Source organism: Selenomonas sp. oral taxon 137 str. F0430, from assembly GCF_000183625.1.
Lineage (GTDB): Bacteria > Bacillota > Negativicutes > Selenomonadales > Selenomonadaceae > Centipeda > Centipeda artemidis.
Genome location: NZ_AENV01000008.1, coordinates 288358 through 346028, shown reverse-complemented (window position 1 = coordinate 346028; position 57671 = coordinate 288358). Strand labels below are relative to the sequence as shown.

Genomic DNA, 57671 nt, shown 5'->3' with positions numbered 1-57671 from the left:
CCGGGACGGGATGCATCAAATTAAGGACAACGGCGGCTACTGCATTGCGCAGGATGAAGAGACCTGTGTCGTTTACGGAATGCCAAAATCCGTGATCGAGGCCGGGCTTGCCGATGAGATATGCCCATTGCCGCGCATCGCCGAGGCGATCGAGGCGGCTGTGAGAAGATAGGAAATAGGGGGAATATCAATGGATAACCAGTATATGGACATGTTCCTGGACGAGTCGCACGAGCATCTGCAGTCCCTCAACGAAGGCTTGCTGCGCCTTGAAGAGAACATGGAGGAGATCGGCGCCGTCAACGACATCTTCCGCAACGCGCATACGCTCAAGGGTATGTCGGCGACGATGGGATTTGCCAAGATTGCCGAGCTCACGCATGAGATGGAGGACGTTCTTGACCTTGTCCGCAAAGAACAGCTCAAGCTGAACGAGGATATTATGGACACACTGTTCAAATGTCTGGATTCACTCGAGCAGATGGTGGACAGCGTCGGCAACGGCGAGGCGGAGGATGTCGTCGACGTAACGGATCTCGTCGCTAAACTCAGCTCCATCTCCAAAGGGACGCCGCCGCCCGCTGCGGCAGCTCCCGCCGCCGCAGCACCTGCGCCTGCCGAAGCAGCTGCGGCAGGCAGCGAGCTCGATATCGATGAGATTGATCTCGACGTCATGAAAAAGGCGAAAGAAGCCGGGCTGCATATCTACCACGTCAAGGTGACGCTGATGGAGACCTGTGTCCTCAAGGCTGCACGATCCGTCATGGTCATGCATGCCCTCGACGAGGTCGGCGATGTCATTAAGAGCATCCCTGCGGCGGAAGACCTCGAGCAGGAAAAGTTTGAGCGCAGTTTTGACGTTGTCGTCACCACGGCGAACGACGCGGAGGCAGTGCAGAACGCCGTCGATACGGTTTCGGAGATCGAGGACATTGCCGTCGAGGAGCTGGATCCCGACCAGTTCGGCAAGGCGGCGGAAGCGGCGCCCGCGGCCACACCCGCAGCAGCTGCCGCACCCGCAGCTGCGGAGCCGGCAAAGAAGGCCGCGCCGGCAGCCGCCAAACCCGCGGCAGCACCTGCGAAAAAACAGCACCAGAGCCAGAGCGTCCGCGTCGATATCGAAAAGCTCGATACGCTGATGAACCTCATGGGCGAGCTGGTGATCAATAAGGTGCGTCTCGAGCAGATTGGCCAGACGCACCGCATGAGCGATCTCATGGAGACGCTCGAGCAGATGGATCGCGTGACGGGCGACCTGCAGAACATCGTTATGAAGGTGCGCATGGTTCCTGTCAGCGCCGTGTTCAACCGCTTCCCGCGCATGGTGCGCGACGTATCGAAGGAACTCGGCAAAGAGATCAACCTCACTATTGAGGGTGAGGAGACGGAACTTGACCGTACCGTTATCGACGAGATCGGCGATCCGATTATGCATCTTCTCCGCAACTCACTCGACCACGGTGTCGAGAGTCCCGATAAGCGCGAGGCAAAAGGGAAGCCGCGCGTCGGTGAGGTGGGGCTTATTGCGCGTCATGAGGGCAACAACGTCGTCATCATGATCACGGACGACGGCGCAGGCATCAACGCCGACGTCATCCGCCGCAAGGCGGTGGAAAAGGGCATGATCTCGCAGGACGAGGCGGATCGTCTCGACGATGCGGATGCCGTTCGTCTCATCTTCCTGCCCGGCTTTTCCACGGCGGAGCAAATCACCGATATTTCGGGGCGCGGCGTCGGTATGGACGTCGTGCGCAGCAAGATCGAAGCGCTCTCGGGTCATGTCGATGTTGAGACGCATATCGACGAGGGTTCGGTCTTTAAGATCAAACTGCCGCTGACACTCGCCATCATTCAGGCGATGCTCGTGCAGGTGCAGGACGAGATGTACGCCATCCCGCTCGGCTCCATTGACAGTACCATCAACATTGAACCGTCGGATATTCAGACCGTCCAGAACAAGGAGGTCATTGTCCTGCGCGGCGAGATTATCCCGATCATCCGCATGGAGGAGGCTTTGCAGGTACCGCATACAAAGGACTCCGACGAACTCTTCGTCGTCGTCGTACACGCGGGCGAAGCAAAGGCGGGCATCGTTGTGGACAATCTCATCGGACAGCAGGAAATCGTTATCAAGACGCTCGGGAACCTCTTTGCAGGCCTCAAGCTTTTCGGCGGCGCTACGGTGCTCGGCGACGGCAAGGTCGCGCTGATTCTCGATGTCGCAACGATGATACAGCAGTAAGCAGGGGAGGGCAAAGAAATGGCAGAAGAAATGAATCAGACGGAGACGGGGATGCCGCAGAACAACCAGTATGTGGCGTTCAACCTCCGCGATGAAGAATACGGCGTCAGCATTCTGAACGTGCAGGAGATCCGCAACCTCACGGATATCACGCGCGTACCGTTTGCGGCAGATTTTATCAAGGGGGTCATCAATCTGCGCGGCTCGGTGCTCCCGGTCATTGACCTCAAGCAGCGCTTGGGGCTCGCGGAGACGCCGTACACAGACCGCACCCGTATTGTCACCGTCTCCGTTGACGATGTGCATGTCGGTATGCTCGTCGATGCTGTGACGGAAGTGCTCAGCCTTGAGAACGAGCCCGTCGATACGAAGAAGGCGACGAATGCACGTGAGAGCAGCCGGTTCCTCAGCGGCATCGGCAACATCAACGGGAGACTCATCGTGCTCCTCAATCTTGAGGAGATCGTCGGGCTTCCGAAAGAAGTGAAATAACGCGTCTTTTCTCTACGGGAAGAGGTAGGGCTAATAATGTCAGTAGACGATGATCTGACCCAACTGTCGGAACTCCAGTTGGATGTGCTGCAGGAGATCGGAAACGTCGGCGCGGGCAACTCCGCGACGGCACTTTCCCGTCTCATACAGCACCGCATTGAAATGAATGTGCCCCATGTGGCTCTCGTTAAAATCGAAGACGTACCGGAATTTGTCGGCGGCCCGGAACTGGTTGTCGTCGGTATTTTTCTGCGCGTTTACGGAAAGGCGCCGAGCAACATTCTCTTCCTCATTCCGCGGGAAAGCGCATTTGCACTTGCGGATACGCTGCTCGGCCGGGAGCGCGGCGAGACACCTGAACTCGACGCGATGGATGAATCCGCGCTTATGGAGATCGGCAACATCCTTGCCGGTTCCTATTTGAACGCGTTCTATACGTTCACGGGCATGAGTATGCTGCCGTCCGTTCCGGCGCTGGCCGTCGATATGGCGGGAGCAATTCTCAATGTGGTGCTTGTTCAGCTCGGCGAGATGGGGGATCATGCCCTCCTCATCGAGACAAATTTTCAGGCTGAGGACCGCACCATCAGCGGACATTTCTTCCTTGTGCCGGATCCCGGATCTCTCGGCAGCATAATGAATGCGGTAGGAGTTGGATGATATGCCGGATTTGATAAAAGTCGGTATGGCCGACTACAAAGTCGGCGCGGCTCCATCCACCCTCATCAGCTATGGATTGGGCTCGTGCATCGGACTTTCCCTGTATGATCCGAAGGCAAAAGTCGGCGGACTGCTCCACTACATGCTGCCGGACAGCAAGCAGGCGCGTGTGTCCGACACGCCGGCAAAATTTATCGACACGGGATTTCCCCTGATGCTGGCCGATGTTTTGAAACTTGGCGCAGTTAAATCACGCCTTGTGGCAAAGATTGCGGGCGGCGCGCAGATGTTTGCGTTCTCGAATACGACAAGCGTTATGCGCGTCGGAGAGCGCAATGCACAGGCGGCAAAGGAGCTCTTGGCACAGCATGGGATCCGCCTCATTGCGGAGGATACCGGACTCAATTACGGACGCACGGTCTCGATTGACTTAAACGACGGCACCTATACGGTAAAGACCGTCAGCAAGGGAGATAAAACGATATAGGGGCAGGTGAAGATCTATGTTCAAACTCGGTATGGCGCTTGTCTTTGCCGTGATTGCGGCGCTCGTGATATTCCTGACCGGACTGATCGGCGGCGTACGGCTCTCGACCGCGTGTCTGCGGAGTCTTGTGGGCTTTATCTGTGCCGGCGCATTTACTTATCTTACAGTATTTATCCTTGAGGCAAAGGGCTGGGCTGCGTTTGATAAGACCGCAGAGCAGCGCATGTCGGACATGCAGAGCGTACTCTACAATGCGGACGACATCGATTTTGACTCCGTGGGCGCGGCGGACGGGGCTCCGCAGGACTTTGCAGAGCCTATGGCGTTTAAGCCGCTCGTGGAAGAAGAGCTCGTTCACATGAAGACACCGGAAGAAGCCGCAGCGGAGGAAGGGGCACCGATGCCGGCACCGGCATAAATGGGAACCGGAAGCATGGCGTGAGGGGGCGATCAGATGGCGCAGACGGAGGACATCGAGGCACTGTGGCAGGCGTACGGCACGGAAAAGACCGTGGAGGTGCGCAACCGCATTGCAGAATATTATTTGCCGCTCGTTCGTCTTGTTGCCGGGCGGATTGCCATCAGTCTGCCGCAGCATGTGGATCGAGAGGATCTTCTCAGCAGCGGTTTTTTTGGACTTCTTGACGCCATTGAGCGCTATGAACTGACACGCGGCAATAAATTCGAAACCTATGCGGGTGTGCGTGTGCGGGGCGCGATGCTCGATCACCTGCGATCGAAAGACTGGATTCCCGTCAGCGTACGCCAAAACATCAAGAAATATGAAAAGGCTGTGGCAAGTCTCGAAGGGAAACTAGGCCGCACTGCAACGGACGAGGAGCTTGCAGCAGAACTCGGGCTTACGCGCGAGGGGCTGCGGCATTTGGAGAGTCAAGTCAGCGCCGCAACCGTGATCCCGCTGGAGGAATATCTTCGTACGGACAGCCCGGTCTCTCTTGAGGACGGACCGGTTGAACATGCGGAGTGGACGGAGGTCAAGGAAACCCTTGCCGCCGCTATTGAAAATCTCCCGGAAAAAGAACGTACCGTCGTTGCACTTTACTATTACGACGAGATGACACTGAAGGAAATCGCCGCGATACTGCACCTTTCCGAGGCGCGCATATCGCAGCTCCATACAAAAGCAATCTTCCGAATGCGGGGCTCGCTTGCACGGATGAATGACGAAGAATAGGGATGTTGTAGGGAATATTGCGTTGAATCGTTGAAACAGCAGCGCAATTTTGAAGGATGGAGCGTGGTCCTGTGGACAAAACCGTTGGGAGCAAGCGCGAGGGCTTTTTGCTTGCGCTGAAAGCGGATGGAAACTATCTGACCGTCTATCCGGAGGGGGAGGACAGTGCAATCATCGAGCTGGCGGATATCCGCCAACACCTTGATTCCGCAGGCGTAACGGATTACGATGTCCTTCAGCTTGCGCGCCTTGTGCGTGCGGCGGACGGAACGGAGACGAAGCTCGACCCTGCGCCGGAGGAGGAAGAGGGGGAGGAGAATAAGATCATTCCCTTCACCATTGAAATCGCGCGCGACGCGATGTCCGCCGCCGTCCGGTTCGACGATAAACAGGGGAACATTCCGCCGAGCACGGCCGACATCCTTGAAGCGCTGGCGGAGAAGAAAATCGTTTACGGGATCGACCGCGAGGCAATCAGCCGCGGCGTATCGCGCATGACACCCTTTATGGCGGCGCGCGGTACAGCACCCGAGGCAGGGACGGATGCACGCATCGAAAAGAAATTCGACATGGGGGAGAAGGGGCGTCCTGCCGCGCGTGCCTATGACCGCGTCGACTACAAGGATATGAATATCTTTATCCGGGCGCAGATCGGCGATGTTGTTGCCGTTCGCATCCCGGAAACGCCGGGTATTCCGGGGAAGAACGTATTCGGGGAGGATATCGCGCCGAAACCGGGTAAGCCCGCGCAGCTGCCGCAGGGCAAGAACACAAAGATCGTCAACGACCATGAACTCGTCGCTATGATCGACGGTCAGATCGTGGACGACGGCAAGATCAGCATCGACCCGCATCTTGTGATCGATTCGAGCGTTGACGTCGGCACGGGAAATATTGATTTTGCCGGAAGCGTTGAGATTCGCGGCGACGTGGAGAGCGGATTCGTTGTCAAGGCGGCGGGCGATATCGAGATCAAGGGAATGGTCGGCGGTGCGGAGGTCACAGGGCGCAACGTCATCGTCCACGGCGGCATCCGCGGCATGAACATCGGAAAGATCCTGGCGGAAGAAGATGTCAGCATCTCCTTTGTCGAGAATGCGAACATCTCCGCCGGGCGCGACATCTTTGTCAATGACGTGGTTCTCCATTCGGAGATGCGCGCGGGACATCACGTCACTGTCGAGGGCAAGCGCGGCATCATCACGGGCGGCTCGGTGGGTGCCGGGGAATCCGTACACGCGAGCGTATTCGGCAATAACTTCTATGTGCAGACCAATATTTTTGTCGGCATTGACCCCAATCTTCAGCATCGCTATGACGCACTTGAAAAAGAGTGCAAAGAGGATGAGAAGCGGCTGACCGAGATCAAGCTGTCCCTTGAAACCCTTAAGAAGCAGGATATGTCGAAGCTCTCGGATAAGCGCAAAGAGCAGATGCTGCAATTGACGAAAGTGCAGTTCCCGCTTGCAGGGAAGATCAAGCAGATGCAGGAGGAACTTGCCGCTATGCGCGTGGAGCTGGACGAGATGAAGCAGGGCAGCGTCTCCGCGACGGACACGATTTTCCCCGGGGTCAACATCTCGCTCAACGGTGTCAAGCGTAAGGTTGAGGAGGAACTTCGGCATACGAAGATGCGCATGGTGGATGGAGAAATCGTTACAGCGATCCTTTAAGAGAGGCAGGTGCCGCTATGAATGTCACTCCTATCAGTATGCAGATGATGTTCCCGCAGTCCAACGAGGCAGGGAATGTCCAGAGCAACATGCAGAATCAGGTCAACATCCAGCAGAGCTTTGAGTCCATCCGGCAAAAGGAGGACGCGGAGCTTGCCCGAAAGCAGGTACGCGCCAAGGAAGAGGCGAGCGCAGACGCGCGTGTCAAGGACGACCCTGAGCGCGAGCGGCGTCAGGGGCGCGGCGGTGACGGGCGGCGCCGCAGAGACGGCGGTGAAGATCAAGGAGTCGAGCTTTTGCAGAGGCTTGCCGCTGATCCGAGCCGCGGCGTGCATCTTGACATCAGTTTCTAACACATCGGATAAGGGAGGCGTCCGGTCATCATTTCCATTACTGAAATCCTCGGCGCGCTCATCATACTCGGCGCCGTCCTCCTGCTCATCGTCCGCTTCGTCATCCATCGCCGTCAGCGCAGCGAAGAGGACGAGGAGGATCTTGCCGTTTCGATCGAGAAGCTGAAAAAAGAACTCCAACAGTCTGCGGATACCATCATCAAGCGGCTGGGAAGTCATGTGACAAAGCTCGAAGGGCTTCTGCGCGAGGCTGACGATCGGCGTGTGCGCCTTGAGACGCGCGTTGCGGACGCGCAGCGGCTCGAGTGGGCACTGCGTCAGCGTATCGAAGAGCTTGAGCGGCGTCTGCGTGATTTGGGACAAAACGCGCAGCCTGTGCCGCAGACGTCGGCGCAAATACCCGTACAGCAGACGGCAGTACAGATGACAGTGCCGCAGCAGGCGATGCAGACCATGCCCTTGCCGCCCGTCGGAGAAGCCTCCGCGCAGCGTGTGGACGGAGATGACTTCGCTGCAGTGCTTCATCAGTCGATCCTGCGCGAGCAGGCGCGCGGTACGGCGGAGACGATGCCTCCCGTCACGGTACAGACAGCCGCATCGTCCGTAGTGCAGCAGAATACGCCGGCAATTCAGCCGCCGCCCATGCAGCCGGTGCCGCTCTCTCCGCGCAGCCGTGCGGATGCGTATCTGCGTCAGATGCCCGAGAGCAGCGGACGCCCGCATGACGATGCCGTCCTTACCGCACGGGTGCAGGCAATGCAGACCGCAGAGCCGAGCGCAGCAGCTCCGGCAGAGGAACCGCTGCCGCCCGAGGACGAGGCGATCGGCAAGGCACGAGCTCTCCTGCGCGCGGGACGTACGATCGAGCAGGTGGCACGCGAGACGGGCGTTGAGATCGGTGCGCTGCGCCTGATGAAGCAAATGACTGCAAGGGATTGACAAAAAGGCGAAATACGGCTATAATATCATTCGTTCGGGACGTAGCTCAGTTTGGTAGAGCGCTTCCTTGGGGTGGAAGAGGTCGTGAGTTCAAATCTCGTCGTTCCGACCATTTTTCTGCATAGGGACTCCGCGCGGGGCTGCGCGGAGCTTTTTTGTTATAGAAAGCACATGGGCAGAAAAAGGAGGCGATCCCATGGATTTTATTGTCGATATCGGTGCAGTACAGGTGCTGCTCGTCGCCGTCATGTTCCTCTCCGTCATGGTGGAGGTCAAGACGGGAGGACTGGGCGTCGGCGTACTTCTGGGGCTGGTTGCGGCAGGCGTGTTTTGGGGCAGCCATTATACCCGCGGACTTGTGGAGTTCTATCATATCGCGGTGTTCCTTGCGGGCGTCCTGATGATCATTGTCGAGATCCTGCTGCCTACGGTGGGGCTGCTCGCCGGGCTCGGCGTTGCGGCGATGCTTTACAGCATCGTGCTCGCACTCGGCGGCGACATCGGCGCACTCGCGGCGCTTGGGATCGCGCTCCTCATCTCCATCGCCGCTTTCATGCTCATCGTCTCGCGCCTGCCCTCGAGCAGACTTTGGAACAAGGTCGTGCTGCACGACAGCTCGCGGTCTGAGCGCGGCTTTGTCAGTGCAGAGGAGCATACCGAACTCGTTGGCAAGATCGGCGAGGTCATCACGGAGCTGCGTCCTTCCGGAACCGTGCGCATCGATGGGCGTCCCATTGACGTTGTTTCCGAGGGCGTGTTTATCAAGAAGGGAACGCAGGTTGTCGTTCTGTCCGTCAGCGGCAGCCGCGTTGTCGTGCGCCCTGTATAGCGCACGCATTGTATGACGGTATTGCTCAGGAGGTTTTTATGGGATCACTGTTCGGAGGAGCATTCCTCATTATCATCGTCGTTCTTGCGGTGTCGATCTTCCTTCACTTTGTACCGCTTGGACTTTGGGTATCTGCCATTTCGGCAAACGTATCCGTCGGCATCATGTCGCTCATTGGAATGCGTCTGCGCCGCGTGCCGCCGAGTCGCATCGTGCTGCCGCTCATCAAGGCAAACAAAGCGGGGCTTGATGTCAGCGTCAATCAGCTTGAGGCGCATTACCTTGCGGGCGGCAACGTGGACAAGGTTGTCGACGCGCTCATCGCATCGCACCGCGCACAGATCGCTCTCCCCTTTGAACGGGCGGCGGCGATCGATCTCGCGGGGCGCGACGTGCTTGACGCCGTGCAGATGAGCGTCAATCCGAAGGTCATTGAGACGCCGATTGTCTCTGCAGTCGCGGCGAACGGCATCGAGCTGAAGATCAAGGCGCGCGTTACCGTGCGTGCGAACATCGACCGTCTCGTCGGCGGTGCGGGCGAGCCGACTATCATCGCGCGCGTCGGTGAGGGCATCGTTACGACGGTCGGCTCCTCGGAGAGCCACAACGACGTGCTCGCGAACCCCGACGACATCTCCAAGACCGTGCTGGACAAAGGGCTTGATGCGGGCACGGCATTTGAAATCCTTTCCATTGATATTGCGGACGTCGACGTCGGGCGGAACATCGGTGCGGAGCTCCAGACCGATCAGGCGGAGGCGGATAAGCGCATCGCGCAGGCAAAGGCGGAGGAGCGCCGCGCGATGGCGGTCGCACGCGAGCAGGAGATGAAGGCCTATACGCAGGAGATGGAGGCCAAGGTCGTCGAGGCGCAGGCAGAAGTGCCGCACGCGATGGCACAGGCGCTGCGCGAAGGCAAGCTCGGCGTCATGGACTACTATCAGCTCAACAACATCCAGTCGGATACGGATATGCGTCACGCCATCAGCACGGCGGGCAAGACCGATGAGAAACATCCCACGCCGCCTGTGAAGTGAGGAGAGCGAGATGGAGTATCTTCTGCTCATTGTGATCGCGGTTATCGCATCACTGCTTGATGATAAGATTCGTGGAAAGAAAAAAGTGCCCCCGCCGACACTCCCGCATGACATTCCAAAGCCAACGACGAAGGTGGAGCGCCGGGAAGAGGGGGCGCGATTTGAAATCCCGCCGATGCGCAATGTGCCGCAGGAAGTACAGCCCGCAATAGATACCGGTGTCCTGCGCGCGCAGGAAGAGATGCGTGCGGCATGGGAGGAAGCACGGTGCGAAGAGGAGCGGCAGAGACGCCGCCGCAGAGAAGAAGAACAGCGCCGTGCCGCCGCAGAGAAGGCAGCAGCAGTGTCTGCACGGCGGCGCGTCCCGCACCGCATCCTGCCGCAGATAACGCCTGCCGCGATGCAGCAGGCGGTGGTGATGGCGGAGGTGCTGGGCAAACCGCTGTCACTTCGACGGCGGTGACACCCTATCTCGCCTCGCTGTGTATTATATGGGGCTAGCGTTTTAGCACGGCTTGGGGTATATTTCTTGCCGCTGCGCACCATGGACTGCAAGCGGCGGTCTTACATAGTCCGACCTTGAAGGCCTCCGTGCCGTACCGCCCCGTTGGGGGGGATGCTCCGCGGCTGCGATAATACGCCCCTCGCCGTACGTCATACGTCGCGATACACATGTTGTGCGCGTACGCTGTTGTATGTCCACGCATCGTGGGAGCTTTCTTGGCGCGGCGAGGAAATGACAACGCTCGGCGCGAAAATCCTGCGCCGGACGATCAAAAAAAGAGACGACTGCACGCTGCAATCGTCTCTTTTTTGATGCCGTTTTCCGGATTTACTTAATTTGATTCAAAAGTGCGGCGATCTCTGCTGCACTGCGGTCATTACCGGTCGCCGTCATGATGGGCTGTGCGCCGAGCATGACGGTATTGCCGCTGGCATATGCTTCGGAGCGAGCATGTCCGTTCTTATACGCGGCGGCAAGATTGCCCATAACGAAGTAGGCACGCTCGGCAGAGGTCATGTCCCCGGCAGCGGCAGGAGCGATGAACTCCTTTTTGTTGATCTGAACGGTACCATTATCCACAGCAACATGACCGCCGCTCATCGCCGTCAGTTTTTTCGCATAGTTGTCGCGGCGCGCTACATTTGACGGATGATCGGCGGCACCGGACATGATCTTGAACACGTTCGCGGGATTATTGCCCTGCAGATCGATCATGCGCTGCCAAACAGCTGCGGTCGCACCCGGATTGTAGTTTGAGTGCGACAGATACTCAAAAGCAAGATTGTCCGCTTCCCATTCCATCGGTTTTGTGAGTCCTTGTCCGCTCCAAATGTTCGCAGCGATGGCTCCGAGTACTGTGCCCGTTGCGCTGGCAAGGATGGCGGGACCGAGGGAGCTCTTCATCCCTTTCGCGGGATGATCCTTCTGTCCGTGACCCATCTCGTGTGCGAGGACGACGGCAATCTCGTCCTCGTTCGTCAGATAGTCGTAGAGACCAACGTTGACGCTCATATTGTGCCCGAGCGTGCAGAATGCGTTGAAGCTCTCGTCATTGTTGATGAAGTAATTGTACGGGCGGTCGTAAATCGTAGGATCCGTTGCGCCGATCGCTGCGGTGAGATTTGAAAAAATACGGTGCAGCTGCTCGTTGCGCGCCGTACCGTAATAGACGCCGTATTTCTCCTGAAGCTCTCCAAAGAGTGCCTGGCGCCCCTCTTCCGTCGTATTGTAGTACTTGATTTGTTTGTTCATTTCGGACGCTGCGATCGTACCGCCTATGACGGCGCCGATGATATTGCCGATGCCTGCCTCGGCCACCGCAGGCGTGCCGAGCGTCACGCCCGCCGCCATAGAGAGCGAGACGGCGAGCGTCACACCGCCGCGCAGAAACTTATTTTTCCGCATCATATTCCCTCCTTTTCCTGTGAACACATGAATAAAGTATAAACAAATTCCCATGCAATTGTCTATAGTAGAAACGTCATTTTTTTCACGAGAAAGATTAAAATATCGTGGGCGGCCGGAGCGATAAGAGCATGGATTGCATTCTTGACACTATTGTCAAAAACTATTAAAATGAATGGGAGTATTTTCTAGCAATAAATTGGAACTTTGAAAACGAGGAGGTGGCCGTTATCGTTACTGAACTATTAGCGGTAATTATTGCTGTTATCGTCGGTGCAGGCGCAGGATACTATGCGCGTATGCGTACGGCGGAAGCTAAAATAGGATCAGCCGAGAACGAAGCAAAACGCATTGTTGAGGACGCGGAAAAGCGCGCCGAGACAAAGCAGAAGGAAGCCCTGTTAGAGGCGAAGGAGGAGATTCAGCGCCGCCAGCAGGACATTGAACGCGACGCCAAGGAACGCCGGAGCGAGCTCCAGCGTCTCGAGCGCCGTGCGATACAAAAGGAAGAGAATCTCGACCGCAAGCTCGAATCGATCGAGAAGAAAGAGGAAGGGCTTTCCCGCAAGGAGGCACGCATTGAAAAGGCGCAGGCGGAAGTTGACGCACTTTATGAAAATCAGCGTGCGGAACTCGAGCGCATCTCGGGGCTGACATCCGAGGATGCACGTACCGTGCTCATGGCGGAGGCGGAAGAAGAGCTAAAGCATGAGAAGGCGCGCAAGATCAAGGAGTACATCCGCGAGACGAAGGAGGAGGCCGATAAGGCAGCGCGCGAGATTCTAAGCGTTGCCATTCAGCGCTGTGCGGCGGATCATGTCGCAGAGACGACAGTATCCGTCGTTGCGCTCCCGAACGATGAGATGAAGGGGCGCATCATCGGACGTGAGGGACGAAATATTCGCACGATTGAGACGCTTACAGGCATTGATCTCATCATCGATGATACGCCTGAAGCGGTGATCCTCTCCGGATTCGACCCCGTGCGCCGCGAGATTGCGCGCATCGCGCTCGAAAAACTCATTCAGGACGGGCGGATCCATCCCGCCCGCATCGAAGAGATGATTGAGAAGGCGCGGCGCGAAGTCGATCAGCGCATCAAGGATGCGGGCGAACAGGCGACGTTCGAAACGGGCGTCCATGGCATTCATCCGGAGCTCGTGCGTCTGCTCGGACGTATGCGCTACCGTACAAGCTACGGACAGAACGTCCTTGCCCACTCCATTGAGGTTGCCCATCTGGCGGGACTCATGGCGGCGGAACTCGAATGCGACGTTATGCTCGCGAAACGCGGCGGCCTGCTGCACGACATCGGCAAGGCGGTCAGCCATGAGGTAGAGGGACCCCATGTAACGGTCGGCGCCGATCTCGCACGCAAGTACCGTGAGTCGAAGGAAGTCATCAACATCATCGCATCGCATCACGGCGATGTCGAGGCGACGACCGTCGAGGCTGTTCTTGTTGCAGCGGCGGATGCCGTCTCTGCGGCACGGCCGGGCGCGCGTCGCGAGAGTCTTGAGTCCTATATCAAACGGCTCAAGGCACTCGAGGAGATCGCCGAGTCGTTTGATGGCGTGGAGCGCTGCTTTGCCATTCAGGCGGGGCGTGAGATTCGCGTCATGGTTCAGCCGGACAAGGTGGACGATGCGGGCGCCGCGGTGCTTGTTCATAATATCGTAAAGAAGATCGAGGGGGATCTCGAATATCCGGGACAGATCAAGGCCACGGTGATCCGTGAGACCCGTGTCGTTGACTACGCAAAATAACGGGACTAGCGTTATGGCGCCCGAGGGGGGCGTGTGGGGGAGGCATGCACCTCTTGTTTGAAAAAGGGACATTATGCAGCAACTATCATATATTGCCGCAAGGGCGGAGGATGTCCGCCGGACGGCGGAGAAGGCAAAGGAAAAACTTGACCGGCTCCCTCATATAGAAACACTCCTCATCACGGCGGTGCTGCCGTGTTCAGTGCCGATTGAGGATGCCCGCGCCCTGAGGGACAGCATGAGGGAACTCTTTCCTGCGGCGCGGATTCTCGTTCATACGTCCGCACTTAAAATGGCGGAGATGCACCTTGATAACGACGGAATTATGCTCGTGTTCCTCACGTTCGAGTCCTCACAGGCGGATTTCCTCATGATCCGCTCAGAGACTGCGGACGAAGAGACGAAGAGGCACTTTGTAGATTTTGTGGCAGAGCGTCCCCATACGAAACTGGCAGGTTTTTTTGTCGTCGGTATGATAGATCGGATTGACGATATTCTTGCGTCGTTTTCGGATATTGACGAGCGTATCGAGGTGTTCGGGGCGTTTGTCGATGCCGCGCCGATGCAGGCACGCGGCTATATCCTTGCGGATGATGAGGAAATGACTCAGGGAACGCTCGCCGTCGTCTTTGGAGGGGAGACTCTTGCGGCGTGTGTGACGCGCAATTTTGGCTGGAACATGCTCGGGCGTGAGATCGTGGCGACCCACGTGGACGGCTGCACGATTAAAGAGCTCGACGGCGATATGCCGCTCAAAATTTACGAACGATATTTCGGTATTAAGGGTGACGATAATTTCGGTGCGGATGCGGCGCTCTTTCCCCTCTGCTTTGAGGAGGAGGATGGGTCGATTTCCGCGCGTGTCCCGATTAAAATCGAGGAGGGCAGCGGAGAGCTGACCTTTGGCGTTCCCATTGCAAAGGGGACGAAGCTGCGCCTTGCATATGGCGATCCCTATGCAATTCTCTCGACGGCGGCGAAGAACGCGCATCACATGGCGGATTTTTCGCCGCAGGTAGTTATGGGGGCGGCGTGTGTCGGGCATTATCTTCTGCTCGGTGATGACGTGACGAGCGAGCTTGGCGCATGTGCGGCGTTTCCCGCCGCAGCATCCTTCATGTTTGGCGAGGTGCGCCGCGCGGGGAGAAAAATTGTCGCCGCGCAGCTGAATGTCATGTTGGTCGGCATGAAGGAGAACGCCGAGGGCGTCTGCGATGTAGAGCTGCATCCCAAACGCGTGGCGCAGCTCTCCTACAACCGCAAGATGATTGCCTTCATGTCGCATTTTGTCCGCGTTACGGAGGAGGAACTGAACAGTGCCAACCGTCGGCTGAGCCAGCTGGCAAGCCGCGATGCGCTGACGAACCTGCTCAACCGCCGTGAGATGGAGCGGCTGCTCCAAGAGGCGGTGCGCGACGCACAGGAGAATCGGACGCTGCTGACCGTCATGCTGATGGATATTGATCACTTTAAGGGCGTCAACGATACCTATGGGCATGATGTTGGGGACAAAGTGCTGCTGACGGTTGCAGACGCCATTTCGGGCACCATCCGCGGCTCGGATGCGGGCTGCCGTTGGGGCGGAGATGAGTTCTTTGTCATCCTGCAGGGCGCCACGCTCGAGCTTGCGGGGCGCGTGGGCGAACGAATCCGCCGGCGCGTCGAGGCGGCAAAGATGGCGTTTGACGGCAATGTGACGGTCAGTATCGGCGTCGCCCATTTTGATCCGGAGCGTGACAACGAGCTGCAGCTCTTTAAGAATGCGGACGAAGCGCTCTACAGGGCAAAGAAAGAGGGGCGCAACGCGGTCTACTGTCTTGGCCTGGGGAAAGTACGGCAGGGTGAATAGAAAAGAAATTAGTGTGATGGGGAGAGCATACCATGTTTGATTTTTTGCGCAGGCATTTCGCTCCGCGAAAAAACGGCAGACAGACGCGCGAACAGGCACGCCCCGGCGTGCAGTTGCTTGCCTCCATGCTCGTTTGTTTCCCGGAGATCGCTTCCGTTTCATATGATCCCGCCGGCGGCGGGCTGACCCTTGATTTTACCATTCGCGCGGCAGTGTCCGACGCGGAAATGGATACGTTTTCGGTATTTTTGATCGAGAGCATCGAGACTTATCACGCACTGGAGGACGGGATTCTGTGCGAGTCGCAGACGGCATATGAGCGCTACGATGCACTCACGATGCTGCATCTCCTGCGCCCCATGACGGAACTGACTGAACGTGAGCTAAGTCTCATTGTGCGCCTTATGACGGACAAGTTTGGGGATCAGCTCCTCGTCGATCCGCACAATATGGATGTGCTTGACACTGAGTTCAGCAGCCTCCAGCACGAGACCCTCGAGCGGATGCTCGTTGCCGTGCGGGATATTCCGCTGCATGACCGTCTGGTCGGTATTCGCGAGCATGATCAGGTCGTTGTTTACAATCGTTCGTGAGCAGATTATTTATCGTGCTGCTGTAAAGGAGAAATCGCGTGCGCATCATGTTGGTCGGAGATGTCGTCGGACGTGCGGGGCGCCGCGCCTTCCGCACGCATACGCCGCGGCTCCGCACGGAGCGAAAAATAGACGTCGTGATTGTCAACGGAGAGAACTGCGCCGGGGGCAAGGGCTTCACGCGCAAGGCGTTGGATGAGCTCTATGCGGGCGGTGCGGATATTGTGACCTCCGGCAACCATGTGTGGGATAAAAAGAAGTCTTCGACTTCATCGACGACGAGCCGTTTCTCGTGCGTCCCGCCAACTATCCGGAGGGGACACCGGGGCAGGGGTACTGCATTTTTCCGTTCAAGGCGCGGAACATTGCGGTCATGAATCTATCGGGACGCTCCTTTATGCCGCCGATGGACTGCCCGTTTCAAAAGGCGGAGGAGCTGATCGCAGAGATCGGCGACCGCGCAGATATTTTCGTCCTTGACTTTCATGCGGAAACGACCTCCGAAAAGCTCGCGATGGGCTATTATCTTGACGGGCGTGCGGATGTTGTCGTCGGCACGCATACACACGTACAGACGGCGGACGAGCGGATTTTGCCGCACGGTACGGCGTACATCACGGATCTCGGTATGGTCGGGGTGCAGGATTCCATTCTCGGCGTGCGCACTGATCTCGTTTTGAGGAAGTTTCTGTCGGGGATGCCTGTACGCTTCGAGATGGCGGAGGGGGCGGCGGAGTATGCTGCCGTCATCGTGGATATCGACGACGTGCAAAGGCGCCGCACGACCATTGAACGTGTATTAATTCGGGACGAACAGCCTCAAACTTAGGGAGATTTTACATGGCAAGCGATTTGCATATCCATACGACCTTTTCCGATGGGAGGGATACCCCGGAGGAGATCGTAGAAGCGGCAAAGGCTGCGGGACTTCGCTATATATCGATTACCGACCACGACAGTGTGGAAGGCGTGACCGAGCTCTATGAGAGCGGCCGCTGCCCCGCAGGAAGTCAGCTGCGCATCATTCCGGGCGTCGGATTCAGTGCCGATTATCCGGATCGGACGGTGCACATTCTCGGCTATGGGATCGATATCTATAACGCAGGACTCCAAGAAAAACTCGAAGAACTCAGCGAAGCACGGTGGACACGGTTTACTGAAATTGTGGATAAACTCAAAGGGCTTGGTTACGAGATCGGTGAGACAGAGGTGCTGACCGACGAGGGAATGTGCAAGGCTATCGGCCGCTCTCATGTGGCGCGCGTACTCGTCAAAAAAGGCTATTTCGACGCCATACGTCCCTGTTTCGAGCAGCTCCTTATGCGAGGCAGACCTGCCTATGTGCCGCATTTTCGCCTCGCGCCCGACGAACTCATCGACATCATCAAGGGGGCGGGCGGTGTGCCTGTGCTCGCCAATCCGAAATCCATCGGTGACGAAGCGGTGGTCACGGATCTCATTGAGCGCGGCATCGGCGGCATCGAGGTCTTTTATCCAAGCTACGACATGCAGGACACGCAGCACTATCTTGAAATCGCGCAGCGGCACGGGCTTTTCGTTTCGGGCGGTTCGGACTACCGCGGCTTTACAGGGCGCGAGCCGGGCGAACTCGGTCAGTTTACCATCGAGGATGTCTACGCGGAAAATTTCTACCGGCCGCCGCACGGCGCATAACGGCTTGGAATCATAAAGAGGAGGGACACGCATGGACGTGATCGCCCTTGTCGGCCCCAGCGGCACGGGAAAAAGCCACCGCGCGCTGTGGGTCGCCCAAAAGAACGGCGCGGACGCCATCATCGACGACGGAATTCTCATCAAAGACGGTAAGGTTATCGGCGGCATTTCCGCGAAGAAGGAGAAGAACCGCATCATGGCGGTTCGGCGTGCGATTTTCGTTTTGGCGGGACACGCTTCAATGGTGCGCGATGCCATCGCCGCCGCCGCGCCGCGCCGCATTCTCGTGCTCGGCACCTCCGAGAACATGGTGCAGAAGATTGCCAAGACGCTGCGCATCGGTACGATCAGCAAGATCATCCGCATTGAGGATATCGCCTCGAAAAAAGATATGGAAATCGCGCAGTACCATCGCCTCAAGAAAGGCGAGCACATTATTCCCGTGCCGAGCATTGAACTAAAACCTCATTTTTCCGGCTATCTCATTGATCCAATTAAATCTTTTTTCAAGACCTCCTCATCGAAGCGGCGCCGCCTCGGGGAGCGTTCGATCGTACGACCCGTATTCAGTTATTACGGAAAACTCGTCATCGACGACTCCGTGATCAAAAATATTGTGCACATCGTCGCAGAAAAAATTGACGAAGTATATGGCGTCGGGAGTACCCATGTACAGCATGTGGTCAATGGGGACGACGATCTTGGGATTACGGTTTCAACCGAGCTCGTATTCTCCTACGGGCATGAGATTACAAACACTATGGAAACGCTTCGAAGCGAGCTGTGCTATGAGATCGAACGCATGACTGGGATGGTCGTGCATGAGGTCAATATTCTGGTTAAAAGTCTGCATGTTGCTCCGGCGGCGGCACCCGCATAAAAGCCTTCTTCACTTTTTGGGGGAAAAGTGCTAGAATGAAAAGGATTTTTTTCGGGGATGTAGAAATAATAAATATGTTTTCCTATGCAGTTTTTTTGATGCAAGGAAATGGGGAAAGGAATGTGACGTTTCATGCTGGAACAGCTCGTTAGTTCCTCAACGCTCGACATCGGCAGCCGCGCACTGGCCGCGGCATCCCTGCGGCATGAGGTGCTCAGCAACAATATTGCCAACGTGAATACACCGAACTTTAGGCGAAGCCATGTCCGGTTTGAAGATCTTCTGCAAAAAGAGCTGGGGCTTGCCGAAGATCCGCTGATGAAGGTTGTGCGCACGCATGACCGGCATTTTCCGCTGGCCTTCCGCGGGAAGGCGCACGGCGTGATCGAGCAGGACAGTACGACGAACATGCGTCTTGACGGGAACAATGTGGACATTGACATCGAGATGGCGGAGGTCGCGAAAAACCAGCTCTATTACAGCGCCTTAGCAAACCGTATGGGCGGTTATGTGAGTAAGATAAAGAGTATTATCAACAGCAATCAGGGCAGCTGAATATAGGGAGGGAACGGTATGGGCATGTTTTTGGGAATTGATGCAGCGGCATCCGGACTTACGGCAGAACGTCTGCGCATGGACGTTATCTCGAATAATATTGCGAATGCGAATACGACACGCGCACAAGGCGGCGGCGCTTATCATCGCCGCTATGTGGTCTTTCAGCCGCGTGAAAAGGGCAATGGAATCGGTTTTGAGTCGTTCCTTGCACGTGCATCCGAGCGGATGCGCCCGGGGGACGGCGTTCGTGCGCTCTCAATCGAGACAGATCGGTCGCCGGGCGTGCTCGTCTACGAACCGGGACATCCGGATGCGAACGCGGAGGGCTATGTTGAACGCCCGAACGTCAATATCGTCTCCGAGATGGTAGATATGATCTCGGCATCGCGCGGCTACGAGGCAAACGCAACGACCATCAATGCCGCGAAATCCATGGTAAATGCAGCACTGCGCATCGGCAGCGGCAGCTAATTTCAGCGCTCATTGATAAGGGAGATCGATTTACATGGAAATACAAGCACTGCAAATGACCCCCGTAACGATGCGCGCGACCAGTCATCTTGGGGAGACAGTTGACAGGGCGGAGACAAAAAGCTTCGGGACCTATCTGAAAGATGCGCTCTCCGAGGTGAACCGGCTCCAGCTCGACTCCGAACATCAGGATGCACTGCTGGCGGCGGGAGAAGTCCAGGATGTCTCTCAGGTCATCGTGGCAGGGCAGAAAGCCGAGATCGCGCTTCAGCTGACGCTGCAGCTGCGCAACCGCGCTGTTTCTGCCTATCAGGAAATCATGCGAATGCAGGTTTGATCGCTTCCTAGTTTGCACTATGCGGCGGCGCCCGCATGGGGGAACGGGAAGTACATCCATGATGACTTGAAGGGAAAGAGATTATGGGAGAGTGGAAAGAGCGCGGCCTTGCCATGTGGGAACGCTTTGACAAGCGCCAACGCTATATCATGCTTGGCTCCGCACTCGCGATTCTTGCACTCATCTTTGGACTCAGTTTTTGGTATGGCAGCAAACCGGATATGGTGCCGCTCTTTACCGATATGGAGACCAAGGATGCGGGCGAGGTCGCCAATCAGCTGCGTGAGGCGAAGATCAGCTATGAGGTGCAGGACGGCAAGAATGGGACGACTATTCTTGTGCCGACGACGAATGTCCATGAGGCGCGCCTCAATCTCGCCACACAGGGACTGCCGCGCGGAAACAAGGGATTTGAGATCTTTGACGACAGCAAACTCGGTGTGACCGAGTTTCAGAATCGCGTCAATTATCTCCAGGCGCTGCAGGGCGAATTGACGCGAACCATCGAGCAGATCGATGCCGTTGAAAAGGCACGCGTACATATCGTGCTGCCGGAGGACAGCCTCTACAAAAAAGAGGAAAAGCCCGCGACGGCATCTATTATGCTGCGCCTGAAGCCAAGCACGGAACTGACCAAAAAGGAAATTAAGGGCATCGTCAACCTTGCCGCGCACAGCGTCAAGGGGCTGACGCCTGAAAATATCACGATCGTTGACGATACAGGGAAAATCCTCAATGATCCGGACGACCAGGACGAAAAGTCGGTCGGGGTCAAGACGCTTACACAGCTCGATATGACCCGTAAGGTACAGGACAATATTGAGAAAAAGGTGCAGTCCCTCCTCGATCAAACGCTCGGAGAAGGACGTGCCGTTGCGCGCGTCAGCGTCGAACTCGACTTTGACGACCGCCTGACGGATAAGCAGACATTTACCCCCGTTGTGGACGACGCAGGCATCATCCGCAGTCAGCAGGATATCTCCGAGAACTACACCGGGAGCTCGACGAACCCGGGAGGACCGGCGGGCGTACAGAGCAACGTGCCCGGTTATGTGGAGCAGGAGAGCAACGCCAACGCGCAGTACGAGAAAAAAGAATCCACAAAGAACTATGAGATCAACGAAGAGCGCCAGCACGTCATCGCGTCGCCCGGATCGATCCGTCGGCTGACGGTTGCCGTTCTCGTCAATGACGACGTGACGCAGCCGCAGCAGGAGAGCATCCTGCGCACGGTCAGCAGTGCGGCGGGCATCAATCAGGCGCGCGGCGACACGATCTCCGTCGAACCCCTGCCGTTCAGCAAAGAGGCGGCGGAGCGCCGCGCGGCGGAAGAACAGGCGGAAAAGGATCGTCAGGATCGCATTTTCTACGCGCAGGTCGGCATCGTCCTGCTCATCATCGCCCTCATCGTTGGAGGAATCCTCATGTATCGCCGCAAGAAACGTCTCGAGCGCGAAGCGGCGGAAGAGGCGCAGCGTATCGAAGAAGAGCGCATCGCAGAGGAGCGCGCCGCAGCAATCGCGGCGGGTCAGGTCGAAGAGGAAGACCTCTCCGAAGAAGAGCAGCAGCAGATGAATCAGAAACAAGCGCTGCTCGCGCTCATCGATGCGAAGCCGGAAGAGGTTGCGCTCCTCGTTAAGACGTGGCTTTCGGAGGGGGAGTGACCATGCCGGACATGTATGGCAGCGGAGACATGACGAATCAGCAAAAAGCGGCGATTCTCTTTATCGCGCTTGGACCTGAATACTCCGCAAAGCTCTTTCAGCATATGGATGACGACGAGATTGAGCAGTTAACGCTCGAGATCGCGAACCAAAAACAGGTATCCTCTTCGCTCAAGGCGGAGATCATCGCCGAATTCTACTCCATGTGCATGGCACAGGATTACATCTCCTCGGGCGGTCTCCAATATGCGCAGAACGTCCTCGAGAAGGCGCTCGGTCCCGACAAGGCGCTCGAGATCATCAACCGTCTTACGACGAGCCTGCAGGTGCGTCCCTTCGACTTCCTGCGCAAGACCGATCCCGCGCAGCTCCTCAACTTCATACAGAACGAGCATCCGCAGACCATCGCGCTCGTCATGGCGTATCTCGATCCGGATCAGGCGGCGATCGTCCTTGGATCGCTCCCTCCCGAATCGCAGGTCGAGGTCACAAAGCGTGTTGCGACGATGGATCGTACGTCGCCGGATTTCATCCGAGAGGTAGAGCGCGTGCTCGAACGGAAACTCTCTTCTATGGTTACACAGGACTTCACCACGGCAGGCGGGATCAAGGCGATCGTCGAGGTGCTCAACCGCGTCGACCGTACGACGGAGAAGGCGATCGTCGAGACCCTCGAAGTCGACAATCCCGAACTCGCCGAAGAGATCAAAAAGCTCATGTTCGTGTTCGAGGACATCGTGCAGATCGACGACCGTTCGCTCCAGCTCGTCCTGCGTCAGGTCGAGACGAAGGATCTCTCCCTCGCGCTCAAGGCGACGCCGCAGGAAGTTGCGGAAAAGGTGTTCAAGAATATGTCCACGCGTGCGGCAGATATGCTGCGCGAGGAGATCGAGTTCATGGGACCTGTCAAGATTCGCGACGTCGAAGAGGCACAGCAGAAGGTTGTCGGTGTCATCCGCGTGCTCGAGGACAAGGGCGAAATCGTGATTTCGCGCGGCAAGGGAGACGAGATGATTGTCTAGGGTTATCAAGGCAGCCGTCTGGGAAGAGAATCCGCACCTCATAGACGTACCGCCCCCACCGCCCCCGCCCCGCGAAGAGGGGGAGGCGGAAGCCTTAAGCGAAGAGGCGGTGCAGAACCTCCTCGCCCGCATCGCCGAGCGCGAACAGGCGATGGACGAACGCGTCAAAGAGGCGGAAATACAGGTCGCCGTACTCCACGGGGAAGCCGAGGAAGAGCGCGACCGACTTCTCAGTGAGGCGCAGAAACAGATCGAAAACGACCGTGCAGAGGCGCGTGCCGCAGGGCATGCAGAGGGCTTTGCCGCAGGCCATGCCGAAGGCGAAGCCGCCGTGCGCGAAGAGATGGCGGAGCTCATCCGCACGACCAACGCGCAGGCGGAAAAGACACTGCGCGACGCACACGACGCCATGCGCGATTATCTCATGCAGGCAGAGGAGGATATTGTTTCCATTGCCATGACGGCAGTGGAGCGCATTCTCCCGCAGCATTTCATTGATGTGCCGCAGATGGTTCTGCCCATCGTCCGCGACGCGATCCTCCGGGTCAAAGACCAAAAGGAAGTCGTCGTCCATGTGCCGCCGGACAGCTATGATTTTGTCCTCATGGCACGCGACGAACTGCGAGGACTCCTCACGGCGGGGGATACGAATCTCACGATTACCTCCGACGAGGCAATGAAGCCGGGCGACTGCCTTGTGGAGACGCCGAACGGCAGCGTGGACGCACGCCTTCAGACGCAGATCGAACAGCTCAAAAAGGCTGTGCGGGAAGTAATGCTATGAATATGAGTGAAACGGGGGGGAATCCCCCATTTTCCATAGATATCCGGAAATTTAAGGATGCCCTGCACGCAGCGTCACCGATGAAGCTCACGGGGAAGGTCACGCAGATCATCGGTCTCGTCATCGAGTCGCAGGGACCCACGGTGACGGTCGGCGAGCTGTGCTATGTCAGATCCCATTTCACCGGGATGCCGGCAGTGCCCGCAGAGGTCGTCGGATTCCGGGAGGGGAGCGTCCTGCTCATGCCGGTCGGCGAGATGCAGGGCATTGGTCCGGGCTGCGAGGTCACGGCAACGGGACGACGCCTGCGTGTGAAGGTCGGGGAGGAACTCCTCGGGCGCGTGCTGGACGGGCTCGGCAACCCCATTGACGGCAAGGGACCTATCCTTACAAAGGAAGAGTATCCCCTGCAGGCACCGCCGCCGTCGCCGCTCTCTCGTCCGCGCATCAGTGAAAACCTCTATGTCGGTGTGCGTGCTATCGACGGGCTCATCACGCTCGGTGACGGACAGCGCATCGGCATCATGGCGGGCTCGGGTGTCGGCAAGTCCACGCTGCTCTCCATGATTGCGCGCAATACGGAGGCGGATATCAGCGTCATCACCCTCGTCGGCGAGCGCGGACGCGAGGTACGCGACTTTATCGAGCGGGATCTTGGTGAGGAGGGGCTCAAACGCTCCGTCGTCGTCGTTGCGACCTCGGATCAGCCGGCGCTCGTCCGCATCAAGGGCGCGATGACGGGAACGGCGATTGCCGAGTATTTCCGAGACCGCGGGCACAAGGTCGTCCTCATGATGGACTCCGTGACGCGCTTTGCTATGGCACAGCGCGAAGTTGGACTCACCATCGGCGAGCCTCCCGCAACGCGCGGCTATACACCGTCCGTCTTTGCCATGCTGCCGCGGCTCCTCGAGCGCGCAGGCACGAGCGAGCATGGGTCGATTACAGGCATCTACACCGTCCTCGTTGACGGCGATGACATGAACGAGCCGATCGCCGATGCCGTGCGTTCGATTCTCGACGGACATATCGTGCTCTCGCGCCGGATTGCGGCGCAGAATCACTTTCCGGCGATCGACGTTCTGGGCAGTGTCAGCCGCGTTATGTACGAGGTCGTTCCCAAAGAACATCTTGAGGCGGCGCAGGAAATGCGCCAGCTCATGGCGGTCTACAGCGAAGCGGAGGATCTTATCCATATCGGCGCCTATGTCAAAGGCTCAAGTCCAAAGATCGACGCTGCGATCCAAAAAATCGAGGGCATCAACGATTTTCTTTGTCAGGATATCTTCGAAGTGACCTCTTACGAGGATACGGAGCGGCGGCTCGTGGAGCTGACGGGGAAGCAGCCTGCATCCGCTGAAGAACTCACATGAAAAAATTTCGATTTCAGCTTGAAACCCTCCTTAAGGTGACGCGCATGAAAAAGGAAAAGGCGGAAGTCGCCTTTGCCGAAGCCGTGCGAAAACTGGAGGAGGCGCGTGCATACCAGCGTCGGCTGCTCGAAGAGATGCAGCAGGGGCAGCATGATTACGAAGAACTCTCTAAAACGGGCACGCGCATCAAGATTGGGCGGCTCATGAGCTTTAACCGCTTCTTTGCATGGAAGCGGCAGCAGATCGAGGAGCAGCAGCAGGTTGTCCTGCGTGCGAATGCAGAGCGGCAAAAGCGTCTAAAAGTCCTGATGGAGCAGATGAGCGCGCTTAAGAGCATTGAAAAACTGAGGGAAAAACGTCTTGCGGAATACAAGGCGGAGGCACTGCAGGAAGAGCAGAAAATGCTCGACGAGATCGGCCTGCAGCTCACGATGAGAAACAGGGAAATGGAGGAAGCAGTATGATGGATCTTTCCGCCATACGGCAGATACAGGCACGCATCGCCGAGATTGAGGGACAGTTTAACCTGCCGCAGGCACAGCTTCCGGGTGCAGATTTTGCGGCACGCCTGCGTGCAGAGATTGACCGCAGCGCCGCAGGAGCGGCAGAGAAGGCACACACAGTGCAAGCCGCAGCTCCATCGGCTGCCGTTCAGGAAACGGCACGGGCAGAGCGGACTGCACCGACAGACGCTGCTCAGCCCGATCTCGCGCGTACGATTCATGCCGCTGCGCAGAAATACGCGGTCGACCCGAAACTCGTCTCCGCCGTTGCGGAGGTCGAGTCGGGGGGCGGCAGGACGCCGTCTCGGACGCGGGGGCAATCGGCGTCATGCAGCTCATGCCGGGAACGGCTGCGGAACTTGGCGTCAATCCTTACGATATGAAGAGCAACGTCGAGGGCGGTACGAAATATCTGAGCGAGCTCCTCGGCACGTTTGGCGGGGATGTCCGCAAGGCGGTTGCCGCCTACAATGCGGGAGCGAGTGCCGTTAAGGCATACGGCGGCGTTCCTCCGTACGCGGAGACGCAGGACTACGTGAACCGTGTACTCGATATTTATCGGTGAGGGAAGAGAAAGAGGGATGGGGATTCCATGCGGAAGAAACTAAAGATCCTATTCGGTCTGATCTTACTCCTCGTGATTGTTGCGGGCGGTTTTGCCCTTGGCGTCTACCTGCGTCTCTTTGACACGCAGGCACTGAACGAGGAATATCATCTGCACGAGCTTCCGATTGTCGGCGAATACTTCGTCCCGCCTGCGGGCAGTGCCGAAGAGACACAGACGACGGGGACGCAGAGCGCGCAGACGTCATCTGCAAAACCTGCCGCCGCAGGCACGCCGAAAAAGGTATCTGAGAGCGTAAAGATCACGAAAGAGGAGATCGCCAAGCAGCAGGCAGAGCGCGAGGCGGCGGAAAAAAAGCGCGTCACGAAACTTGCACGTCTCTACAATGATATGAAGGCGGCGGATGCTGCTAAGGTGATGGAGGCTCTCGATATCGACCTCTGCATTGCGATCCTCCAGCGTATGGACGAGGGCAACGCGGCGAAGATCATGGCAGCGTTCGAACCGGAACGTGCCGCTGAGATCACGCAGATCATCTACGAGGGCGTCCCGCGCAAAGGAGCGGCAGCACGCAGTGCAGCCGCCCATGCTCCCGTACCGGGGACAGCGGACGAAGCGCCCGCAGAATCCTCACAGCAGTAGCGAATGTGCATATTTACACGAAAAAGAAGAGCCTGCGAAATAGATGCAAAGCCTATTTCGCAGGTTTTTTGGGAGGTGTTGCCCTTGCGGCGTATTGTTTTACTGATGAGCCTTCTGCTCATCGGATTTTTTGGAATCATCGGCGCCGCAGGACATGCGGAGGCAGCGTTCAGCGATCGTGCGCATGACATGGCGAAGATCACGGGGATTCGCATCGGGAAAGCGGACGGCAATGTCCGCATCGTCGTGGATGCCGACCGTCCCGTAACCTATCGGCAGAATGTCCTTGCAAATCCCACACGCGTTGTGGTTGACGTGCAGAACGCATGGATTTCCGCAGACGTAAAGCGTTCAGTCGGCATCGACTCCTCAATTGCCTCTGCCGTACGTGTCGCGCAGTTCGACCAAACAACTGTCCGCATCGTGGTGGAGACCTCCGTGGGCAAGGACGGGTACAAGGTCTTTGCCTTGGGCGGCGGCAAGCCGCGTATCGTCATGGACTTTGGACGTGCGCCGGGCGGCGTGCCCAAGAAGCCCGCACCGCAGGTACAGCCGCCTGTGCAGCTTCCGCAGCAGGGTGAGCAGGAGGAGGACGAGAACGAACAGCCGCGCGGCAGCAGTGACGTTAATCGGGACATTTCCAAGATCATCGGGCTGAAGGGGCGCAAGATCGCCATCGATCCCGGACACGGCGGCAGCGATTCGGGGGCGATCGGCCCCACAGGCGTCATGGAAAAATCTGTGACGATCCGCGTGAGCAAGGAGGTCAAGCGCCTGCTCGAAGCGGAGGGAGCGACCGTGATCCTCACGCGTACGGGGGATACCGAGGTCTCGCCAAAGGGCGCACAAGCAACCGCTGTCGAGGAACTTGAGGCGCGCTGTGAGATTGCAAACAAAGCGAACGCAGATATCTTCATTTCCATCCATGCGGACGCCTTTACGAATCGTGAGGTCAAGGGGACGACTGCCTACTACTACACAAAGGGCTCGCCGCAGTCGAGGCGCCTTGCCGACAGTGTGCGCACTGCCCTCATCGACTCTATCGGCACGCTTGACCGCGGTACGCAGACCAGTAATTTTTACGTGGTAAAACATACGGATATGCCGTCCATTCTCGTTGAGATCTCTTTCATTTCAAATGCAGACGAGGAGCGTATGATGAACAGTGAGGCGGGCATCAAGAAGATTGCCCGCGGCATTGCGGACGGCATTGCGGATTATTTCGGATAAAAGAATGAGAAGAGGAGGGATGACTTGCAGGAAGTTCATGGTTACCGGGCGCGTGCCCGCCAGTTCTTCATTGTGCTCCTTCCGATTCTCATCACACAGCTCTCGCTCATGGCACCGGGATTCTTCAACACTGTCATGGCGGGACATATCAGTAAGGAAGATCTCGCCGGCGTCGCTGTCGGCGCGAGCATCTTCTTCCCCGTATTCGGCGCGTTTGTTGGGCTGATCTCGGGGCTGACTCCGGTGATTGCACATCATTACGGTGCGCAGGAGCGGAGGGAGATCAGGAGCGTCGTCCGGCAGGGATTCTACTGGGCGACGCTTTTTGGCGCGCTTCTCTTGGTGCTGGGTGCACTCACTGTTCCGATGCTTGTGCGGGCGCTCGATCTCGAGCCTGTCGTCGAAAATATCACGATGGAGTATCTGTCCTACATCGCATTTGGCATGATACCGATCGCGCCTGCGAGCGTTCTGCGCAACCTCATGGATGCACATGGGAAAACGCGGCTCACGATGTTTATCACCGTGACCGTTGTGCCGATCAACATTGTCCTCAATTACATATTCATGTACGGTGCGTTTGGAATTGCGCCGTTCGGCGGTGCAGGCGCAGGGCTCGGCGCTGCGCTGAGCTATACCGTGTTCCTGCTGCTCACCATCATTGTTGTTCTGCGCATGGAACAGTTCAAACGCTATCATGTCTTTTCGGGATTCCCGCGCCCCGTGATCTCCGACTGGCGGGCACAGCTGAAGATCTGTATTCCCATCGGCATGACAGTTTTCTGCGAGCAAAGCATCTTCGGTGCGGTCGGTCTGCTTATGGCGGCGTACGGTACAACCGTGCTTGCTGCGCATCAGGCGGCGATGAACTTTACGACCATCGTCTATATGCTGCCGCTTTCCGTCTCTATGGCGATCACCATCCTCGTTGGATACGAGGTAGGCGCGGGGCGCGAAAACGGTGCACGCGCATACATCCGCCTGAGCCGCGTGCTGACGCTTGCCTTCGTCGGCATCATTGCTCTTGCGCTTGCCGCCATGCGCGACCATGTCGCCGCGCTCTATTCGACGAATCCGGAAGTGCAGGAACTTCTGCGTGTCTTCCTTCTCTATGCACTCGTTATGCAGTTCTGCGACTGCATCAACGCGCCGCTCCAAGGGGCACTGCGCGGCTATAAGGATGTCACGGTTACATTCTGGCTCGCCGTCCTTTCCTTCTGGGGGATCGGACTGCCTGCAGGATACCTGCTCGCACAGATGACGGAGCTGGGACCATACGGCTACTGGGCGGGGCTCAACGGCGGCATCATCTTTGGCGCCGTCTGCCTCATGATCCGCCTGCGCGTCATCGAGAACCGGATGCGGCGGGAAAACGAGAGAAATGCGGCGGTATCCGAAGTATAGACATATTGCCGCTGCTTATGAAAAAAATCAATATTGAAATTCTCCTGAAACGTGGTATGATAAACGCTGTGAGATAAACTTTCTCATATGGGATGGATTTATAGGATCATTTGATTCAACTATGTGATTTTTTTCACTATTATGTCAATGAGAGGGGAATATCATGGCGGAGCAGAAGCACGTTGTTATTGTCGGCGCCGGTTTTGGAGGGATTTGTCTCGCCAAGGAACTCGCAAAAGAAAATGTCCGCATCACGCTTGTCGATCGGCACAACTATCATCTTTTTCAGCCGCTCCTCTATCAGGTAGCGACCGCTGTGCTCGCCGTGCCGGAAATTGCATATCCGACGCGCGCATTCTTCAAGCACAACAAGAATGTGGAGTTCCAACTCGCCTCGGCGGAGGGGGTCGATCAGGAACGCAAGGTACTCCTGACCAATCACGGTGAGATCGCGTACGATTACCTCGTACTCGCGGCGGGCGCAACGACAAATTTCTTCGGCAACGAGAGCGTCGCACAGAACTCCTATCCGATGAAGAGCCTCCAAGAGGCGATCGCGCTGCGCAGCCATCTCGTTCATGAATTTGAACGAGCGGCAAGAGTGAATGAGACCGACGATGACGAGCGTCAGCGTCATCTCAACTTCGTCATCGTCGGCGGCGGCGCGACGGGCATTGAGCTGGCGGGCGCCATCATCGAACTGATCGATGTGTTTAAGAAGGAATACCATAGTCTTGATTTCAGCAGAGTTCACGTGATCCTGCTCGAGGCGATGGGCTCCGTCCTGCCGATGGTACCGCCCGACCTCCAACAGAAAACCATCGATGTTCTGCGGAAAAAGGGCGTTGATGTCCGGCTCAATACCGCCGTGACGGACTATGACGGATCAACGCTCAGCCTCAAGGGCGGCGACGTGATCCCGACCAAGACTGTGATCTGGGCGGCGGGCGTGCGCGCGCAGGACTTCATCAAAGACTGCGGCGGCGAGGTCGACCGCGCGGGGCGCATCATTGTCGAGGAGAACCTGCTCGTACGCGGCAGCGACTGCGTATTTGCGATCGGCGACTGCGCGAATTTCCAGCACGGCACGGAGCGCCCGCTCCCGACCGTTGCGCCCGTGGCAACGCAGGAGGCTCTGCAGGTGGGGCGGAACATCATGGCACTGATTCATGGGAAAAAGCCGGAAGAGCTTGGACGATTCGTCTATCAAGATCTCGGCGCGATGGCGACGATCGCGCGCGGCGAGGCGGTCATGAACGGTCCCATCCCTGTGATCGGCATCAATATGAAGGCGAGCGGTTTTATCGCGTGGACGGCGTGGATGTTCGTCCATCTCATGCGTCTGGCGGGGAAATATGCGAATTTCACCGTCATGATGAAATGGATTTGGAATTATATTTTGGGCAAACGTCTCGCACGCATCATCCTTACGAAGATGGAGTAGGACTTGCGCACCGCGTGCGTTTGTGTTATACTACGGCGGTAATGGACGCAGGGCGTCCGTTTCCAAGACTCGTTCTCGACGGCTTCGTCGAGTTCAACCAAGCGCGCACAAGCGGGCTTGTATCCGGCAAAAGAAACGAGGTGTATCAGAATGAAAGAGGGTATCCATCCGGAGTTCTTCGAGGCGACGGTGACGTGCGGCTGCGGCAACACGTTCAAGACCGGCTCGACCAAGGGCGATCTCCGCGTCGATGTCTGCTCGAAATGCCATCCGTTCTTCACGGGACGTCAGCGCGACGTTCAGGCGGGCGGACGCATTGAGAAGTTCCAAAAGCGCTACGCGAAGAAGTAGTAAAACCGGTGAGGTGCGCCGCACCTTGCCTGTTTTTGTCTGCGCATAACAGGAAGGGCTGCTGCACGAGAGATCGTGTGGCAGTCCTTTTTCATATAGAGGAAAAATTTATGTCAAAAAGAATTACCGATCTTGCCGTCGGCGGGCAGGCAGTCATCGAGGGCGTCATGATGCGCGATGCGGATCGGACGGCGACGGCGGTGCGACTGCCGACCGGCGAGATCGAGGTCGAGACGCATACCGTCACGTCCATCCGCGACCGGTATCCAATCCTCAATTTGCCGCTCATCCGCGGCTCGGTCATCATGATCGAGTCCCTCGTCATTGGGATGCGCGCGCTCTCTTTTTCCGCGCAGGCGGCGGGCGAGGAGGACGAGCAGATGACGAAGAAGGAGCTCGCCATGACGATCGGCTTTGCGCTCGTGCTTGCAAGCGTGCTCTTCATCGTCATCCCGACGGGTGCGGCGCACCTCGCGGCAGCTTATACGAACGATCCCGTCGTGTTCAACCTCATCGAGGGCGGCATCCGCCTCACCGTGTTCCTGCTCTACATTTGGGGCATCTCGTTTATGGACGGCATTCACCGCGTCTTTCAGTACCACGGCGCGGAGCACAAGACCATCCACTGCTATGAGGCGGGGCTGCCGCTGACGGTTGAAAACGTGCAGCAGTTCACGCGCCTGCACCCGCGCTGCGGCACGAATTTCCTTCTCATCGTCATGATCGTCGCCATCGTGTTCCACGTCTTTTTCGGCTGGCCAGACCTCTGGCTGCGCATTCTGAGCCGTCTCGCGATCCTGCCCGTCGTTGCGGGCGTCTCGTACGAGATCATCCGCTTTGCGGGGCGCAGCGAAAGCCGTCTCGTCCGCATCCTCATCACGCCAGGGCTGTGGCTGCAGTACCTCACGACGCGCCCGCCCGCGGACGAGATGGTCGAGGTTGCGATCGAGTCGCTCAAGGCGGTACTGCCGCCCGATCAAATCCCCGCAGGCAGCGGGAATTACCGAAAGGAAGCATCGTGTTAAGCAAACTCACCGCAGTCGCGGACAAATACAGAGAGCTCGAAGCGCTCCTCAGCGATCCCGCCGTCATGGCGGATATGGCGCGCTGGCAGCGGTACACGCGCGAGCACGCCGCGCTGACGCCCATCGTGACCGCATACGAAGCGTACCGCAAGGCGGAGGAAACCGTCGCCGAGGACAAGGAAATGCTCGCCGAGGCGGATGCCGAGATGAAGGAACTGTTGCTCGAAGAGATCGCCGCGGCGGAGGCGGAGCGCGAACGCCTTGCAGAAGAGCTGCCGATCCTCCTCCTGCCGCGTGACCCGAACGACGACAAGAACGTCATCGTCGAGATTCGCGGCGGCGTCGGCGGCGAGGAAGCGGCGCTCTTTGCCGCAAGTCTCTTCCGCATGTACGCGCGCTATGCCGAGCGGCAGGGATGGCGGACGGAGATCCTCAGCAGCAACGAGACGGAGATCGGCGGATTTAAGGAAATCTCGTTTCTCGTGACGGGTGCGGGCGCATACAGCAAGCTGAAATACGAGAGCGGCACACATCGCGTACAGCGCATCCCCGTCACCGAGTCCGGCGGGCGCATTCACACCTCGGCGGTCACGGTCGCCGTCCTGCCGGAGGCGGAGGACGTCGAGGTCACGATCGACCCGAACGACCTGCGCATCGATACCTACTGCGCTTCGGGCGCGGGCGGGCAGTACGTCAACCGTACGGAGACTGCCATCCGCATCACGCATTTGCCGACGGGCATCGTCGTGCAGTGTCAGGATGAAAAGTCGCAGCTCAAGAATAAGGAAAAGGCGATGAAGGTGCTCCGCGCACGCATCTACGACCGCGCGCAGCAGGAGCAGGCGGATGCCGTTGCCGCCGACCGGCGCAGTCAGGTCGGCTCGGGCGACCGCAGCGAACGCATCCGCACCTACAATTTCCCGCAGGGGCGCGTCACGGATCACCGCATCGGGCTGACACTCTACAAGATCGACGCCGTTTTGGACGGGGAGCTCGAAGAACTCCTCGCCGCGCTCATCACGGCGGATCAGGCGGAACGTCTGAAACAGGTGCAGTGATGGCGGAGCGTGAACTTTGGACGATCCGCCGTCTGCTCACATGGACGACGGATTTTTTTAAGACGCGCGACATCGAGAGCCCGCGCCTTGACGCCGAGGTATTGCTCGCCGCCGTCCTCGGCAAAGACCGCATGTATCTCTACGTCCATTTTGACGAGCCTCTTGAGCCTGCGGAGCTAAGCACGTTTCGCAGCTATGTCAAAGAGCGCGGCGCGCATACGCCGATGGCATATGTGCTCGGCAGGCGGGAGTTCATGGGGCTGGAGTTTTGCGTCACGCGCGACACGCTCATCCCGCGTCCCGACACCGAGATCCTCGTGCAGACCGCCGTGGATTTCCTGCGTGCGCGGCGTGCGGCAGGGGCGGACGCTATGAGCATCGCCGACCTCGGCACGGGGACGGGCGCAATTGCGCTCTCCGTCCTCTATCATGCGGATGTGTCGGATCTGCGCGCCGATGCCGTCGACATCTCGCCCGGCGCGGCTGCTGTCGCACGGGAGAACGCGGCGCAGCTCGGGCTCGCGGAGCGATGCTCTGTCCGGGAGGGCGACCTGCTCGCCCCGCTCGCGGGACGCACCTACGATATGATCGTATCGAATCCGCCCTATATCCCTGCGGGAGACATCGCGGAACTCATGACCGATGTGCGCGCCTATGAGCCGCATCTCGCGCTCGACGGCGGAGCAGATGGGCTCGATTTTTATCGCCGCATGATGGCGGACGCGCCCGCCATGCTGAAGGAGGGGGGCGCAATCGCCGTCGAGGTCGGCATCGGGCAGGCGGCGGATGTTGCCGCGCTTGCGGAGCGGCATCCGCGAATCGTGCGGACGGAGACAAAGAAGGATTTGGCGGGGATTGAGCGAGTAGTCGCAGCGTATGGAGCGTGAGGTGAGATTTTGGTGTTGCCTCGCGGCTCAGGTAACGGCATATACATCATTCTCCCTCGCTATCAATATGTGTATGACAATGCCCTCTTGCTACAATGCGCGCCGAACAATAATTATTAAGAAAGCGTATCGCTTTACGCGCGCGGCAACATATTAGGAAAGGAGGCGCGCTCTATGCAAACGAAAATCATCTCCCCTGTGCGGGAGGCGGACATCGCATATGCCGCGCGGATGATTCGTGACGGCGCGCTTGTCGCGTTCCCGACGGAGACGGTCTACGGACTCGGGGCAAGCGGCCTCGACGCGGCAGCTTGCGCGCGCATCTACGCGGCGAAAGGACGCCCCTCCGACAATCCTCTCATCCTGCACATCGCCGATCTCTCCATGGCGGCGGATGCCGCGCGCACAATACCGCCCGCCGCCGCGCATCTTCTCACAGCGTTTGCACCCGGCCCCATCACCGTGATTTTGCCAAAGGCGGCGCATATACCGGACATCGTGACGGGCGGGCTCTCGACCGTCGGCGTGCGCTGTCCCGACCATGACATTGCGCGCGCCCTCATTCGTGCGGCGGGCGTCCCCGTCGCCGCGCCGTCCGCGAATACCTCGGGGCGTCCCAGCCCGACGACGGCGGTGATGGTCGCGGACGATCTTGCAGGGCGCATCCCGTGCATCCTTGACGGCGGCGCGTGCCGCTGGGGTGTCGAGTCCACGATTGTGGACTGTACGGAGGACGGCGTCGTAACCGTCCTGCGCCCCGGCGCCGTCACGCGTGAGATGATTGCGGCGGAACTGCCGCACATGGAGGTGCGCGTCGACCCCGCGCTCACGGCGGCGGATGCCGTACCGCGCGCTCCGGGCATGAAGTACCGCCATTATGCGCCGCGCGCGCCGCTCGCCGTCTATACAGGCGCGCCCGATGCGGTAGCAGCGGCGCTCCGTGCGGAAATTCTGCGGCAGAGGGCAGAGGGGACGCAGATCGGACTGATTGCCTTCCGGGAGACCTGTGCCGCGCTCACAGGCATCATATCTCCCGCATATGTTTATGCCTGTGGCGTACGCGGTGATGATGCTGCGTATGCGAATTGTCTTTACGATGCACTCCGCCGGTTTGACAATACGGACGCCGGGGCGCTCCTCGCCGAGGGGACGGACGAACACGGGCTTGGACTTGCCGTCATGAACCGCCTGCGCAAAGCGAGCGGAGGAAATATAATCATTGTAGGAGAATACGTATCCTAAAGAAAACTTATCAACAAAAGAGACTGACGCACATGTATTTGTGCATCAGTCTCTTTTACTTGTTAAAATTTGCCGGGCTGTTCAACAGCGTCAATTCTGTATCATCGCCGCATACTTTGCGCGGTCGTTTGACGGGATCCCCAAAGCGTCCATTGCTTTTTCAAGAGACAGATTTAGGTTCTTCATGAGGTTTTTGAGCGCGGATATTTGTGTCTTTTCTGTACCTTCGGCTCTGCCTTCTTTGCGCGCTTCGGCGCGGGCTTCGATCAGGTCGTCATTGATGCTCATTAGGAAATTCATATATAGCTCCTCCTTTTCACCGTTTTCCTTGAGTCGTCGGATCTCTTCGTCGATTTCCCGAATAAAGGGGCTGTCCCCGAGGATGCCGTTCATGTAGTTCAGGAAATCGTTGACCTCGGGATCAATATCGTCCGTCGGTTTTCCGGCGGAACTGAGGAATACCTTCGTCATGCCGTCCTGTAAGGTCAGATTTTTATCCTCGCGGCAGGTATTCTCAAATGTATAGACGCGCCGCTCGCCGCCCCACAGCGGGAAAGGGCAGAAGAAAATCACATAGGCATCGCCGAGGTCTTTGTATGCTTCCCCCGTCGTGAGGAAGTCAAAATCGATGGTCGTTTGATAAAAACGGCTGCGCCTGCCGATTTCCCGTGCGCCGTAATTGCGCACCTGCATCTCGAGAACGAAACGCGAGCCGGCGGTATCGGCAACGAATACGTCGAGACGAACGCCCTTGCTCTCATGCGTACTCTTGAGCGGATATTCGTTTTCGATGTAGGCAATATCTTTTACCTCAATGCCGAGTATTCGCTCGATGAGATGCTTGCAAATACGCTTGTAACTCATGATGAGCTTGAACATATAGTTGTCGGTGATGGTCAGATCCCGCCATTTTTTACGCTGGGTCAAGGGGCATCCCTCCTCGTCCCAATTTTACCATAAATCGCGCGGTCTCGCTAGATATATCGACTGCATCGCACAATTTAGGATTGTTTTATTTCGCCTAATCTGTATAATAAAACGTATACCAAGATGAAAGAGGAACGGCAATGGATCATCAAACGCACAACGCAATCGTCAGTTTTATCTGGGGCATCGCGGACGAATGTCTGCGCGATATTTATCAGAGTGGAAAGTACCGCGACGTCATCCTGCCGATGACCGTCATTCGCCGGCTCGACAGCGTACTCGAAGAGACGAAGGGCGCGGTGCTCGCCGCCAAGCGCAAATTCGAGGACGCACATGTGGACGTCCCGCCGGAAACCCTCTGCATCAAAGCGGGGCAGGCGTTTTACAACGACTCTCCCTTTTTGCTCAAGGATCTCACGAGCCGCACAAACGAGCAGAGCCTGAAAGCCGATTTCGTTGCGTATCTCAACGGCTTCTCGCCGAACGTACGGGAGATTTTGGACAAATTCAAATTTGACACGCAGATTGATACCATGGAGAAGGCAGGCATCCTCGGCGCCGTCATCGAAAAATTCACCGCCTCGGACATCAACCTCAGCCCCTATCCGATCTATAAGGACGCCGAGAAAAAAGAAGTCCTGCACCCGGGGCTAGACAACCACAGCATGGGCACGATCTTTGAAGAACTCATCCGCAAATTCAACGAAGCCAATAACCAACAGGCGGGCGAGCACTGGACGCCGCGCGACGTCGTAGAACTTATGGCAGATCTCATCTTCGTCCCCATCCGTCATGAACTCCTAGACGCCACGTATTCCTGTTATGACGGCGCGAGCGGCACGGGCGGGATGCTCACCGTCGCGCAGGCGCGCCTGCAGGAGCTTGCCGAGGAGCACGGCAAGGCCGTCTCCATCCACCTCTACGGACAGGAGGTGAACCCCGAGACCTACGCCATCTGCACCGCGGACATGCTGCTCAAAGGGGACGGCGCCGAGGCGGCAAACATCGAATACGGCTCGACACTCTCCGAGGATCATCACGCAAAGATGCACTTTGACTTCATGCTGTCCAATCCGCCCTACGGGAAAAACTGGAAAGCCGACGCTACCAAAATGGGTGGGAAATCGGACATCGAAGACCCGCGGTTTCGCGTCACGCTCGCGGACGGAGAACGCCTTGACGCATTCCCGCGCGTGAGCGACGGACAGCTCCTCTTCCTGCTGAACAACATCGCGAAGATGAAGCAAAATACAAAGCTCGGCAGCCGTATTGCCGAGGTGCACAACGGATCGTCCCTCTTTACCGGAGATGCGGGCAGCGGCGAGAGCAACGCGCGCCGCTTTATGATCGAGAACGACCTTGTCGAGGCGATCATCGCCTTGCCGGAGAACATGTTCTACAATACGGGCATCGGCACCTACATTTGGATTCTATCGAACAAAAAAGAAAAGCGTCGCAAAGGGAAGATACAACTCATCGATGCAACCGCGATAAAGGCGCCGCTCAGGAAAAACCTCGGCAAGAAAAACTGTGAATTTACCCCCGAACTTCGCGCGGAGATTCTGCGCGTCTTTTTGGCGTACGAGGAGAGCGACGTCAGCAAAATATTTGCGGGAAAAGAGTTCGGATATTGGTCTGTGACAGTGGAGCGTCCCCTGCGTCTGCGGATTACACGGGAAAAAGAACTCCCTGCGGGACTGCTCCGCAGCGCCGAGGAGCGTGCCGCCTACCAAAGGGCGCTCGATACCACGCCGCTTGACGACTGGACGGCGTTTGCAAAGGCGACGGGACTGAAGCCCGCCCTGCTGAAAAAACTGCGTCCCCATATCACCGTCAAAGATCCTGCGGCACAGCCTGTCGCGGGCGCAGCCGACTCCGCGCTCCGCGATACCGAGAACGTCCCGCTGAACTATCCGGGCGGGATTGCGGCGTTCATCGAGAACGAAGTGCGCCCCTATGCGCCCGACGCCTATATCGACGAGAAGAAAACTGAGATCGGCTATGAGATTAGCTTCACGAAGTATTTTTATCGACCGTTGGAGCTAAGGAAAATTGATGAGATTGTTCATGATATTCGTGTTGTGGAAGATGCAAGCAATAGACTACTTAACGCTGTACTCAACTATTGAGGAAATGATAGAATGAAGCGATACAAAACCTATAAAACAACAGATCAATCGTGGTTGACAAATGTGCCAAAGCATTGGGGATATGTGAAGTGTAAAACACTATTTGCGACGCAAACAGAGAAAAATAAAAATAATGAAGAAGGAAATATACTGTCATTGACACTGCAAGGCGTCGTCCGAAATAATAGGGAGAAACCTATTGGATTAAGTCCAAGTGATTACCGAACCTATCAAATCTTTGAAAAAGATGATTTGGTATTTAAGCTCATTGACCTTGAAAATATTTCTACCAGCAGGGTGGGACTTGTTCCTGAGCGGGGAATCATGAGTTCTGCCTATATACGTCTGTCTGCAAAATGCGATATTAATACAAGATATTTTTATTTTCAATACTATGACTTGTGGTTGAGACAAATCTTTAATGGTCTTGGGGCAGGTGTACGTCAAACCCTATCCGCGAATGACTTGTTGAACATAAAAATTGTTGTCCCGCCACGTGACGAGCAGGATCAAATCGTGCGCTATTTGGATTCGAAAATATCTGCGATAGATGCGGGGATTTCAAAGCTGGAAGAACAAATCAAATGCTTGAAAGAACTCAAATCAACACTGATCTCCGATGTCGTCACCGGAAAGATCGACGTTCGGGACGCCGAGATTCCGACAAATCCGTCCATGGAATAGGAGGATGCGCGATGAGCTGCACGAATACGAAGGAGAGCGGGCTGGAGTCGCTGATTGTTTCGTATCTCACCGATCGGAACGGCTATGAGGAAGGCACGAACGCCGACTATAACGAGGCGTTCGCGGTCGATGAGACGCGGCTCTTTCGCTTCCTTCGAGAGACGCAGGCGGCGGAGGATGGAAAAGCTCGGCGGTCTCGCGGACGAGCGGGGGCGGCGTGCCTTCCTTGGACGGCTCTCCTCAGAGATCGCAAAGCGCGGCATCGTGGATGTCCTGCGCCGCGGCATCAAGGATCGCGCCGCACACTTCACGCTCTACTATGTGACGCCAACGGAGGGGAACGCCGAGGCAAAGGAGCTTTATGATGAGAATATTTTCAGTGTGACGCGTCAGCTCTGCTATACCGCAGGGGCGCGGCTCGCGCTCGATCTCTGCATCTTTGTCAACGGACTGCCGCTCGTCACGATGGAGCTCAAAAACAGTCTGACGAAGCAATCGACGGCGGACGCGGTGCGGCAGTACCGGGAGGATCGGTCGCCGCGCGATCTGCTCTTTTCGTTCAAGCGGTGCATGGTGCATTTTGCCGTGGACGATCGCACCGTCATGTTCTCGGCGCAGCTCGCGGGCAAGGAATCTGTGTTCCTGCCCTTTAACAAGGGCAATCACGGGGGTGCGGGCAATCCGCCGAATCCCGCGGGGCTGATGACGGACTATCTGTGGCAGGATATTCTAACGCGCGCGAAGCTTTCGCGCATCATTGAGGGCTATGCGCAGCTCGTGAAAGAGACGGGGGCAGGCACGCGAGAGCAGATGATCTTCCCGCGCTATCATCAGCTCGACTGTGTGGAGCGTCTGCTCGCGGATGTGCGCGCGCATGGGATCGGCGGGCGCTACCTCGTGCAGCACAGTGCGGGGAGCGGGAAGTCGAACTCGATCGCGTGGCTCGCGCATGGGCTGGTCGGTCTGATGCGGGACGGGCGCCCGATGGTGGACTCGGTGCTCGTGGTGACGGATCGGCGAATCCTCGATCGGCAAATTCGCGATGCGGTGAAGCAGTTCATGCAGATGTCGAACATTGTTGCGTGGGCGAAGCACTCGTCTGCGCTGCGTCAGGCGATCGCGGACGGAAAGCGGATCATCGTGACGACGATCGAGAAGTTCCCACATATCGCTCAGGCGATGAGCGCATCCCTTGCAGGACGACGTTTTGCCATCATCATCGACGAGGCGCACGCGGGGCAGACGGGGCGCAATGCGGCGCAGATGAACCGGACGCTCGCGGGCGGCGGGGACTTTGCGGCGCTCGACGATGAGGACAAGATCAATGCTCTGATGGAGTCTCGGAGACTCCTCCCGAATGCGAGCTATTTTGCATTCACGGCGACACCGAAGAACAAGACGGAAGAGCTCTTTGGGACGCGCTATGAGGAGGACGACGCGGTGATGCATCGTCCGTTCCATGTCTACACGATGAAGCAGGCGATCGAGGAGGGCTTTATCCTCGATGTGCTGAAGAATTACACGACGGTTGAGAGCTGGTACCGCATCGTTCGAACGGTCGAGGACGATCCGATGTTTGATACGAGGCGCGCGCAGAAGAAGCTGCGCGCATTCGTCGAAGGAAAGAGGAATGTTATCGCGCAAAAAGCGGCGGTGATGGCGGAGCATTTTTGCGCGTCGGTGGCGCGGCGGCTCGGGGGTAAGGCGCGCGCGATGATCGTGACGAGCAGCATCGAGCGTTGCGCCGCTTACTATCGGGCGGTGAACGATGCGCTCGCAGCGGAGAGACGTTCCTATCGTGCGCTGATCGCGTTCTCGGGGGAGCATGAGGGCGTGACCTGCGCCGAGATGAACGGTTTCCCCGATACGGATATTCCCGCACGGTTCAAGGAAGATCCCTATCGCATCCTCGTTGTGGCGGACATGTTCCAGACGGGATTTGACGAGCCGCTCTTGACGGCGATGTATGTGGACAAGAAGCTCGCGGGGATCGCTGCGGTGCAGACGCTCTCACGGCTGAACCGGGCATATCCCGGCAAGCGCGAGGTCTGTGTGCTCGACTTTGCGAATAACGAGGGGGACGTCGCCGACGCTTTTGCAAAGTACTATCGGACGACGCTGCTCGCAGGGGAGACCGATCCGAATAAGCTCCACGATCTGATCGCGGTGATGGAGGGCTATGAGGTCTATGCGGGGAGCGATGTGGAGCGCGTCGTGCGGCGCTTCCTTGAGGGAGCGGAACGCCCGCTGCTCGATCCGACGCTCGATGCGTGTGCCGCGCGTTATATGGAGCTAGAGGTGGGGGAGCAGATCGCGTTTAAGTCGGCGGCAAAGAATTTTGTCCGCACCTATCAGTTCCTCGCGATGATTCTCTCCTCCAGCAATGCGGCGTGGGAGAAGATGTCCATCTTTTTGCATCTGCTCGTGCCAAAGCTGCCCTCGCCCCCGGAGGAAGATCTCGCGGAGGGCATTCTAGAGACGGTTGACCTCGGCAGCTATCGGAACGCGGCGCGGGAGGCGATCGCGATCCTCTGTGCGGATGAGGATGCAGTGCTCTTGCCCGTGCCGACGGGATCTGCGGCGCATCCGACGGCGCCGGAGCTCGATCCGCTCTCTGAGATCGTGGCGGCGTTTAACAAGTCGTTCGGCAATATCGTATGGACGGAGGACGACGAGGTGCGGCGGCAGATCTATTCGCTGCCAGTACAGGTGGCGCAAGACAGAGCCTATCGGAACGCGATGAAAAACTCGGATGCGCAGAATGCGCGCACGGAGAGCGACCGCGTCCTCCAAGACATTATCTATAAGAACATTGAGGACTATTTGAAACTCATCCTACATATGCAGTCGACGCCGGGATTTGAGGATCGGCTGAGAGATTTTGTATTTGATACGACTTACAACGGTGGCGGCGTGCCGCGCGTGCCGGAGCAGTACGCGCCCTACGCGGAGCAAAGCAGGGAGGCGGCGGATCGCGAGGAGGGATTCGGCAGGCGTTATTGAGAAATCTCACATAAAAAAGACTGCTGTACGTTGGTCAATACGTTTGTGCAGCAGCCCGGATCTTCAATTTAGGCTTCCATTTTACAATGCGAGAATCTGATCGCGCAGGGCGGCGAGTTGCTCGCTCGAGGGGACGTAGAGCATGCGTACCTTGTCGAGGACGATTTCGCAGCCTGTGCCCCTGAGCTCATCCTCTATCTGCCCGATGCTCTGTCCGCCCCAGCCGTACGAGCCGAAGGCAAACGCTTTGCGCCCCTTTGGCGCGAGCCCCTTCATGTAGCAGAGGAAGCCGCCGATGGTGGGAAGCATGTTGTTGTTGAGTGTAGGGGAGCCGACGGCGAGGTAGCGGCTCGTGAGGACGTCGGTCATGATGTCCGCGTGCGTGTTGCACTTGATGTCGTAGTAGCCGACAGACATACCCTTGTCGATGAACGCCTCGGCGATGGCGTGTGCCATCATCTCCGTGGAGTGCCACATGGTGTCAAAGACGATGACCGCGCGCTCCTCGGTCTCGCCCGTCGACCACTGCTTATAGTGCTTGATGATCTCGGGGATGTGCGAGCGCCAGATGATGCCGTGTCCCGTGGCGATGAGCTCCATATCGAGCCCGTGGAGCGCTTTGAGCGCCGCCTGTGCTTGATTGCCGTAGGGGAAAAGGATGTTGGCGTAGTATTTTTTCGCCTCCTCGCAGACGATGGCGAGATCAGTGTCGTCATCGTAGCGCGTGCCGCTCGCGAGGTGTTGACCGAACGCGTCGTTCGAGAACAGAATTTTTTCCTCGGGGCAGTAGGTGACCATGCTGTCCGGCCAGTGGAGCATCGGCGTCGGGATGAATTGCAGGGTGCGCTTGCCGATGGAGAGCGTAGAACCCGCCTTGACCGTCTCGTAGGGGAGGTCGCCGTAGTACGCCTTGAGCCCCTTCAGCCCGTTCGGCGCGCTCGTGATGACCTTCGCGTTCGGGGCGAGCCGCGAGATGATGGGAACGGTGTGCGAGTGATCCGGCTCGACGTGGTTGGAGATGATGTAATCGATACGCGAGGGATCGATGACTGTGGAGATGCGCGCGAGCAGTTCGTCGTCAAAACCGCGCTTCACTGTGTCGATGAGGGTGATCTTCTCGTCGAGGATGAGGTATGCATTATAGGTGGAACCGCGCTGCGTGTCGTAGCCGTGAAAGCTGCGCATCGACCAGTCAATGGCTCCGACCCAGTAAATATCATCCCGGATTTTGATGGCATTCATGAATGAGGCTCCTTTCGCTCATAGGCTGATTTGTATTTCCTATAGATATTAGCTATAAATGAGAACTATATTCATAGGTGTATTCTAGCCGAAAAAGCGCACTTTTGCAATAGTAAATTATGCGGGAAAATCCTCTGTTTGTCGGGGTGCGGCGCATCCCGATTTCTTGACAGATGATTTTGCGTAATGTATAATATTTATAACGAAAGTTGTGTAAAATTGGGAGAAAATGACTAGAAAAGGAAGGACCTGCATGTTGGAAAAAATTCTGGTCTTTGATACCGAGACGACGGGCTTTCGGAGTGACGATGAGGTGCTGACGCTCGCTGTGGTGGACGGTGCGGGCAAAACCGTGGTGGACGGGATGTATGCACCCGTATCCAAGAAGGAGTGGCCGGACGCGGAGAAGGTGAACCGCATTTCGCCTGCGATGGTGGCGGATTGTGCGCCGATTCTTACGCACCGGGCGGAGCTGGAACGGCTTTTCAACGATCCGGAGACCCTGCTCGTCGGCTATAACATTGAGTTTGACATTCGCCTTTTGGGGCAGTCGGGCATCCGCATTACGAATCCAAACCGGCACGATGTGATGCTCGCGTTCTCGGAGATGCGCAAGGTGCCGGATGCGCGGCGCGGCGGCTATCGCTGGTGGAAGCTCACGGAGTGCGCGGAGTACTACCGCTACAACTGGGGGACGACCGAGGCACACGGAGCTCTCGCCGATACGCTTGCGACGCTGTATTGCTATGATCAGATGCGGCAGCCGGTGTATGAGGAGCAAAGTCTCTTTTAGCAGAATTTCCTAATGGGCAGGAGGCGGTGCATCATGGGAAAGACGAGAGCGGAGAAAAACAAGGAACTCGAGCGCGGGCTTCAACGTGTGAAGCAGCAGCGCAGTTCCCGCCAGCGCAAGATCATCGGTACGGCGGTGGTGATGTTTATCATACTGATCATCGTCTGTGCACTGCTTCCCGGCGATAACGCCGCCTATGAGGGACGTTGGGAAAAGCCCGTGAACGACAGACAGTCGAAGATTCTTCAAAGTTTGGAGGAGAATTTCAAATAGTTATTTGACGGGAGCGAAACCGCGCATTCTATGAAGGATCGCGGTTTTTTATTGGAGGAGTTGTTTGTATGAAATTCCAAGAGGTTATCCTCGCACTGCAGGAGTTTTGGTCGGGGCAGGGCTGCATCCTTGCGCAGCCGTACGACGTGGAGAAGGGCGCGGGAACGATGAGCCCGTGGACGTTCCTGCGCGTACTCGGTCCCGAGCCGTGGAACGTCGCCTATGTCGAGCCGTCGCGCCGCCCCGCGGACGGGCGCTACGGGGATAACCCGAACCGTCTCTATCAGCACCATCAGTTCCAGGTCATAATGAAACCCTCGCCGGACAACATTCAGGAGCTTTATCTTGAAAGTCTTGCACGGCTCGGCATCCGCGCCGAGGAGCATGACATCCGGTTCGTCGAGGACAACTGGGAGTCGCCGACGCTCGGCGCATGGGGACTTGGCTGGGAGGTCTGGCTGGACGGCATGGAGATCACGCAGTTCACCTATTTCCAGCAGGTCGGCAGTCACGATGTGAAGCCCGTCTCGGTGGAGATCACCTACGGACTCGAGCGGCTCGCGATGTATATTCAGGGCGTCGAAAACGTCTATGACATCGCGTGGACGGACGATGTGACTTACGGCGATGTGTTCCGGCAAAATGAGTTCGAGCAGTCCACCTATGCGTTCGAGCTCTCGGACGAGGAGCTGCTCTTTGAGCTGTTCGATAAGTACGAGGCGGAGGCGGTGCGCATCATCGGCGCAGGACATGTGCATCCGGCGCACGACTATGTGCTGAAATGTTCGCATACATTCAATCTGCTTGACGCGCGCGGCGCCATCAGCGTGTCGCAACGCACGGCGTTCATCGGCCGCGTGAGAAAACTCGCGCGGCTCTGCGCCGAGGCGTATCTGGCACAGCGCGCGGCGCTCGGCTATCCGATGCTGAAGAAGGGGGCGAAGGCATGAAGAGAGACTTACTGCTTGAAATCGGGACGGAGGAGATCCCCGCACATGCGATGCCGAACCTTCTGCGTGAGATGAAGCGTCTTGCGGGCGAAATGTTCACAGAACATCGTATTTCCTATGACGAGATTCGTACGCTCGGCACGCCGCGCCGCATGGCGCTCATCGTGACGGGCGCGGCGGAGCGGCAGGCGGACGTCAGCACGGAGACGAGAGGCCCTGCGATCTCCATCGCTTTTGATGCGGACGGCAATCCGACCAAGGCGGGCGCGGGGTTCGCGCGCGGACAGCACGTTGCGCCCGAGGCTCTCATCCGCCGCGACGGCTACGTCTATGCGGCAGTGCACGAAACGGGCGCGCCGACGGCGGAGATTCTAAAGGAACTCCTGCCCGCGCTCATCCGTGCGATTCCCCTGCCGAACAGTATGCGGTGGGGCGATCTCGACTTTCGCTTCATCCGCCCGATTCGTTGGATCGTCGCGCTCTATGGCACGGACGTCGTACCGTTTACACTTGCCGAAGTGACGAGCGGCAACCGTTCGCGCGGGCATCGGACGCTCGCACCGGAGGACTTTACGATTACCTCTGCGGCAGATTACGAGACGGCGTGCGAAGCGGCGTACATCATTGTGGATCCCGTACGGCGGCGCGCGATGATCTCCGAGCAGATTGCAGATGCGGCAAAGGCGTGCGGCGGCACGGCGGAGATCACGCCCGACCTCCTCGAGGAGGTGCTGTATCTCGTGGAATACCCGACGGCGCTCAGCGGATCGTTTGAGGAGAAATACCTCGCGCTGCCCGCCGAGGCGGTCATTACCCCGATGCGCGACCATCAGCGGTATTTCCCGGTGAAGGCGGCGGACGGCAGTCTCCTGCCCGTCTTTATCACCGTGCGCAACGGCGGCAGAGAGCATCTCGACGTGGTAGCGCACGGCAACGAGCGCGTTCTGCGTGCGCGGCTTGCGGACGCGCAGTTCTTCTTTGACGAGGATCGGAAGAAATCGCTCGCGGAGCATCGCGAGAAGCTGCACACGGTCGTGTTCCAGCAGGGGCTTGGCTCGATGTATGAAAAAACGGAGCGTCTTGCCCGGCTCGCGGCGGCGGTCGTTGAAGATATGACTGCGGGCGACGATGCGGCGTACGAGACCATGGCGGCGGATGCGCGCCGCGCGGCGGAGCTCTCGAAGGCGGATCTCGTGACAGGCATGGTGACGGAGTTCACCGAGCTGCAGGGGATCATGGGACGCGAATATGCCCTCCTCGACGGAGAGAAGCCGGAGGTCGCGCGTGCCATCGACGAGCAGTATATGCCGCGCTTTGCGGGGGATGCACTGCCGAAGAGCGATCTCGGATTTGCACTCAGCGTCGCGGATAAGATCGACAACATTGTCGGCACATTCAGCCGCGGCAAGATCCCGACGGGGTCGCAGGATCCGTTCGGGCTGCGCCGTCAGGCGCTCGGGTTCGTCAATATGCTCATCCTCCATGAGAGCGGTATTCTGCTCTCCGATCTCGTGGACGAGGCTTGCGATCTCTATGATTTGGACGATGCGGCGCGAAGCAAGATGCAGGCGGACGTCGCAGAGTTCATCCGCTTGCGGCTGAAGAATGTCCTCACGGAGCGCGGCGTGCGCTATGATGTGCAGGAAGCCGTGCTCAGCGATGTGGACGCCGTTGCCGATGTGCCCGGGCGCGCCGCCTATGTGGAGCGTCTGCTTGAGGAGAGTGATGCAGCTGCGCTCGTGCAGTCCTTTGTCCGCGTGGGGAATATCGCGCGCAGCGCGCCCACGGGGGCTGTGGATCCTGCGCTCTTTGCGGCGGATGAGGAACGCGCCCTGCTTGCCGCGTATGAAGCTGCGGCAGAGCTGCGCGCTGCGGGCGGAGATACGGCGGAGACCATTGCGGCGGAGCGCCGCCTTGCCGTCGCGATCGATGCGTTCTTTGACGCCGTTATGGTCATGGATAAGGATGCGCGCGTCAAGACGAACCGCTTGTCACTGCTGAAGTCGATTGATGATGGTCTGCTCGAGATCGCCGATTTCAGAAAGATCGTCCTCAATTAAAGGACACAACATACAGAATGATTACGGAGCGACCGATTGAACAGGATGCGGGCGCTCCTTTTTATTTTTAATTAGCAAAAGATGTAATTATGTGGTATTATGACCACGTTAAAAGTGATAGTGTTTCTCATTATGAGATAAGTCTGTCATTTTATGGGGGTGGAGCTATGGATATAGCGGGGAAAGAAAAAGTTATCTCGTGGAGCGCATCCATCGGGATTCATTTTTGTCTGTTGATTGCGGCAGCGGCAATGGGCTTGTTTGCCGTGGCGGCACCGCCGGAAAAGCGTCCGATCGAAGTGGAGATCTATGATACCGCCGCTCCTGCAAGCGCGCCGGCAGCGGCGGCACAGGCAGCGGCGCCGCCTCCACCGCCGCCGAGCATTGACGACATCCAATTCGAAAAGCCGAAGAAGGAGCCCGAACCGCAGCCGCAGCAGGAGCAGCCGCATGAGACGCCGCGGCAGACTGCGGCGGCGAATACGAATACGAGCAATACCTCGTCTACGGATGCGGGGGCGAACAATGCGCCGACGAGCAGCAATGCGAACAACGGCGGTGGGAGTGACAGCAATGCCCCTGCGGGAAACTCGCAATCGTCAAAACGCCCGAAAGTACCTCCGCGCAATCTTTCAACGCCTCAACCGGTCTATCCGGAGTCACTTCGCAGTCAGGGAATTACGGGCGTCGTCGTTGTCCGGTTCGTTGTGACGGCGGACGGCAGCGTGCAGGACGCAACAGCAGAGCAGTCCTCGGGCTATCCGGAGATGGATCAGGCGGCGATCGCGGCGATCTATAACACGCCGTTTTCACCTGCCCAGAACGAAGAAGGCGAGCCGGTTTCCGCCTATACGAGGATACCGGTTAGGTTCAATCTTAAATAAGCGGGGATACCGCGATAAACGTTTATGCTCTTTCTTGGAAAGAAGGTCTTGGGAAACTTTTGGGAAAAATTGGGAATAGAGACAGGGGAGGGAATACCCGTGCGTTACGAGACGAAAAGATTAAAGAGCAGTATCCGCCTCGCACTCATGACGGTGATTGCCGCATTGCCGATGACGGTGTTTGCGGCGGCGGATGAGCCGGAGGTCTACGACCTCGAGGAGGTTGAGGTCGTCGGGGAGCACATGGCGGCAGCATCCGGAGAAAGTGAACAGCCGTCCGTCTATGCAGGAGGTCAAATTGCACGCACGAGCCACCTCGGTGTGCTCGGCGAGCGCGACTTCATGGACGTGCCGTTTAACGTGACAACGTTCAATAAGGATATGATGGAAAACAAGCAGGCGACCTCTGTGGTCGACATCATCACGAATGATGCGTCCGTCAGCGATCAGACGCTTTCCGGAGCGTCGCAGGCATGGTATATCCGCGGCTTTAAGTCGCAGCAGCAGGATGTGCAGTTCAACGGACTGTACGGCGTCGCGCCGCGGTTCTATGCCGGGGTAGAGGGGCTGGAGCGCGTTGAGCTTCTCAAGGGACCCGGCGCGCTCCTCGGTGGTATGGCGCCGAATGGGTCAGTCGGCGGCGTCATCAATTTCATTCCGAAGCGTGCGGAGGGCAACAAGACGAGCGTGACGCTTGCCTACGGGAATAAGCATCAGTTTTCGCAGCATATCGACACGAGTTTCCGGTCGTAGGACGGGAAATACGGCGTGCGCGTGAATCTCTACAACAACAGAGGGGAGACTGCCGCGAAGGACGAGCGTATGCAGACGAGCACGCAGACGCTCGCGTTCGATTATCGCGGTACACGCGACCGCCTTTCGCTTGACCTTGGGCTGATCTACAACGAAATCAAAGATCCGCAGTACCGTATTACCTTTAACAATAACTTTATTGATAAGGCGGGCGGTATGCCGCGCGTGGACATCAATTCGAAATTTGGATCGCCGGGGACGTTCCGCCGCATTTCGGAGAAATACGGTGTGTTCCGCACCGAGCATGATTTCAATAAAAACTGGATGGGCTATGCCGCATTCGGTATGCGGTCAACCTCGATGGATTATCTCTACAACGAGTTCCGCATGAATAATGCGAGCGGCGCGGCAAGCCGTCGCTATCGCTACAACAATCAGGTCAATAAGGCAAACTCATTGGAACTTGGCGTAAAGGGGACGGTCATGACGGGTACACTCAAGCATGAGCTGACCCTTGCCGCCAACCGTATGCACTATACGCGCTATATGTATAATCGAATGCTTGGAAGATATACGTCTGCGGGGACTATTTATGCACCCGTATGGGGGACGCCGACGGGAGATCTGAGGTGGCGGGTTCCGAAGAATGATGAAACGACGTTGAGCAGTGTCGCACTCACCGATGTGATGACGACGGCGGACGAGCGTTGGATCTTTATCGTTGGCGGACGTCTCCAAAGCATTGACGTTACAAACTATCGGGACGGAAGCGATAATACAAGGTATTCCCATATGAAACGGAACTTGCTCTCTCCTGCGTTTGCTATCGTCCACAAGCTGAATAAGACGGCTTCGCTGTATGCAAACTATATTCAGGGCTTGAGTCAGGATGAGGCGCCCTCCTCCGCGGCGAATGGAGGGACGCTTCTGCCGCCGTATAAGGCAAAGCAGTATGAGGTCGGTGCGAAATTTGACTTTGGAAAAATGGCGGCGACAGTCAGCGCGTTCACACTCACGAGCCCCGGCGTAATTACGAATGCGGCAAATGTTGCCGTAGTAGACGGCGAGGTGCGCAATCGTGGTCTTGAGGTGAACTTCTTCGGCGAGCCGAAGAAGGGAACGCGTCTTACGGGCGGCATGACATGGCTCGATGCGAAATATCAAAAGACGCAGAACGGCACCTATGACGGCACCGAAAGGAAGGCGCGCCGCACTTTACGGCGGTGCTGGGCGTAGAGCAGGACATTCACGGCGTGCAGGGGCTCGCGCTCTCTGCGAATATGACCTATAACAGCATGACCTATATCAATCAGTTGAACAACTTCCGCATTTCCCCTTGGGTTCGGTTTGACGTGGGGGCACGCTATTCGTTCCATGTGGGAAAAACGCCGGTTACGGTGCGCGCAAATGTCTACAATGTGTTCAACCGCAATTACTGGCGCGGCTTAGAAAAAGCAGTCTATCTGGGAGCGGGACGCACCTATATGCTTTCGGTTACGGCGGATTTCTAAATATAGGGACGGCTGAGACAGCATCATATCTTTTCCATGATGACCGGCGTATCATGCGCGCTCGGTGGGGGCACGGCGTCGCCGTGCCTCTCGTCGTTTATGCGCGCATCATAATGCCGTGCATATCGTCAAAGGGGGTACTATGGAAGGCAACACGGCTCCGGTGCGGGCGGTCGGCGGCGCATCTCCTGCGCTCGTACTCGTGCTCTCAGGCGCACTCTTTGCGGCGTGCCTCGCGTCACTCTATATCGGCGCGCAGGATGTGCCGCTCGCAACGATTTTTCACTCGTTCACGGCGTACGAGCCGGAAAATGTGCAGGAAATGGTCGTCCGGACACTGCGTTTGCCGCGACTCCTCGCGGCGCTCCTCTGCGGTGCGAGCTTTGCGGTCGCGGGCGCACTGATGCAGGGCGTGACGAACAATCCGATGGCGAGTCCGTCGATTCTCGGCATCAATGCCGGCGCGGGATTTGGGCTTGCCGTCTTTATGATTCTCTTCCCGCAGGGAAGCCTCAGCGTATCGCTCCTATTTTCGCTCGCGGGGGCGGGGCTTGCGACGCTCGCCATATTTGTTCTCGCACGCGCAAAGGGCGCCGGGCGCGGCCCCGTATTCCTAGCACTCGCGGGGACGGCGATCGGCGCGGTATTCGGCGCGGTGACGCAGGCGATGACGGTGTATTTCGAGGTGGCGCAGGATCTCTCGTACTGGACGGCGGGCGGCATCAGCGGCGTGCGCGTGGAGCAGGCGCTCTTTCTCCTGCCGTGGACGATCGCGGGACTCGCACTTGCGATGAGCATTGCGCGCGCGGTGACATTGCTCTCGTTCGGCGAGGAGGTCGCCATCGGGCTCGGGAGCAAGATCGGGCGCATCCGCCTCGTCGCAGGCGTGACGGTGCTGCTGCTCGCGGGCTCTGCCGTGGCTATGGCGGGACCTGTGGGATTCGTCGGGCTCGTGACGCCGCATATTGCGCGTAAAATCGTGGGCATCGACTATCGCAAGGTGATTCCCATATCGGCACTGCTTGGCGCGCTCCTTGTCACGCTCGCGGACATCGCGGCGCGGACGATTCACCCGCCGTTCGAGACGCCGCTCGGCGCGGTGACGGCGCTCATCGGCGTGCCGTTCTTCCTCTATTTGATTCGCAGGGGGAGGAACAGGCGATGAGCGTACTGCAAAAGCGTTTTTATCTGTACAGTCTGTGCGGCACGGCACTCCTCGCCGTGATGTTCGTTGTGCATCTCGGTTCGGGATTTACGGAGCTCGGATACGGCGACATCGCGCGCATCCTGCTCGGCGGCGGGACGCCCGAGGAAAATCTGACGGTGTTCGACTTCCGCATGGTGCGGTCGGTGCTCGCCGTCGTCATCGGCGCGGGACTGGCGGTCTCGGGCGCGGTCTTTCAGACGATCTCGCGCAACGAGCTCGCAAGCCCGAGTCTCCTCGGCGTGAATGCGGGCGCGGGCTTTGCGATTCTCCTCTTGGTCTATTTTTCGGACACGGCGGGGAGCGCGTCGCTCTGGGTGCAGCCGCTTGTTGCAACCGTGGGCGCGGCGCTCGCAGCGGTATTCATCTACCGCATGAGCTATGAGCGGGGGCATACGCTCTCGACGCATACGCTCGTCCTCATGGGCATCTCGCTGACGGCGGGCATCCATGCCGTCGAGATGATGCTGATCGTGCGGCTGAACCCTGAGAAATTCAGTCAGGTCAATACGTGGATCATCGGCAGCATCTTTGGCAGCACATGGAGCCACGCCGCTCTGCTTGCTCCGATTGTCCTCTTCCTGACGCTCTTCTTCTATGTGCGGCGCACGGATCTCGATGTGCTCGCACTCTCGGACGAGACGGCAATCGGGCTCGGCGTTCCCATCAACCGCGCGCGATTCGTGTATCTGATGGCGGCGGTCGCGCTCGCGGCGTCGTGTGTGGCGATCGGCGGGAGCATCGGCTTTGTGGGACTGCTCTGCCCGCACATCGCGCGGCGGCTCGTCGGTGTGCAGCACGCGCGCAGCATCCCCGTGACGGTGCTCATCGGCGCACTGCTCGTGGTGTCGGCGGATTATTTCGCACGCATCGTGATTGCGCCCGAGGAGATGCTGCTCGGCATCGTGGTCGCACTCGTCGGCGCGCCGTATTTCCTGTTTGTCCTGGCGCGCGCCAAGGGCTGAGCGCGGAGGCGAAATCGCATGAAACTAACGATAGAACATCTAAAGGCGGGCTACGACACCGCCGTTATCATAGAGGATCTCTCCCTCGAGATTCCCGAGGGGAAGATCACGGCCCTCATTGGTGCGAACGGCTGCGGGAAATCCACGCTGCTGAGGACCATCTGCCGCATCCAAGCGCCGCTCGGCGGGCGCGTGCTTCTGGATGGGGCGGATGTCCACACGGCGAATCCGCGCGAGCTCGCGAAGACGATTGCGATCCTGCCGCAGAACCCCACCGCGCCTGAGGGGCTGACCGTGCGCGAACTCGTCTCCTACGGGCGCGCGCCGCACAAGACCTCATTTTTCTCACGGACGACGAAGAAGGACGCGGAGATGATCGACTGGGCACTCGCCGAGACGGATATGACGGCGTTTGCGCAGCGTCCCATCGGCGCGATGTCGGGCGGGCAGCGTCAGCGCGCGTGGATCGCGATGGCGATCGCGCAGGATACGGAGATCTTGTTCCTCGACGAGCCGACGAGCTTCCTCGACGTGGCGCATCAGATGGAGGTGCTGCGCCTTGTGAAGCACCTGAACGAGGCGTACGGCAAGACGGTCGTCATGGTGCTGCACGAGCTGAACCAAGCGGCGCGCTACGCGGACTATCTCGTGGGCATGTGCAAAGGGGAGATCCTCTACTGCGGCATTCCCGCGGAGGTGTTTCACCGGGAGATGCTGCGCGATGTGTTCGGCATCGACGCGGAGATCATGAGCGACCCGCGCGGCGGGCGACCGCTGTGCATTCCGTATTTCATGGGCGCCGGGGAGCACGGGGCATGATGCGCGGGAAAAACATCCTTGCGGCGGGACTGTGCGCCGCGCTTCTCTTCGGTGCGTCCGGATGCGGGCAGCCCGACATCCGCGGGGAGAAGTCGGAGAAAGCGCAGGAGACCGTGAAAAAGCTTCGCCGGTTCGACCCCGCCGTCCTGCGCGCGGATACGCCGGCGTCGATCGACGCGGAGTTTGCCGCGCGTCTCGCGGAGAAACGCAAGGCGGCGGAAAAACTCTATCGCGAAGAGGACGGAAAACGCATCCTGAAGCATAAATTCGGCGAGACCGTACTCCCGGATGCACCCCTGCGCATTGTCTGCATCCGCCTCGAAGATCCCATGCTCGCGCTCGACGCTCCCATGGTCGCCGCCTACGATTTCCCCGCGTACTATCTGCATGAGGAGCTCGCGGCACGCGGCATTATGCGCATCAGCATCAACGACGAGAACAAGACGATCAACCTTGAGCAGGTGCAGGCGGCGAAGCCCGATCTCATCGTCATGCGCGACAGCTTCGGAAAGGGCGTCTATGACGACCTCTCGAAGATCGCGCCCGTCGCGGCGTTTGACCTGCGCGATTACGAGCGTACCCTGCTTGCGCTCTCACTCGTCCTCGACCGCCCTGCGGACGGCGAGGCGCGCCTGCGGCAATTTTACGATACGGCAAAGCGCGACCGCATCCGCATCAAGGGGCATATCGGCGATGCGACGGTCGCGCTCCTGCGCATCATGAACAAGGAAGTGCGGCTCTATCCGTACGCGACGAACGACATCAACAGGTTCATGTACGAGCTGCTGAACCTGCGCCCGCCGCAGATGGTGATCGACATCGACGGGAACGAGCAGAACAACGCGATCTCGCTCGAGCTCCTGCCCGAGCTGCAAACGGATTACCTGCTCATCAGCGCGGGATTCGGCCCGAGCAGCAGACAGAGCAGTGCGATTGCGAAAAAACGATTTGCGGCGATGCGGCTCGATCCCCTGTGGCAAAGCGTGCCCGCAGTGCGCGCGGGGCATATGCTCGAGGTGGACTCGATGATCTGGAACGCGCATGGCATCATCTCGCGCGAGCGGGCGATGGATGCCCTCGCGGAGGATATGGAACGGCAATGATGCGGCGCAGGCGTTCAATTAAAGTTTAATGCCCCCTTCAAGCGCCCTTAACAACAGGTTTCTATACTAATAGCATACAAGGAATGACGGAGATCCTTCGATCCCATCGGAGATTTCCGCAGAAAGGTGTGGTTTATGATGAAGAGATCTGTAAGAAAAAACTTGATTGGCATGACGCTCGGCGCTGCGATTCTCAGCGCAAGTTTCGGCTCACTCGCGTACGCGAACAGTACCGAACAAGGGGGGCATGGAATGCCGACGCAGCAGACAGAGATGAAGATGGACAAACACCCCCAGGTTCAAATGTCTGTGGATGAGCAGGCAAAATATGTTTCGGAGGTCTTTGGCGTCAGTGAAACGGAAGTCAAGCAGGAGATTGCGAAGAAGACGGATCTCTTTGACATCGGGCAGGGAGCGATGCTTGCAAAGCTCTCCGGAAAACCGTTCCCGAGTATTATGCAGATGAAGGCAAAGGGGAAGGACTGGCCGCAGATCGTCGACACCCTCGGCATCACGGATAAACAGCTCCAAGCGGGACTAATGGACATGGCGGTACTGCACATCAGTATGCGCGGCGATGTAGATGGAAATACGGCGCGCGACCTTCTGCAGAAGGGCTATGAGCCGCATGACATCGAGATGGCAGGTGTGATTGCGAAAGCCGCACACAAGGATATCGTGTCCGTGCTGAACCAAAAGAAGGACAATAAGGGGTGGGGAGAGATTGCCGATGAGTTCGGCGTCGATAAGAATATGCTGAAGTCGGATCGGCCGGACTTCCCGCCGATGCGTGATATGCCGGTGAAGAAATAATCCTTCCAAGAACGCCCGGCTGCGGGGGCACTGCATGAAGAATATGCAGTGCCCCCGTTTTTCTATGGAAATCCTTTTCATACATTGCCGCCGTATGTTACGGGGCGCCCCTGTTTGACAAATGTGCCGGACGCCTTTAAGATGGGGACGACAGGAGGAGATTGCGATGCGGGTCAAAATGTGCGGGATGAAGACGATTGCAGCGGCATATGCGGCGCGTGATGCGGGTGCGGATTACATCGGATTTATTTTTGCGCGGGAGAGCAGGCGGTATATCACGCCCAAAGATGCGCGCTCGATCTGCGCGGCGGTGGACGTGGTGAAGAAGGTCGGCGTCTTTGTCGATGCCGATCCCGAAGAGATGAACGAGATCGCCGCGTACTGCGGGCTGGACTATGTGCAGCTTCACGGGCATGAACCTGCGGAGACGGCGCGCCGGGTGGAGCGTCCCGTCATCAAGGCGTACCGCTGCGGCGACGACTTCGACGCGGACGCGGCGAACGCCTATCCCGCCGAGATCATCCTCGTGGACAGCTACGCGCCGGGGGCGGCGGGCGGAACGGGCGCGGCGTTCGCGTGGGAGGATGCCGCGCGTGAGATCGCGCGCGTGACAAAGCCCGTCCTCATCGCGGGCGGGCTCACAGCGGAGAATGCGCGCGCGGCGATCGAGATCTTTCATCCGTTCGGTCTCGACGTGTCGGGCGGTCTGGAGGAGAACGGGGAGAAATCTATCGCAAAAATCGCAGTGTTCATGGCGGCGGTACGCGCGGGCGCGTCCGGATCCCGTGGGCATGATTGACAAATATGCGCAACTCCACTAAGATAGAAGGGCGCGCCGCGCGGCGCGCTTCGGAAGATTCGCAGAGGAGGTGCGTTCATGCGTGACCTATTGGCTGAGATTGTCGAAAAAAAACGCGGGATCGTCGCGGCGGCAAAGCGCGATGTGCCGCTCGAAACGCTCAAGAAAGATATAAAGTGCGGGACGTTCCGTATGGCGGAGCATTTTCGCCGGCACGGGTGGGGGCTGATTGCCGAGTGCAAATTACAGTCGCCCGCAAAGGGACGCCTGACGACGGCGCATACGGTGACGGAGCTCGCCGAGACGTACGCGGCGGCGGGGGCGGCGGTGCTCTCGGTGCATACCGACCCGCATTTCCTCGGGAGCAACGCGGATTTTGCCGCCGTGCGCGCGCGCGTCGATACGCCGCTCCTGCGCAAGGACTTCATCATCGACCCTTATCAAGTATATGAAGCAAGGGCGCTCGGGGCGGACGCCGTGCTCCTCATCGTGCGCATCCTGACGCCCGCGGCACTGAAGGAACTGCTCTTTCTCACGTGGAGTCTCGGCATGGACGCACTCGTCGAGGTGCATGACCGCGCGGATCTCGCGGCGGCACAGGCAACGCCCGCGGAGTTCATCGGCATCAACAACCGCAACCTCGTGACGTTCGAGACGAGCGTGCAGACGACGATCGACCTCCTCCCGTACGCGGATACGGCACGCACGCTGATCAGCGAGAGCGGCATTTTCACCGTGGAGGACGCCGCACGAGTGCGTGATGCGGGCTGCCGCGGCGTGCTCGTCGGCGAGGGACTGGTAAAGGCGGCGGATGTCGGGGCATTTGCGAAAGAACTGAGCACATTGGGGACAAAGGAGCATGAGCTATGAGTAAAAAGGGAAGATTCGGTGCATACGGCGGACAATATGTGCCCGAGATCGTGATGCCCGCGCTGAACGAGCTGGAAGAAGCGTATTTGAAATACCGCGAGGACGCGGAATTTCGCGCCGAGTTCCGGAAATATTTGACGAACTACGCGGGGCGTCCGACGAATCTTTATTTCGCAGAGCGTCTGACGAAGCATTACGGCAAAGCGAACATCTACCTCAAACGTGAGGATCTGCTGCACACGGGCGCGCACAAGATCAACAACGCGCTCGGTCAGGCGCTCCTCGCACAGCGCATGGGCAAGAAGCGCATCGTCGCGGAGACGGGCGCGGGGCAGCACGGCGTCGCGACGGCGACGGTGGCGGCGCTCTTTGGCATGGAGTGTCACATCTTCATGGGCGCACTCGACGTGGAGCGTCAGCGGCTCAATGTGTTCCGTATGCGTCTCCTCGGGGCAACGGTTATTCCCGTCTCGAGCGGCACGGGCACGCTGAAGGACGCGACGAGCGAGGCGATCCGCTACTGGGCGACGAACATCACGGACACCTACTATGTCATCGGCTCTGCCGTGGGGCCGTACCCCTATCCGGAGATGGTGCGCGATTTCCAAAAGATCATCGGCGAGGAGATCCGCGCGCAGTCGGCGGAGGCGTTCGATGCAAAGCCCGACTACCTCGTCGCGTGCATCGGCGGCGGCAGCAACGCCATCGGGACGTTCTATGATTTCCGGGGCGACACGGATGTGAAGAAGTT

General features: G+C 58.1%; 57 protein-coding genes, 1 tRNA gene and 2 pseudogenes (2 of these 60 only partly in view). 57 read left to right on the top strand and 3 right to left on the bottom strand.

Going from position 1 to position 57671, the window contains the following annotated elements; all coding sequences use genetic code 11:
- From HMPREF9162_RS06935 to HMPREF9162_RS06870, 14 genes are all read left to right on the top strand, one after another.
- Positions 1-172: the end of a CheB methylesterase domain-containing protein gene (locus HMPREF9162_RS06935; RefSeq protein WP_009438902.1), read on the top strand. It extends 458 nt beyond the left edge of the window; the window shows 172 of its 630 coding nt (coding positions 459-630); its start codon lies beyond the left edge, outside the window; it ends in the stop codon at positions 170-172.
- Positions 173-190: 18 nt separating this feature from the next.
- The gene (locus HMPREF9162_RS06930) at positions 191-2242 is read left to right on the top strand and encodes a chemotaxis protein CheA (protein WP_009438843.1); all 2052 of its coding nucleotides are present in this window, start codon (positions 191-193) and stop codon (positions 2240-2242) included.
- Positions 2243-2260: 18 nt separating this feature from the next.
- Positions 2261-2734 carry a chemotaxis protein CheW gene (locus tag HMPREF9162_RS06925; RefSeq protein ID WP_009349241.1) on the top strand — a complete coding sequence of 158 codons (474 nt, stop codon included), beginning with the start codon at positions 2261-2263 and terminating at the stop codon, positions 2732-2734.
- Between the two features lie 36 nt (positions 2735-2770).
- Positions 2771-3394 carry a chemotaxis protein CheC gene (locus HMPREF9162_RS06920; RefSeq protein ID WP_009438627.1) on the top strand — a complete coding sequence of 208 codons (624 nt, stop codon included), beginning with the start codon at positions 2771-2773 and terminating at the stop codon, positions 3392-3394.
- Position 3395: 1 nt separating this feature from the next.
- Positions 3396-3881: a chemotaxis protein CheD gene (locus HMPREF9162_RS06915; protein ID WP_009438922.1), complete on the top strand. Its 486-nt coding sequence runs from the start codon at positions 3396-3398 to the stop codon at positions 3879-3881.
- A gap of 16 nt (positions 3882-3897) precedes the next feature.
- Positions 3898-4299 (top strand): hypothetical protein, encoded by a 402-nt coding sequence (locus HMPREF9162_RS06910; RefSeq protein WP_009438693.1) that lies wholly within the window; start codon positions 3898-3900, stop codon positions 4297-4299.
- 36 nt (positions 4300-4335) lie between these two features.
- Positions 4336-5076: a FliA/WhiG family RNA polymerase sigma factor gene (locus HMPREF9162_RS06905; RefSeq protein ID WP_009349237.1), complete on the top strand. Its 741-nt coding sequence runs from the start codon at positions 4336-4338 to the stop codon at positions 5074-5076.
- A gap of 56 nt (positions 5077-5132) precedes the next feature.
- On the top strand, positions 5133-6749 hold the full coding sequence (locus HMPREF9162_RS06900; RefSeq protein ID WP_009438641.1) for a FapA family protein: 1617 nt from the start codon (positions 5133-5135) through the stop codon (positions 6747-6749).
- A gap of 17 nt (positions 6750-6766) precedes the next feature.
- Complete coding sequence (locus HMPREF9162_RS12955) at positions 6767-7102, top strand: hypothetical protein (RefSeq protein ID WP_009438933.1); 336 nt, start codon at positions 6767-6769, stop codon at positions 7100-7102.
- Positions 7103-7321: 219 nt separating this feature from the next.
- Complete coding sequence (locus HMPREF9162_RS06890) at positions 7322-8041, top strand: hypothetical protein (RefSeq protein ID WP_009438828.1); 720 nt, start codon at positions 7322-7324, stop codon at positions 8039-8041.
- A 35-nt stretch (positions 8042-8076) separates the two neighbouring features.
- Positions 8077-8153 (top strand) — tRNA-Pro (locus HMPREF9162_RS06885).
- An 84-nt stretch (positions 8154-8237) separates the two neighbouring features.
- The gene (locus HMPREF9162_RS06880; protein WP_009349232.1) at positions 8238-8870 is read left to right on the top strand and encodes an NfeD family protein; all 633 of its coding nucleotides are present in this window, start codon (positions 8238-8240) and stop codon (positions 8868-8870) included.
- A 38-nt stretch (positions 8871-8908) separates the two neighbouring features.
- Positions 8909-9907, top strand: a complete 999-nt coding sequence (gene floA, locus HMPREF9162_RS06875; protein ID WP_009438743.1) for a flotillin-like protein FloA — start codon at positions 8909-8911, stop codon at positions 9905-9907.
- 10 nt (positions 9908-9917) lie between these two features.
- Positions 9918-10370 (top strand): hypothetical protein, encoded by a 453-nt coding sequence (locus HMPREF9162_RS06870; protein ID WP_009438838.1) that lies wholly within the window; start codon positions 9918-9920, stop codon positions 10368-10370.
- Positions 10371-10739: 369 nt separating this feature from the next.
- On the opposite strand, the gene HMPREF9162_RS06860 is transcribed toward HMPREF9162_RS06870, so the two are convergent.
- A complete protein-coding gene (locus HMPREF9162_RS06860) occupies positions 10740-11816 on the bottom strand; it encodes a M48 family metallopeptidase (RefSeq protein WP_037350338.1) in 1077 nt (358 codons plus the stop codon).
- A gap of 221 nt (positions 11817-12037) precedes the next feature.
- Here HMPREF9162_RS06860 and rny point away from each other — a divergent pair, with 221 nt between their 5' ends.
- The 24 genes and pseudogenes from rny (at position 12038) to HMPREF9162_RS06740 (ending at position 35138) form a co-directional block, all read left to right on the top strand.
- Positions 12038-13582 carry a ribonuclease Y gene (gene rny / locus HMPREF9162_RS06855; RefSeq protein WP_009349227.1) on the top strand — a complete coding sequence of 515 codons (1545 nt, stop codon included), beginning with the start codon at positions 12038-12040 and terminating at the stop codon, positions 13580-13582.
- A 73-nt stretch (positions 13583-13655) separates the two neighbouring features.
- Positions 13656-15431: a diguanylate cyclase gene (locus HMPREF9162_RS06850; protein ID WP_009438780.1), complete on the top strand. Its 1776-nt coding sequence runs from the start codon at positions 13656-13658 to the stop codon at positions 15429-15431.
- A 32-nt stretch (positions 15432-15463) separates the two neighbouring features.
- Positions 15464-16024 carry a hypothetical protein gene (locus tag HMPREF9162_RS06845; protein ID WP_009438612.1) on the top strand — a complete coding sequence of 187 codons (561 nt, stop codon included), beginning with the start codon at positions 15464-15466 and terminating at the stop codon, positions 16022-16024.
- A 47-nt stretch (positions 16025-16071) separates the two neighbouring features.
- A pseudogene (locus HMPREF9162_RS06840) lies at positions 16072-16763 on the top strand (YmdB family metallophosphoesterase); the annotation flags it as partial.
- 101 nt (positions 16764-16864) lie between these two features.
- Complete coding sequence (locus tag HMPREF9162_RS06835; protein WP_009438731.1) at positions 16865-17698, top strand: PHP domain-containing protein; 834 nt, start codon at positions 16865-16867, stop codon at positions 17696-17698.
- Between the two features lie 31 nt (positions 17699-17729).
- On the top strand, positions 17730-18578 hold the full coding sequence (locus tag HMPREF9162_RS06830; RefSeq protein ID WP_009438649.1) for an Asp23/Gls24 family envelope stress response protein: 849 nt from the start codon (positions 17730-17732) through the stop codon (positions 18576-18578).
- A gap of 132 nt (positions 18579-18710) precedes the next feature.
- A complete protein-coding gene (flgB, locus tag HMPREF9162_RS06825; RefSeq protein WP_009349221.1) occupies positions 18711-19133 on the top strand; it encodes a flagellar basal body rod protein FlgB in 423 nt (140 codons plus the stop codon).
- A gap of 18 nt (positions 19134-19151) precedes the next feature.
- On the top strand, positions 19152-19607 hold the full coding sequence (gene flgC, locus HMPREF9162_RS06820; protein ID WP_009438681.1) for a flagellar basal body rod protein FlgC: 456 nt from the start codon (positions 19152-19154) through the stop codon (positions 19605-19607).
- Between the two features lie 34 nt (positions 19608-19641).
- Positions 19642-19944: a flagellar hook-basal body complex protein FliE gene (fliE, locus tag HMPREF9162_RS06815; RefSeq protein ID WP_009438773.1), complete on the top strand. Its 303-nt coding sequence runs from the start codon at positions 19642-19644 to the stop codon at positions 19942-19944.
- Between the two features lie 83 nt (positions 19945-20027).
- Positions 20028-21608, top strand: coding sequence for a flagellar basal-body MS-ring/collar protein FliF (gene fliF / locus HMPREF9162_RS06810; protein ID WP_009438782.1), 1581 nt, complete (start codon positions 20028-20030; stop codon positions 21606-21608).
- Positions 21609-21610: 2 nt separating this feature from the next.
- A complete protein-coding gene (gene fliG, locus HMPREF9162_RS06805) occupies positions 21611-22630 on the top strand; it encodes a flagellar motor switch protein FliG (RefSeq protein ID WP_009349217.1) in 1020 nt (339 codons plus the stop codon).
- Positions 22623-23414, top strand: coding sequence for a FliH/SctL family protein (locus tag HMPREF9162_RS06800; protein ID WP_037350335.1), 792 nt, complete (start codon positions 22623-22625; stop codon positions 23412-23414). Before fliG ends, HMPREF9162_RS06800 begins: the two co-directional genes overlap by 8 nt.
- Positions 23411-24787, top strand: a complete 1377-nt coding sequence (fliI, locus tag HMPREF9162_RS06795) for a flagellar protein export ATPase FliI (RefSeq protein ID WP_009438756.1) — start codon at positions 23411-23413, stop codon at positions 24785-24787. Before HMPREF9162_RS06800 ends, fliI begins: the two co-directional genes overlap by 4 nt.
- A complete protein-coding gene (gene fliJ / locus HMPREF9162_RS06790; RefSeq protein WP_009349214.1) occupies positions 24784-25251 on the top strand; it encodes a flagellar export protein FliJ in 468 nt (155 codons plus the stop codon). Before fliI ends, fliJ begins: the two co-directional genes overlap by 4 nt.
- Positions 25248-25855 (top strand): annotated as a pseudogene (locus HMPREF9162_RS06785) (lytic transglycosylase domain-containing protein). Before fliJ ends, HMPREF9162_RS06785 begins: the two are co-directional and overlap by 4 nt.
- Before the next feature lie 27 nt (positions 25856-25882).
- Positions 25883-26497 carry a MotE family protein gene (locus HMPREF9162_RS06780; RefSeq protein ID WP_009438638.1) on the top strand — a complete coding sequence of 205 codons (615 nt, stop codon included), beginning with the start codon at positions 25883-25885 and terminating at the stop codon, positions 26495-26497.
- Between the two features lie 84 nt (positions 26498-26581).
- Positions 26582-27727, top strand: a complete 1146-nt coding sequence (locus HMPREF9162_RS06775) for an N-acetylmuramoyl-L-alanine amidase (RefSeq protein WP_009438905.1) — start codon at positions 26582-26584, stop codon at positions 27725-27727.
- A 24-nt stretch (positions 27728-27751) separates the two neighbouring features.
- The gene (locus tag HMPREF9162_RS06770) at positions 27752-29131 is read left to right on the top strand and encodes an MATE family efflux transporter (RefSeq protein ID WP_009438618.1); all 1380 of its coding nucleotides are present in this window, start codon (positions 27752-27754) and stop codon (positions 29129-29131) included.
- A gap of 163 nt (positions 29132-29294) precedes the next feature.
- Entirely contained in the window at positions 29295-30575 is a 1281-nt protein-coding gene (locus HMPREF9162_RS06765) for an NAD(P)/FAD-dependent oxidoreductase (protein ID WP_009438631.1), read from the top strand.
- Positions 30576-30725: 150 nt separating this feature from the next.
- Positions 30726-30926: a 50S ribosomal protein L31 gene (gene rpmE, locus HMPREF9162_RS06760; RefSeq protein ID WP_009349208.1), complete on the top strand. Its 201-nt coding sequence runs from the start codon at positions 30726-30728 to the stop codon at positions 30924-30926.
- Between the two features lie 110 nt (positions 30927-31036).
- Positions 31037-31951, top strand: a complete 915-nt coding sequence (locus HMPREF9162_RS06755) for a DUF1385 domain-containing protein (protein WP_037350333.1) — start codon at positions 31037-31039, stop codon at positions 31949-31951.
- The gene (prfA, locus tag HMPREF9162_RS06750) at positions 31945-33009 is read left to right on the top strand and encodes a peptide chain release factor 1 (protein ID WP_009438938.1); all 1065 of its coding nucleotides are present in this window, start codon (positions 31945-31947) and stop codon (positions 33007-33009) included. The genes HMPREF9162_RS06755 and prfA overlap by 7 nt, the downstream gene beginning before the upstream one ends.
- Positions 33009-33896, top strand: a complete 888-nt coding sequence (prmC, locus tag HMPREF9162_RS06745; protein WP_009438852.1) for a peptide chain release factor N(5)-glutamine methyltransferase — start codon at positions 33009-33011, stop codon at positions 33894-33896. Before prfA ends, prmC begins: the two co-directional genes overlap by 1 nt.
- A 174-nt stretch (positions 33897-34070) precedes the next feature.
- Positions 34071-35138 (top strand): L-threonylcarbamoyladenylate synthase, encoded by a 1068-nt coding sequence (locus HMPREF9162_RS06740; RefSeq protein ID WP_009438605.1) that lies wholly within the window; start codon positions 34071-34073, stop codon positions 35136-35138.
- 90 nt (positions 35139-35228) lie between these two features.
- On the opposite strand, the gene HMPREF9162_RS06735 is transcribed toward HMPREF9162_RS06740, so the two are convergent.
- Entirely contained in the window at positions 35229-36065 is an 837-nt protein-coding gene (locus HMPREF9162_RS06735; RefSeq protein WP_009438860.1) for an Rpn family recombination-promoting nuclease/putative transposase, read from the bottom strand.
- A gap of 140 nt (positions 36066-36205) precedes the next feature.
- On the opposite strand from HMPREF9162_RS06735, the gene HMPREF9162_RS06730 reads away from it, so the two are divergent.
- The 3 genes from HMPREF9162_RS06730 (at position 36206) to HMPREF9162_RS06720 (ending at position 41881) form a co-directional block, all read left to right on the top strand.
- The gene (locus HMPREF9162_RS06730) at positions 36206-38194 is read left to right on the top strand and encodes a class I SAM-dependent DNA methyltransferase (RefSeq protein WP_009438803.1); all 1989 of its coding nucleotides are present in this window, start codon (positions 36206-36208) and stop codon (positions 38192-38194) included.
- A gap of 12 nt (positions 38195-38206) precedes the next feature.
- Complete coding sequence (locus HMPREF9162_RS06725) at positions 38207-38878, top strand: restriction endonuclease subunit S (protein WP_009349201.1); 672 nt, start codon at positions 38207-38209, stop codon at positions 38876-38878.
- Positions 38879-39055: 177 nt separating this feature from the next.
- Positions 39056-41881 carry a type I restriction endonuclease subunit R gene (locus tag HMPREF9162_RS06720; RefSeq protein ID WP_217490388.1) on the top strand — a complete coding sequence of 942 codons (2826 nt, stop codon included), beginning with the start codon at positions 39056-39058 and terminating at the stop codon, positions 41879-41881.
- An 81-nt stretch (positions 41882-41962) separates the two neighbouring features.
- On the opposite strand, the gene HMPREF9162_RS06715 is transcribed toward HMPREF9162_RS06720, so the two are convergent.
- Positions 41963-43123, bottom strand: a complete 1161-nt coding sequence (locus tag HMPREF9162_RS06715) for an FprA family A-type flavoprotein (protein ID WP_009438897.1) — start codon at positions 43121-43123, stop codon at positions 41963-41965.
- A 253-nt stretch (positions 43124-43376) separates the two neighbouring features.
- On the opposite strand from HMPREF9162_RS06715, the gene HMPREF9162_RS06710 reads away from it, so the two are divergent.
- The 16 genes from HMPREF9162_RS06710 to trpB form a co-directional block, all read left to right on the top strand.
- Positions 43377-43916 carry a 3'-5' exonuclease gene (locus tag HMPREF9162_RS06710; protein ID WP_009349198.1) on the top strand — a complete coding sequence of 180 codons (540 nt, stop codon included), beginning with the start codon at positions 43377-43379 and terminating at the stop codon, positions 43914-43916.
- A gap of 33 nt (positions 43917-43949) precedes the next feature.
- Positions 43950-44189, top strand: a complete 240-nt coding sequence (locus HMPREF9162_RS06705; protein ID WP_009438643.1) for a hypothetical protein — start codon at positions 43950-43952, stop codon at positions 44187-44189.
- 68 nt (positions 44190-44257) lie between these two features.
- On the top strand, positions 44258-45139 hold the full coding sequence (glyQ, locus tag HMPREF9162_RS06700; RefSeq protein WP_009438598.1) for a glycine--tRNA ligase subunit alpha: 882 nt from the start codon (positions 44258-44260) through the stop codon (positions 45137-45139).
- Positions 45136-47199 carry a glycine--tRNA ligase subunit beta gene (gene glyS, locus HMPREF9162_RS06695; RefSeq protein ID WP_009438931.1) on the top strand — a complete coding sequence of 688 codons (2064 nt, stop codon included), beginning with the start codon at positions 45136-45138 and terminating at the stop codon, positions 47197-47199. The genes glyQ and glyS overlap by 4 nt, the downstream gene beginning before the upstream one ends.
- A gap of 167 nt (positions 47200-47366) precedes the next feature.
- A complete protein-coding gene (locus HMPREF9162_RS06690) occupies positions 47367-48083 on the top strand; it encodes an energy transducer TonB (RefSeq protein ID WP_009438822.1) in 717 nt (238 codons plus the stop codon).
- Between the two features lie 99 nt (positions 48084-48182).
- Entirely contained in the window at positions 48183-48836 is a 654-nt protein-coding gene (locus tag HMPREF9162_RS12780; protein ID WP_071586908.1) for a TonB-dependent receptor plug domain-containing protein, read from the top strand.
- Between the two features lie 15 nt (positions 48837-48851).
- Positions 48852-50072 carry a TonB-dependent siderophore receptor gene (locus HMPREF9162_RS12775; protein WP_009438616.1) on the top strand — a complete coding sequence of 407 codons (1221 nt, stop codon included), beginning with the start codon at positions 48852-48854 and terminating at the stop codon, positions 50070-50072.
- Positions 50060-50347, top strand: a complete 288-nt coding sequence (locus tag HMPREF9162_RS12770; RefSeq protein ID WP_009438894.1) for a TonB-dependent receptor — start codon at positions 50060-50062, stop codon at positions 50345-50347. Before HMPREF9162_RS12775 ends, HMPREF9162_RS12770 begins: the two co-directional genes overlap by 13 nt.
- A gap of 142 nt (positions 50348-50489) precedes the next feature.
- Entirely contained in the window at positions 50490-51512 is a 1023-nt protein-coding gene (locus HMPREF9162_RS06680) for an iron ABC transporter permease (protein ID WP_009438602.1), read from the top strand.
- Positions 51509-52516 (top strand): iron ABC transporter permease, encoded by a 1008-nt coding sequence (locus HMPREF9162_RS06675; protein WP_009438862.1) that lies wholly within the window; start codon positions 51509-51511, stop codon positions 52514-52516. The genes HMPREF9162_RS06680 and HMPREF9162_RS06675 overlap by 4 nt, the downstream gene beginning before the upstream one ends.
- Positions 52517-52534: 18 nt before the next feature.
- On the top strand, positions 52535-53335 hold the full coding sequence (locus tag HMPREF9162_RS06670) for an ABC transporter ATP-binding protein (protein ID WP_009438816.1): 801 nt from the start codon (positions 52535-52537) through the stop codon (positions 53333-53335).
- Positions 53332-54438 (top strand): ABC transporter substrate-binding protein, encoded by a 1107-nt coding sequence (locus HMPREF9162_RS06665; RefSeq protein ID WP_009438704.1) that lies wholly within the window; start codon positions 53332-53334, stop codon positions 54436-54438. The genes HMPREF9162_RS06670 and HMPREF9162_RS06665 overlap by 4 nt, the downstream gene beginning before the upstream one ends.
- A 135-nt stretch (positions 54439-54573) precedes the next feature.
- Positions 54574-55251: a hypothetical protein gene (locus HMPREF9162_RS06660; protein WP_009438891.1), complete on the top strand. Its 678-nt coding sequence runs from the start codon at positions 54574-54576 to the stop codon at positions 55249-55251.
- 166 nt (positions 55252-55417) lie between these two features.
- A complete protein-coding gene (locus HMPREF9162_RS06655) occupies positions 55418-56050 on the top strand; it encodes a phosphoribosylanthranilate isomerase (protein WP_009438617.1) in 633 nt (210 codons plus the stop codon).
- Positions 56051-56128: 78 nt separating this feature from the next.
- Entirely contained in the window at positions 56129-56920 is a 792-nt protein-coding gene (gene trpC, locus HMPREF9162_RS06650; protein WP_009438751.1) for an indole-3-glycerol phosphate synthase TrpC, read from the top strand.
- Positions 56917-57671 carry the 5' portion of a tryptophan synthase subunit beta gene (trpB, locus tag HMPREF9162_RS06645; RefSeq protein WP_009438829.1) on the top strand. The gene runs 433 nt beyond the window's last position, so only the first 755 of its 1188 coding nucleotides appear in the window; the start codon lies at positions 56917-56919; its stop codon lies off the right edge, out of view. Before trpC ends, trpB begins: the two co-directional genes overlap by 4 nt.

Bases quoted from the DNA above. Each gene is read 5' to 3' on its own strand.
- HMPREF9162_RS06930 (WP_009438843.1), top strand. From the start codon at position 191: ATGGATAACCAGTATATGGACATGTTCCTGGACGAGTCGCACGAGCAT.
- HMPREF9162_RS06925 (WP_009349241.1), top strand. From the start codon at position 2,261: ATGGCAGAAGAAATGAATCAGACGGAGACGGGGATGCCGCAGAACAAC.
- HMPREF9162_RS06920 (WP_009438627.1), top strand. From the start codon at position 2,771: ATGTCAGTAGACGATGATCTGACCCAACTGTCGGAACTCCAGTTGGAT.
- HMPREF9162_RS06915 (WP_009438922.1), top strand. From the start codon at position 3,396: ATGCCGGATTTGATAAAAGTCGGTATGGCCGACTACAAAGTCGGCGCG.
- HMPREF9162_RS06910 (WP_009438693.1), top strand. From the start codon at position 3,898: ATGTTCAAACTCGGTATGGCGCTTGTCTTTGCCGTGATTGCGGCGCTC.
- HMPREF9162_RS06905 (WP_009349237.1), top strand. From the start codon at position 4,336: ATGGCGCAGACGGAGGACATCGAGGCACTGTGGCAGGCGTACGGCACG.
- HMPREF9162_RS06900 (WP_009438641.1), top strand. From the start codon at position 5,133: ATGGAGCGTGGTCCTGTGGACAAAACCGTTGGGAGCAAGCGCGAGGGC.
- HMPREF9162_RS12955 (WP_009438933.1), top strand. From the start codon at position 6,767: ATGAATGTCACTCCTATCAGTATGCAGATGATGTTCCCGCAGTCCAAC.
- HMPREF9162_RS06880 (WP_009349232.1), top strand. From the start codon at position 8,238: ATGGATTTTATTGTCGATATCGGTGCAGTACAGGTGCTGCTCGTCGCC.
- floA (WP_009438743.1), top strand. From the start codon at position 8,909: ATGGGATCACTGTTCGGAGGAGCATTCCTCATTATCATCGTCGTTCTT.
- HMPREF9162_RS06870 (WP_009438838.1), top strand. From the start codon at position 9,918: ATGGAGTATCTTCTGCTCATTGTGATCGCGGTTATCGCATCACTGCTT.
- HMPREF9162_RS06860 (WP_037350338.1), bottom strand. From the start codon at position 11,816: ATGCGGAAAAATAAGTTTCTGCGCGGCGGTGTGACGCTCGCCGTCTCG.
- HMPREF9162_RS06850 (WP_009438780.1), top strand. From the start codon at position 13,656: ATGCAGCAACTATCATATATTGCCGCAAGGGCGGAGGATGTCCGCCGG.
- HMPREF9162_RS06845 (WP_009438612.1), top strand. From the start codon at position 15,464: ATGTTTGATTTTTTGCGCAGGCATTTCGCTCCGCGAAAAAACGGCAGA.
- HMPREF9162_RS06835 (WP_009438731.1), top strand. From the start codon at position 16,865: ATGGCAAGCGATTTGCATATCCATACGACCTTTTCCGATGGGAGGGAT.
- HMPREF9162_RS06830 (WP_009438649.1), top strand. From the start codon at position 17,730: ATGGACGTGATCGCCCTTGTCGGCCCCAGCGGCACGGGAAAAAGCCAC.
- flgB (WP_009349221.1), top strand. From the start codon at position 18,711: ATGCTGGAACAGCTCGTTAGTTCCTCAACGCTCGACATCGGCAGCCGC.
- flgC (WP_009438681.1), top strand. From the start codon at position 19,152: ATGGGCATGTTTTTGGGAATTGATGCAGCGGCATCCGGACTTACGGCA.
- fliE (WP_009438773.1), top strand. From the start codon at position 19,642: ATGGAAATACAAGCACTGCAAATGACCCCCGTAACGATGCGCGCGACC.
- fliF (WP_009438782.1), top strand. From the start codon at position 20,028: ATGGGAGAGTGGAAAGAGCGCGGCCTTGCCATGTGGGAACGCTTTGAC.
- fliG (WP_009349217.1), top strand. From the start codon at position 21,611: ATGCCGGACATGTATGGCAGCGGAGACATGACGAATCAGCAAAAAGCG.
- fliI (WP_009438756.1), top strand. From the start codon at position 23,411: ATGAATATGAGTGAAACGGGGGGGAATCCCCCATTTTCCATAGATATC.
- fliJ (WP_009349214.1), top strand. From the start codon at position 24,784: ATGAAAAAATTTCGATTTCAGCTTGAAACCCTCCTTAAGGTGACGCGC.
- HMPREF9162_RS06780 (WP_009438638.1), top strand. From the start codon at position 25,883: ATGCGGAAGAAACTAAAGATCCTATTCGGTCTGATCTTACTCCTCGTG.
- HMPREF9162_RS06765 (WP_009438631.1), top strand. From the start codon at position 29,295: ATGGCGGAGCAGAAGCACGTTGTTATTGTCGGCGCCGGTTTTGGAGGG.
- rpmE (WP_009349208.1), top strand. From the start codon at position 30,726: ATGAAAGAGGGTATCCATCCGGAGTTCTTCGAGGCGACGGTGACGTGC.
- HMPREF9162_RS06755 (WP_037350333.1), top strand. From the start codon at position 31,037: ATGTCAAAAAGAATTACCGATCTTGCCGTCGGCGGGCAGGCAGTCATC.
- prmC (WP_009438852.1), top strand. From the start codon at position 33,009: ATGGCGGAGCGTGAACTTTGGACGATCCGCCGTCTGCTCACATGGACG.
- HMPREF9162_RS06740 (WP_009438605.1), top strand. From the start codon at position 34,071: ATGCAAACGAAAATCATCTCCCCTGTGCGGGAGGCGGACATCGCATAT.
- HMPREF9162_RS06730 (WP_009438803.1), top strand. From the start codon at position 36,206: ATGGATCATCAAACGCACAACGCAATCGTCAGTTTTATCTGGGGCATC.
- HMPREF9162_RS06725 (WP_009349201.1), top strand. From the start codon at position 38,207: ATGAAGCGATACAAAACCTATAAAACAACAGATCAATCGTGGTTGACA.
- HMPREF9162_RS06720 (WP_217490388.1), top strand. From the start codon at position 39,056: ATGGAAAAGCTCGGCGGTCTCGCGGACGAGCGGGGGCGGCGTGCCTTC.
- HMPREF9162_RS06715 (WP_009438897.1), bottom strand. From the start codon at position 43,123: ATGAATGCCATCAAAATCCGGGATGATATTTACTGGGTCGGAGCCATT.
- HMPREF9162_RS06710 (WP_009349198.1), top strand. From the start codon at position 43,377: ATGTTGGAAAAAATTCTGGTCTTTGATACCGAGACGACGGGCTTTCGG.
- HMPREF9162_RS06705 (WP_009438643.1), top strand. From the start codon at position 43,950: ATGGGAAAGACGAGAGCGGAGAAAAACAAGGAACTCGAGCGCGGGCTT.
- glyQ (WP_009438598.1), top strand. From the start codon at position 44,258: ATGAAATTCCAAGAGGTTATCCTCGCACTGCAGGAGTTTTGGTCGGGG.
- glyS (WP_009438931.1), top strand. From the start codon at position 45,136: ATGAAGAGAGACTTACTGCTTGAAATCGGGACGGAGGAGATCCCCGCA.
- HMPREF9162_RS06690 (WP_009438822.1), top strand. From the start codon at position 47,367: ATGGATATAGCGGGGAAAGAAAAAGTTATCTCGTGGAGCGCATCCATC.
- HMPREF9162_RS06680 (WP_009438602.1), top strand. From the start codon at position 50,490: ATGGAAGGCAACACGGCTCCGGTGCGGGCGGTCGGCGGCGCATCTCCT.
- HMPREF9162_RS06675 (WP_009438862.1), top strand. From the start codon at position 51,509: ATGAGCGTACTGCAAAAGCGTTTTTATCTGTACAGTCTGTGCGGCACG.
- HMPREF9162_RS06670 (WP_009438816.1), top strand. From the start codon at position 52,535: ATGAAACTAACGATAGAACATCTAAAGGCGGGCTACGACACCGCCGTT.
- HMPREF9162_RS06665 (WP_009438704.1), top strand. From the start codon at position 53,332: ATGATGCGCGGGAAAAACATCCTTGCGGCGGGACTGTGCGCCGCGCTT.
- HMPREF9162_RS06660 (WP_009438891.1), top strand. From the start codon at position 54,574: ATGATGAAGAGATCTGTAAGAAAAAACTTGATTGGCATGACGCTCGGC.
- HMPREF9162_RS06655 (WP_009438617.1), top strand. From the start codon at position 55,418: ATGCGGGTCAAAATGTGCGGGATGAAGACGATTGCAGCGGCATATGCG.
- trpC (WP_009438751.1), top strand. From the start codon at position 56,129: ATGCGTGACCTATTGGCTGAGATTGTCGAAAAAAAACGCGGGATCGTC.